The sequence below is a fragment of the Kribbella sp. NBC_00382 genome (genome assembly GCF_036067295.1).
In the GTDB taxonomy this organism is placed as follows: Bacteria; Actinomycetota; Actinomycetes; order Propionibacteriales; family Kribbellaceae; genus Kribbella.
Genome location: NZ_CP107954.1, coordinates 1,348,391 through 1,404,045 on the forward strand (window position 1 = coordinate 1,348,391; position 55,655 = coordinate 1,404,045).

Annotated in this window: 57 protein-coding genes (2 of these 57 running past the window's edge); 24 read left to right on the plus strand and 33 right to left on the minus strand. The window is 67.7% G+C overall.

Going from position 1 to position 55,655, the window contains the following annotated elements; translation table 11 throughout:
• Positions 1 to 29 carry the beginning of a dipeptidase gene (locus OHA70_RS06745; RefSeq protein WP_328329688.1) on the minus strand. 988 nt of this gene lie to the left of the window's left edge, so the window shows 29 of its 1,017 coding nt (coding positions 1–29); it begins with the start codon at positions 27 to 29; its stop codon lies beyond the left edge, outside the window.
• Positions 30 to 97: 68 nt separating this feature from the next.
• On the opposite strand from OHA70_RS06745, the gene OHA70_RS06750 reads away from it, so the two are divergent.
• The gene (locus OHA70_RS06750; protein ID WP_328329689.1) at positions 98 to 997 is read left to right on the plus strand and encodes an ornithine cyclodeaminase family protein; all 900 of its coding nucleotides are present in this window, start codon (positions 98 to 100) and stop codon (positions 995 to 997) included.
• Here OHA70_RS06750 and OHA70_RS06755 read toward each other — a convergent pair whose 3' ends face one another.
• Entirely contained in the window at positions 998 to 1,366 is a 369-nt protein-coding gene (locus tag OHA70_RS06755) for an NADH-quinone oxidoreductase subunit A (protein ID WP_328329691.1), read from the minus strand. It lies immediately after the preceding gene.
• A gap of 10 nt (positions 1,367 to 1,376) precedes the next feature.
• Positions 1,377 to 2,192, minus strand: coding sequence for a hypothetical protein (locus OHA70_RS06760; RefSeq protein WP_328329693.1), 816 nt, complete (start codon positions 2,190 to 2,192; stop codon positions 1,377 to 1,379).
• Between the two features lie 309 nt (positions 2,193 to 2,501).
• Between OHA70_RS06760 and OHA70_RS06765 the strand changes: the two genes are divergently transcribed.
• Together OHA70_RS06765 and OHA70_RS06770 are read left to right on the plus strand one after the other, a co-directional pair.
• A complete protein-coding gene (locus OHA70_RS06765) occupies positions 2,502 to 4,469 on the plus strand; it encodes a 2-oxoacid:acceptor oxidoreductase subunit alpha (RefSeq protein WP_328329695.1) in 1,968 nt (655 codons plus the stop codon).
• The gene (locus OHA70_RS06770; RefSeq protein WP_328329697.1) at positions 4,466 to 5,545 is read left to right on the plus strand and encodes a 2-oxoacid:ferredoxin oxidoreductase subunit beta; all 1,080 of its coding nucleotides are present in this window, start codon (positions 4,466 to 4,468) and stop codon (positions 5,543 to 5,545) included. Before OHA70_RS06765 ends, OHA70_RS06770 begins: the two co-directional genes overlap by 4 nt.
• Positions 5,546 to 5,607: 62 nt before the next feature.
• Here OHA70_RS06770 and OHA70_RS06775 read toward each other — a convergent pair whose 3' ends face one another.
• From OHA70_RS06775 to OHA70_RS06800, 6 genes are all read right to left on the minus strand, one after another.
• Positions 5,608 to 5,799 (minus strand): hypothetical protein, encoded by a 192-nt coding sequence (locus OHA70_RS06775; RefSeq protein ID WP_328329699.1) that lies wholly within the window; start codon positions 5,797 to 5,799, stop codon positions 5,608 to 5,610.
• 9 nt (positions 5,800 to 5,808) lie between these two features.
• Positions 5,809 to 5,988: a hypothetical protein gene (locus tag OHA70_RS06780; protein ID WP_328329700.1), complete on the minus strand. Its 180-nt coding sequence runs from the start codon at positions 5,986 to 5,988 to the stop codon at positions 5,809 to 5,811.
• Positions 5,985 to 6,233, minus strand: a complete 249-nt coding sequence (locus OHA70_RS06785) for a type II toxin-antitoxin system Phd/YefM family antitoxin (protein WP_328329702.1) — start codon at positions 6,231 to 6,233, stop codon at positions 5,985 to 5,987. Before OHA70_RS06785 ends, OHA70_RS06780 begins: the two co-directional genes overlap by 4 nt.
• Positions 6,234 to 6,274: 41 nt before the next feature.
• Positions 6,275 to 7,522, minus strand: a complete 1,248-nt coding sequence (locus OHA70_RS06790; RefSeq protein WP_328329705.1) for a DUF445 domain-containing protein — start codon at positions 7,520 to 7,522, stop codon at positions 6,275 to 6,277.
• 97 nt (positions 7,523 to 7,619) lie between these two features.
• Complete coding sequence (locus OHA70_RS06795; protein WP_328329707.1) at positions 7,620 to 8,813, minus strand: MFS transporter; 1,194 nt, start codon at positions 8,811 to 8,813, stop codon at positions 7,620 to 7,622.
• Entirely contained in the window at positions 8,791 to 9,831 is a 1,041-nt protein-coding gene (locus OHA70_RS06800; protein WP_328329709.1) for a hypothetical protein, read from the minus strand. The genes OHA70_RS06795 and OHA70_RS06800 overlap by 23 nt, the downstream gene beginning before the upstream one ends.
• 155 nt (positions 9,832 to 9,986) lie before the next feature.
• On the opposite strand from OHA70_RS06800, the gene OHA70_RS06805 reads away from it, so the two are divergent.
• From OHA70_RS06805 to OHA70_RS06820, 4 genes are read left to right on the plus strand one after another with little or no spacing between them, the layout of a single operon-like run.
• Positions 9,987 to 10,574, plus strand: a complete 588-nt coding sequence (locus tag OHA70_RS06805) for a TetR/AcrR family transcriptional regulator (protein WP_328329711.1) — start codon at positions 9,987 to 9,989, stop codon at positions 10,572 to 10,574.
• Positions 10,558 to 11,976, plus strand: coding sequence for a nitrilase-related carbon-nitrogen hydrolase (locus tag OHA70_RS06810; protein ID WP_328329713.1), 1,419 nt, complete (start codon positions 10,558 to 10,560; stop codon positions 11,974 to 11,976). Before OHA70_RS06805 ends, OHA70_RS06810 begins: the two co-directional genes overlap by 17 nt.
• Positions 11,973 to 13,139, plus strand: coding sequence for an alpha-hydroxy-acid oxidizing protein (locus OHA70_RS06815; RefSeq protein WP_328329715.1), 1,167 nt, complete (start codon positions 11,973 to 11,975; stop codon positions 13,137 to 13,139). The genes OHA70_RS06810 and OHA70_RS06815 overlap by 4 nt, the downstream gene beginning before the upstream one ends.
• Positions 13,136 to 13,792, plus strand: coding sequence for an HAD family hydrolase (locus OHA70_RS06820; protein ID WP_328329717.1), 657 nt, complete (start codon positions 13,136 to 13,138; stop codon positions 13,790 to 13,792). Before OHA70_RS06815 ends, OHA70_RS06820 begins: the two co-directional genes overlap by 4 nt.
• 19 nt (positions 13,793 to 13,811) lie before the next feature.
• On the opposite strand, the gene OHA70_RS06825 is transcribed toward OHA70_RS06820, so the two are convergent.
• Positions 13,812 to 14,549, minus strand: coding sequence for a D-Ala-D-Ala carboxypeptidase family metallohydrolase (locus OHA70_RS06825; RefSeq protein ID WP_328329719.1), 738 nt, complete (start codon positions 14,547 to 14,549; stop codon positions 13,812 to 13,814).
• Between the two features lie 286 nt (positions 14,550 to 14,835).
• On the opposite strand from OHA70_RS06825, the gene OHA70_RS06830 reads away from it, so the two are divergent.
• Both OHA70_RS06830 and OHA70_RS06835 read left to right on the plus strand, forming a co-directional pair.
• Entirely contained in the window at positions 14,836 to 15,342 is a 507-nt protein-coding gene (locus tag OHA70_RS06830) for a SigE family RNA polymerase sigma factor (protein ID WP_328329721.1), read from the plus strand.
• A complete protein-coding gene (locus tag OHA70_RS06835) occupies positions 15,339 to 16,784 on the plus strand; it encodes a hypothetical protein (RefSeq protein WP_328329723.1) in 1,446 nt (481 codons plus the stop codon). The genes OHA70_RS06830 and OHA70_RS06835 overlap by 4 nt, the downstream gene beginning before the upstream one ends.
• 113 nt (positions 16,785 to 16,897) lie before the next feature.
• On the opposite strand, the gene OHA70_RS06840 is transcribed toward OHA70_RS06835, so the two are convergent.
• A complete protein-coding gene (locus OHA70_RS06840; protein WP_328329725.1) occupies positions 16,898 to 17,650 on the minus strand; it encodes a sugar phosphate isomerase/epimerase family protein in 753 nt (250 codons plus the stop codon).
• 106 nt (positions 17,651 to 17,756) lie between these two features.
• On the opposite strand from OHA70_RS06840, the gene rarD reads away from it, so the two are divergent.
• The 4 genes from rarD to OHA70_RS06860 all read left to right on the plus strand — a co-directional run bounded on the left by rarD (position 17,757) and on the right by OHA70_RS06860 (position 20,660).
• Positions 17,757 to 18,713 carry an EamA family transporter RarD gene (gene rarD, locus OHA70_RS06845; protein WP_328329727.1) on the plus strand — a complete coding sequence of 319 codons (957 nt, stop codon included), beginning with the start codon at positions 17,757 to 17,759 and terminating at the stop codon, positions 18,711 to 18,713.
• A 191-nt stretch (positions 18,714 to 18,904) separates the two neighbouring features.
• A complete protein-coding gene (locus tag OHA70_RS06850) occupies positions 18,905 to 19,387 on the plus strand; it encodes an RrF2 family transcriptional regulator (protein ID WP_328329729.1) in 483 nt (160 codons plus the stop codon).
• 69 nt (positions 19,388 to 19,456) lie between these two features.
• Entirely contained in the window at positions 19,457 to 19,912 is a 456-nt protein-coding gene (locus OHA70_RS06855; protein WP_328329731.1) for a cupin domain-containing protein, read from the plus strand.
• Positions 19,913 to 19,994: 82 nt separating this feature from the next.
• Entirely contained in the window at positions 19,995 to 20,660 is a 666-nt protein-coding gene (locus tag OHA70_RS06860) for an AAA family ATPase (RefSeq protein ID WP_328329733.1), read from the plus strand.
• Here the strand turns inward: OHA70_RS06860 and OHA70_RS06865 are convergent.
• The 17 genes from OHA70_RS06865 to OHA70_RS06945 form a co-directional block, all read right to left on the minus strand.
• A complete protein-coding gene (locus OHA70_RS06865) occupies positions 20,613 to 21,629 on the minus strand; it encodes a polyprenyl synthetase family protein (protein ID WP_328329735.1) in 1,017 nt (338 codons plus the stop codon). The two genes, OHA70_RS06860 and OHA70_RS06865, sit on opposite strands and share 48 nt — an antisense overlap.
• Positions 21,626 to 23,221 carry an NADH-quinone oxidoreductase subunit NuoN gene (gene nuoN / locus OHA70_RS06870; protein WP_328335038.1) on the minus strand — a complete coding sequence of 532 codons (1,596 nt, stop codon included), beginning with the start codon at positions 23,219 to 23,221 and terminating at the stop codon, positions 21,626 to 21,628. The genes OHA70_RS06865 and nuoN overlap by 4 nt, the downstream gene beginning before the upstream one ends.
• An 11-nt stretch (positions 23,222 to 23,232) precedes the next feature.
• On the minus strand, positions 23,233 to 24,759 hold the full coding sequence (locus OHA70_RS06875; protein WP_328329738.1) for an NADH-quinone oxidoreductase subunit M: 1,527 nt from the start codon (positions 24,757 to 24,759) through the stop codon (positions 23,233 to 23,235).
• Positions 24,756 to 26,627 carry an NADH-quinone oxidoreductase subunit L gene (nuoL, locus tag OHA70_RS06880; protein WP_328329740.1) on the minus strand — a complete coding sequence of 624 codons (1,872 nt, stop codon included), beginning with the start codon at positions 26,625 to 26,627 and terminating at the stop codon, positions 24,756 to 24,758. The genes OHA70_RS06875 and nuoL overlap by 4 nt, the downstream gene beginning before the upstream one ends.
• A 12-nt stretch (positions 26,628 to 26,639) precedes the next feature.
• Positions 26,640 to 26,939, minus strand: a complete 300-nt coding sequence (gene nuoK, locus OHA70_RS06885; protein ID WP_185448440.1) for an NADH-quinone oxidoreductase subunit NuoK — start codon at positions 26,937 to 26,939, stop codon at positions 26,640 to 26,642.
• On the minus strand, positions 26,936 to 27,742 hold the full coding sequence (locus OHA70_RS06890) for an NADH-quinone oxidoreductase subunit J (RefSeq protein ID WP_328335040.1): 807 nt from the start codon (positions 27,740 to 27,742) through the stop codon (positions 26,936 to 26,938). The genes nuoK and OHA70_RS06890 overlap by 4 nt, the downstream gene beginning before the upstream one ends.
• A gap of 35 nt (positions 27,743 to 27,777) precedes the next feature.
• On the minus strand, positions 27,778 to 28,326 hold the full coding sequence (gene nuoI / locus OHA70_RS06895) for an NADH-quinone oxidoreductase subunit NuoI (protein ID WP_328329744.1): 549 nt from the start codon (positions 28,324 to 28,326) through the stop codon (positions 27,778 to 27,780).
• On the minus strand, positions 28,319 to 29,656 hold the full coding sequence (nuoH, locus tag OHA70_RS06900) for an NADH-quinone oxidoreductase subunit NuoH (protein WP_328329746.1): 1,338 nt from the start codon (positions 29,654 to 29,656) through the stop codon (positions 28,319 to 28,321). The genes nuoI and nuoH overlap by 8 nt, the downstream gene beginning before the upstream one ends.
• Positions 29,653 to 32,082 carry an NADH-quinone oxidoreductase subunit G gene (locus OHA70_RS06905; protein ID WP_328329748.1) on the minus strand — a complete coding sequence of 810 codons (2,430 nt, stop codon included), beginning with the start codon at positions 32,080 to 32,082 and terminating at the stop codon, positions 29,653 to 29,655. The genes nuoH and OHA70_RS06905 overlap by 4 nt, the downstream gene beginning before the upstream one ends.
• On the minus strand, positions 32,079 to 33,380 hold the full coding sequence (gene nuoF / locus OHA70_RS06910) for an NADH-quinone oxidoreductase subunit NuoF (protein ID WP_442913872.1): 1,302 nt from the start codon (positions 33,378 to 33,380) through the stop codon (positions 32,079 to 32,081). The genes OHA70_RS06905 and nuoF overlap by 4 nt, the downstream gene beginning before the upstream one ends.
• Positions 33,381 to 33,382: 2 nt before the next feature.
• Positions 33,383 to 34,195 (minus strand): NADH-quinone oxidoreductase subunit NuoE, encoded by an 813-nt coding sequence (gene nuoE / locus OHA70_RS06915; protein ID WP_328329750.1) that lies wholly within the window; start codon positions 34,193 to 34,195, stop codon positions 33,383 to 33,385.
• Positions 34,196 to 35,533 carry an NADH-quinone oxidoreductase subunit D gene (locus tag OHA70_RS06920; RefSeq protein WP_328329752.1) on the minus strand — a complete coding sequence of 446 codons (1,338 nt, stop codon included), beginning with the start codon at positions 35,531 to 35,533 and terminating at the stop codon, positions 34,196 to 34,198. It abuts the gene before it with no gap.
• Positions 35,533 to 36,240 carry an NADH-quinone oxidoreductase subunit C gene (locus OHA70_RS06925; RefSeq protein WP_328329754.1) on the minus strand — a complete coding sequence of 236 codons (708 nt, stop codon included), beginning with the start codon at positions 36,238 to 36,240 and terminating at the stop codon, positions 35,533 to 35,535. Before OHA70_RS06925 ends, OHA70_RS06920 begins: the two co-directional genes overlap by 1 nt.
• Complete coding sequence (locus OHA70_RS06930; protein WP_328329756.1) at positions 36,237 to 36,791, minus strand: NuoB/complex I 20 kDa subunit family protein; 555 nt, start codon at positions 36,789 to 36,791, stop codon at positions 36,237 to 36,239. Before OHA70_RS06930 ends, OHA70_RS06925 begins: the two co-directional genes overlap by 4 nt.
• A gap of 3 nt (positions 36,792 to 36,794) precedes the next feature.
• Positions 36,795 to 37,154: an NADH-quinone oxidoreductase subunit A gene (locus OHA70_RS06935; RefSeq protein WP_328329758.1), complete on the minus strand. Its 360-nt coding sequence runs from the start codon at positions 37,152 to 37,154 to the stop codon at positions 36,795 to 36,797.
• 99 nt (positions 37,155 to 37,253) lie between these two features.
• Positions 37,254 to 38,567: a geranylgeranyl reductase family protein gene (locus tag OHA70_RS06940; RefSeq protein WP_328329761.1), complete on the minus strand. Its 1,314-nt coding sequence runs from the start codon at positions 38,565 to 38,567 to the stop codon at positions 37,254 to 37,256.
• 456 nt (positions 38,568 to 39,023) lie between these two features.
• Positions 39,024 to 39,722 carry a demethylmenaquinone methyltransferase gene (locus OHA70_RS06945; protein WP_328329763.1) on the minus strand — a complete coding sequence of 233 codons (699 nt, stop codon included), beginning with the start codon at positions 39,720 to 39,722 and terminating at the stop codon, positions 39,024 to 39,026.
• A 142-nt stretch (positions 39,723 to 39,864) separates the two neighbouring features.
• Here OHA70_RS06945 and OHA70_RS06950 point away from each other — a divergent pair, with 142 nt between their 5' ends.
• The 6 genes from OHA70_RS06950 (at position 39,865) to OHA70_RS06975 (ending at position 45,359) form a co-directional block, all read left to right on the plus strand.
• Positions 39,865 to 41,136, plus strand: a complete 1,272-nt coding sequence (locus OHA70_RS06950; RefSeq protein WP_328329766.1) for an isochorismate synthase — start codon at positions 39,865 to 39,867, stop codon at positions 41,134 to 41,136.
• The gene (locus OHA70_RS06955) at positions 41,136 to 41,753 is read left to right on the plus strand and encodes an MBL fold metallo-hydrolase (protein WP_328329768.1); all 618 of its coding nucleotides are present in this window, start codon (positions 41,136 to 41,138) and stop codon (positions 41,751 to 41,753) included. The genes OHA70_RS06950 and OHA70_RS06955 overlap by 1 nt, the downstream gene beginning before the upstream one ends.
• A gap of 67 nt (positions 41,754 to 41,820) precedes the next feature.
• Positions 41,821 to 42,762 (plus strand): ABC transporter ATP-binding protein, encoded by a 942-nt coding sequence (locus tag OHA70_RS06960; protein WP_328329770.1) that lies wholly within the window; start codon positions 41,821 to 41,823, stop codon positions 42,760 to 42,762.
• Positions 42,759 to 43,526 carry an ABC transporter permease gene (locus tag OHA70_RS06965; RefSeq protein ID WP_328329772.1) on the plus strand — a complete coding sequence of 256 codons (768 nt, stop codon included), beginning with the start codon at positions 42,759 to 42,761 and terminating at the stop codon, positions 43,524 to 43,526. Before OHA70_RS06960 ends, OHA70_RS06965 begins: the two co-directional genes overlap by 4 nt.
• A gap of 22 nt (positions 43,527 to 43,548) precedes the next feature.
• Positions 43,549 to 44,739 carry a sensor histidine kinase gene (locus OHA70_RS06970; protein ID WP_328329774.1) on the plus strand — a complete coding sequence of 397 codons (1,191 nt, stop codon included), beginning with the start codon at positions 43,549 to 43,551 and terminating at the stop codon, positions 44,737 to 44,739.
• Positions 44,736 to 45,359: a response regulator transcription factor gene (locus OHA70_RS06975; RefSeq protein ID WP_328329778.1), complete on the plus strand. Its 624-nt coding sequence runs from the start codon at positions 44,736 to 44,738 to the stop codon at positions 45,357 to 45,359. The genes OHA70_RS06970 and OHA70_RS06975 overlap by 4 nt, the downstream gene beginning before the upstream one ends.
• A gap of 191 nt (positions 45,360 to 45,550) precedes the next feature.
• On the opposite strand, the gene OHA70_RS06980 is transcribed toward OHA70_RS06975, so the two are convergent.
• Complete coding sequence (locus OHA70_RS06980) at positions 45,551 to 46,387, minus strand: GNAT family N-acetyltransferase (RefSeq protein WP_328329780.1); 837 nt, start codon at positions 46,385 to 46,387, stop codon at positions 45,551 to 45,553.
• The gene (locus OHA70_RS06985; RefSeq protein ID WP_328329783.1) at positions 46,384 to 47,217 is read right to left on the minus strand and encodes a GNAT family N-acetyltransferase; all 834 of its coding nucleotides are present in this window, start codon (positions 47,215 to 47,217) and stop codon (positions 46,384 to 46,386) included. The genes OHA70_RS06980 and OHA70_RS06985 overlap by 4 nt, the downstream gene beginning before the upstream one ends.
• Before the next feature lie 56 nt (positions 47,218 to 47,273).
• Here OHA70_RS06985 and OHA70_RS06990 point away from each other — a divergent pair, with 56 nt between their 5' ends.
• From OHA70_RS06990 to mptB, 4 genes are all read left to right on the plus strand, one after another.
• On the plus strand, positions 47,274 to 47,915 hold the full coding sequence (locus OHA70_RS06990) for a PadR family transcriptional regulator (RefSeq protein ID WP_328329785.1): 642 nt from the start codon (positions 47,274 to 47,276) through the stop codon (positions 47,913 to 47,915).
• 102 nt (positions 47,916 to 48,017) lie between these two features.
• A complete protein-coding gene (locus OHA70_RS06995) occupies positions 48,018 to 49,007 on the plus strand; it encodes an ATP-binding cassette domain-containing protein (protein ID WP_328329787.1) in 990 nt (329 codons plus the stop codon).
• Positions 49,004 to 49,768 (plus strand): ABC transporter permease, encoded by a 765-nt coding sequence (locus OHA70_RS07000; protein WP_328329789.1) that lies wholly within the window; start codon positions 49,004 to 49,006, stop codon positions 49,766 to 49,768. The genes OHA70_RS06995 and OHA70_RS07000 overlap by 4 nt, the downstream gene beginning before the upstream one ends.
• Before the next feature lie 84 nt (positions 49,769 to 49,852).
• Positions 49,853 to 51,301, plus strand: a complete 1,449-nt coding sequence (mptB, locus tag OHA70_RS07005) for a polyprenol phosphomannose-dependent alpha 1,6 mannosyltransferase MptB (protein WP_328329791.1) — start codon at positions 49,853 to 49,855, stop codon at positions 51,299 to 51,301.
• Here mptB and menD read toward each other — a convergent pair.
• From menD to OHA70_RS07020, 3 genes are read right to left on the minus strand one after another with little or no spacing between them, the layout of a single operon-like run.
• Positions 51,288 to 53,018, minus strand: a complete 1,731-nt coding sequence (gene menD, locus OHA70_RS07010) for a 2-succinyl-5-enolpyruvyl-6-hydroxy-3-cyclohexene-1-carboxylic-acid synthase (protein ID WP_328329793.1) — start codon at positions 53,016 to 53,018, stop codon at positions 51,288 to 51,290. The genes mptB and menD overlap by 14 nt on opposite strands.
• On the minus strand, positions 53,015 to 53,944 hold the full coding sequence (locus OHA70_RS07015; protein ID WP_328329795.1) for an o-succinylbenzoate synthase: 930 nt from the start codon (positions 53,942 to 53,944) through the stop codon (positions 53,015 to 53,017). Before OHA70_RS07015 ends, menD begins: the two co-directional genes overlap by 4 nt.
• Positions 53,941 to 55,101 carry an AMP-binding protein gene (locus OHA70_RS07020; protein ID WP_328329797.1) on the minus strand — a complete coding sequence of 387 codons (1,161 nt, stop codon included), beginning with the start codon at positions 55,099 to 55,101 and terminating at the stop codon, positions 53,941 to 53,943. The genes OHA70_RS07015 and OHA70_RS07020 overlap by 4 nt, the downstream gene beginning before the upstream one ends.
• Before the next feature lie 89 nt (positions 55,102 to 55,190).
• Between OHA70_RS07020 and OHA70_RS07025 the strand changes: the two genes are divergently transcribed.
• Positions 55,191 to 55,655 carry the 5' portion of a 1,4-dihydroxy-2-naphthoate polyprenyltransferase gene (locus OHA70_RS07025; protein ID WP_328329799.1) on the plus strand. The gene runs 408 nt beyond the window's last position, so only the first 465 of its 873 coding nucleotides appear in the window; it begins with the start codon at positions 55,191 to 55,193; the stop codon falls past the right edge of the window.

Consider the following 55,655-nt stretch of genomic DNA (forward strand, 5'->3'; position numbering starts at 1 on the left):
ACTACCGCGTCGCCGTGCAGGTCCGTCATCGGTGCCCCTCCAGCTCTCGATTCTGCCGCCACGCTATAACGTCGCCGAGCATGAAGGAGCTGAGCTCATGAAGGTGCTGACCGCGGCCGACGTACGCCGTACCGTCTCCATGCCGGCCGCGATCGACGCCGTCCGGCAGGGCTTCCTCGAGCTAGCGGCAGGGAACTTCGTCTTGCCCGCCCGGCAGATCTTCGGCGACGGCGCGGTACTCGTGATGTCGGCGTACCACTCCCCGACCCGTACCGCCGTGGTGAAGAAGATCGGCATCAACCTCGACCAGGTACCGGCGATCCGCGCGACCGTGATCTGGACCGGCGCCGGCGAGCAACTGGTTGCCGACGGCACCTCGATCACCACCCTGCGCACCGGCGCCGTCGTCGGCGTAGCCACCGACCTCCTCGCCCAACCCGACGCGACCCGCCTAACCCTCATCGGCACCGGCGCCCAGGCCGCCGATCAGGTCCGCGCAGTCCTGGCCGTACGCCGAATCGCCACCGCCACCATCACCGGCCGCAAGCCAGACCGCGCCACCGCCTTAGCCAAAGCCCTGGCCACCGAATTCCCCACCGTCACCTTCACCCCCACCACCTCGATCGACGACGCGATCGCCACCGCCGACATCATCTGCTGCGCGACCTCATCCTCAATCCCACTCTTCGACGTCGCCGCCCTCCCGCAAACCGTCCACATCAACGCCATCGGCGCCTTCCGCCCCACGATGCGAGAACTCCCCCGCGACCTCCTCGCCACCGCCGACCTAGTCATGGTCGACCAGCGAGAGGCAGCCCTGGAGGAGTGCGGCGAAATCATCGACGCGCTCGCGGCAGGCGTAGTACAGGAATCCGAACTGCTGGAGCTGGGCACGGCCCTCACCACCAAGCCGAAGCCCACCGGTCGCACCGTCTTCAAATCAGTCGGCGTCGGCTGCCAGGACTGGTCCATCGCCAAGGCCCTCGCCGAGCCGTGATCACGTCCAGTTGAGGATGCCCTTGCGGTACGCGTAGAGCAGGCCGACCGCGACGAAGGCCAGGAAGACGAACATCTCGACCAGGCTGGCCACGCCGACGGCGGCGAAGACGGTGGCCCACGGGAAGAGGTAGACGGCGTCGACGGCGAAGATGACGTACAGGTAGGCGAAGAGGTAGTAGCGGATGTGGACCTGGGCCCAGCCTTCGCCGACCGGGTCGACGCCCGACTCGTACGTCTTGAGTTTGTCGGGGGTCGAGTAGGTGATCGTCAGTGCCTTGTTCAACGCGAAGGCGCCGAGCAGCCCGAGCAGGCCGAGGACGACGATCGCGCCGACCACGCCATAGGTCTGCGACACGAGCCCGATCATGGGCGAGAGCTTAGTTGGTACAGAGCAGTAGTGCGTCGATGGCGACGATCGGGCCGTAGCCGGATTTCACATCGGCGATCTGGAGGCGGAGCCGGTTGACGCCGAGGATGTCCCGGTTCAGCCAGGTCTCGGTCTCCTGCTTCATGTCCACCGTGCCGACCAGCTTGCTGCCGTTCAGCAGCGACGCCCGGATCGTGCCGTCGGTGATGTTGCCCAGCCAGGTACGCACCCAGCGGCAGCCGGTGCTGTCGACCTCGCCCCAGACGACGCCGGCCTTGTCCGCCAGCACCTCCGCCTCAGCGCGCCGCGGCCCTTCGCTCACCGGTACTACGTTGAACTGCGGATGCCCCTTGCCGCCCGCGGCGAGCAGCGGCTTCTTGAAGATCCCGCGATACACGTAGTGCGAGAAGCTGACCATCGGCGAGACGGCAGCGGCGTACGGCGCCTGCGCACCGATCGAGAGCCGGTACGTCTTGACCGACCCGGGCACCTTCGGCGGGATCGTGATGCTCGTCCCCGCCGTCACGCCGTGGCCGATCTCCTCCCACTTGCGGAGGCTCGACGACCAGCGCTGCAGCGAGACCCGTGACTTGGCCACCGGCGCCGGGGTGATCTGCCCGACCACCGTCAGCACGCCCTTGGTCGCATCGGTCGTCTTGATGCTGGTGATCTTCACGGTCCGTACCGGCGTCGTCGCCGCCGCGGACGGCGCCGCCTGGGCGTCCTGGACCGCCATCGCACTCTCCGCCGGCACCACCTCGGCGGCACAACCGCTCAGCGGCAGGGCGATCAAGGCCAACAGAGCAAGGATGGGACGCACGCCCATGGTGGAACTCCCTCGAGCCCGGGTGGCACCCGGGGTAGATCACAGCTTGATGAAGACACTCTTCCCGACCCGGCTGCAGATGGCAAGCGAACGATTGCCCTCCGTCACACTGGAAGGTTCGGCAGACCGCATCGAATCCCCCGGTGAGCAACTCCGTATCGGCTGATCCCAGGCTGTGGACCATCTGCTCGTCCGCATGGTTCCGTACAAGGGGCGAACTAAGATTGAGGTATCGCCCACTGGGGGGATCGGCCTCTACTCCACAAGAGGACTGGCCGGCCCAAGCTTCGACTTGGAGATGACTGACACGTGACCATCGAGGTCAAGCAGCTGGACCGCGTGGTGATCCGTTTCGCCGGCGACTCCGGCGACGGGATGCAGCTCACCGGGGACCGCTTCACCGCAGAGACGGCGTCGTTCGGCAATGACCTGTCGACGCTGCCCAACTTCCCCGCCGAGATCCGGGCACCTGCCGGGACCCTGCCGGGCGTCTCGTCGTTCCAGTTGCACTTCGCCGACCACGACATCCTGACGCCGGGTGACGCGCCGGACGTGCTGATCGCGATGAACCCGGCGGCCCTCAAGGCGAATCTGCCGGAGGTACCGCGCGGCGCCACCCTGATCATCGACACCGCCGACTTCACCGCGCGCAACCTGAAGCGGATCGGGTACGAGCAGAACCCGCTCGAATCGGGCGAGCTCGAGGCGTACCACGTGATCGGCCTGAACCTGACCGGGATGACCGTGGAGTCGGTCAAGGAGTTCGGGCTGAGCCGCAAGGACGCCTCCCGGGCCAAGAACATGTACGCGCTCGGCCTGGTCTCCTGGCTGTTCCAGCGGCCGACCGAGTCGACGATCGAGTTCCTGCAGACCAAGTTCGCCGGCAAGCCCGACATCCGCGACGCCAACATCGCGGCGTTCCGGGCCGGCTACAACTTCGGTGAGACGGCGGAGGAGTTCTCGGTCCGGTATGAGGTGAAGCCGGCCCGGATGGCGACCGGCACCTACCGCAACATCTCCGGCAACCTCGCGCTGGCGTACGGCCTGGTGGCGGGCGCGCAGCGGTCGGGGCTGCCGCTGGTGCTCGGCGCGTATCCGATCACGCCGGCCTCCGACGTACTGCATGAGCTGTCGAAGCTGAAGCGGTTCGACGTGACCACGATCCAGGCCGAGGACGAGATCGCCGCGGTCGGCGCCGCCCTGGGTGCGTCCTTCGGCGGCGCGCTGGGCGTGACGGCGTCGTCCGGCCCGGGCATCAGCCTGAAGTCCGAGACGATCGGCCTCGCGCTGATGCTCGAACTGCCGCTGATCGTCTGCGACATCCAGCGGGCCGGCCCGTCGACCGGCATGCCGACCAAGACCGAGCAGGCCGACCTGCTGCAGGTGATGTTCGGCCGCAACGGCGAGTCGCCGCTGCCGGTGGTCGCTGCCCAGTCCCCCGCGGACTGCTTCTCGATCGCCGTCGAGGCCGCCCGGATCGCGGTCACCTACCGCACCCCGGTGATGGTGCTGTCCGACGGCTACCTGGCCAACGGCTCGGAGCCCTGGCAGGTCCCGCAGATCGACGACCTGCCGACCATCGACCCGAACTTCACCACCGAGCCCAACGCGACCAACGACAAGGGCGAAGCGGTCTACCTCCCCTACGTCCGCGACCCGGAGACCCTGGCGCGCGCCTGGGCCATCCCTGGTACGCCGGGCCTCGATCACCGCGTCGGCGGGCTCGAGAAGGAGGACAAGACGGGCAACATCTCCTACGACCCGGCGAACCACGATCTGATGATCCGCACCCGCCAGGCGAAGGTGGACGGCATCACGGTGCCGCCGCTCGAGGTGGACGACCCGGACGGTACGGCGAAGGTCCTGGTACTCGGCTGGGGCAGCACGTACGGCCCGATCGGCGCTGCGGTACGCCGGGTCCGCACGGTCGGCGGCAAGATCGCGCAGACGCATCTACGGCACCTGAACCCGTTCCCCGCCAACCTCGGCGAGGTGCTCGGGCGGTACGAGAAGGTGCTGGTGCCGGAGATGAACCTCGGCCAGCTCGCGATGCTGCTGCGCTCGAAGTACCTGGTCGATGTCGTCTCGTACGCGCAGGTTCGCGGTATGCCGCTGGGCGCCGCCGAGCTGGCCGAGGTGATCGGCAACCTGGTCGAGGAGACCGAAGGCATCGACGACGACGCGCGGCACCTCGGCGTCGCGGCCGCCAGCCTGACCCATGGCGAGGCGCTGGGCGTCCAGCCGAACGGCGTCCACCACCCGGAGGTAGCACGATGAGCACCGTCGATCTTGGTCTGCCGAGCCTGCCGGGCGGGCTGGCCGGAGTACCGACTGCGACCGAGCCGCAGAACCGCAAGGAGTACGTGTCGGACCAGGAGGTCCGGTGGTGCCCGGGGTGCGGCGACTACGCAGTACTGGCTGCTTTTCAGGGCTTCCTGCCCGAGCTGGGGATCAAGCGCGAGAACATCGCGATGGTGTCCGGCATCGGCTGCTCGTCCCGCTTCCCGTACTACCTGTCGACGTACGGCATGCACTCGATCCACGGCCGTGCGCCGGCGATCGCGACCGGGCTCGCGGTGGCGCGGCCCGACCTGAGCGTCTGGGTGGTGACCGGTGACGGCGACGCGCTGTCGATCGGCGGCAACCACCTGATCCACACGCTCCGGCGCAACGTGAACCTGAAGATCCTGCTCTTCAACAACCGGATCTACGGCCTCACCAAGGGCCAGTACTCGCCGACCTCGGAGCCGGGCAAGGTCACCAAGTCGACCCCGATGGGCTCGGTCGACAACCCCTTCAACCCGGTCTCGCTGGCCCTCGGCGCCGAGGCGACCTTCGTCGCCCGCACAGTCGACTCCGACCGTAAACACCTCACGTCGGTACTCCGGGCCGCCGCCGAGCACCGCGGGACGGCGTTCGTCGAGATCTACCAGAACTGCCCGATCTTCAACGACAACGCCTTCGACGCCTTCAAGAACCCCGAAACCCGCGACGACGCGATCATCCCGCTCGTCCACGGCGAACCCATCCGCTTCGGCACCGACGGCCACCTGGGCGTAGTCCGAGACGGCTTCGCCTCCCTCGCGGTCCGCGAAGTAGCCGACCTCCCCGGCGGCGAATCCGACCTGGTCATCCACGACGCCCACACCGAAGACCCGGCCTACGCCTTCGCCCTCTCCCGCCTAACCGACGCCGGCGTCCTCCACCAGGCCCCCATCGGCATCTTCCGCTCAGTAGCCCGCCCGGCCTACGACGACCTGGTCCGCCAACAAGTAGAAACCTCAAAGGAAACCCAAACCGGCGGCACCCTCCAATCCCTAATCAACGGCTCCGACACCTGGACCGTCGACTAGCTCGCACCACGCCCACGCACCTCCAACGGCGCGTAGGCGTGGGCTCTTCGAAGGCCACTTGGTCAGACGGCGATGACCTGCAGGTAGTCATCGAGTCCGTAGAAGTCCTTGGGGTTGCAGGTGTAGAGGGCGGCTTCGTGGGTCGCGGCGGTGGCTGCGATCAGCAGGTCAAGAGATCGACTCCGAGGCTGACGGCCGGCGGCGACGAGGGCCGCTGCCAAGGCGCCGTACGTCCGAGCGACGGCATCGGTCACCGGAAGGGCTCAAAGGCACGCTCGATGGAGGTGAACCCTCCGCGGCCGTTCCGCACGGACCTGCGGAGTCTTGGCGATCAGCACACCGAAATGCAGCTCGGCCAGGCTGATCGCGCTGATCGCCAACTCGGCGTCGACCGGCTCCGCAAGGCCACCGATCAAGACGCTGGTGTCGAGGACCGCTCTCACCTGGATTCCCAGGCGTCCCGCACCTCGTTGTCGACCAAGTCCCGATCCTCTGCCCAGTCAGCGTCAGACCGGACGCTCAGTACGTCGGCGATCTCGTCGTACCGCCGCCAGTGGTCCCGCTCGGCCGGCCCTAGGACGGCGGCCGGCCGGCCGGACATCGTGATCACCAGGTGCTCGCCGGCTTGAGCGCGGCGGACCAGATCACTCGCGTTCTGCCGCAGCTCGCGCAGCCCCAAAGCATCCATACATACGACGGTAGTACATGTGCTACCCCAGTTGGATTGGCTCAGAGAAGTTGGCTGAGGGTGTGGATTGTCAGACCTACCAGGGCTCCGACCACCGTGCCGTTGATGCGGATGAATTGGAGGTCTCGGCCTACGTGGAGTTCTATGCGGGCGGCTGCCTCGCGGCCGTCCCAGCGTTCGATGGTGTCGGAGATGATGGAGACGATCTCGGTGCCGTAGGTGCGGACCACGTAGCCGACTGCTTCGGCGGCTCGGGTGTCGATCTTGTCGATCAGGGTCTCGTCGGTCTGTAGGCGTTTGCCCAGGTCTTTGATCGTCTGGGTGGCGCGGAGGCGGAGGGGGCCTTCGGGGTCGCCGATGGCGCCGATCAAGGCGGTGCGGACGGCGTCCCAGACGGCGGTCAGGCTGTGGCCCATGTCGGGGTGGCTGAGCATCCGGCGCTTGAAGGCCTCGAAGCGGTCCATCATCTCGGGGTCGCGCTGGAGGTCGTCGGCTAACTGCAGCAGCAGGCGGTCGACCGCCTCGCGGGCCGGGTGCAGCGGATCATCCCGTACTGCGGCCAGCCAGCTCAGCGCCTCGCGGTGGATCCGGTCGATGACGAGCGAGTCGACCCAGCGCGGCGACCAGCGTGGCGCTCGCGGCCCGACCACGTCGGCGAGCAGCTCCCGGTTCTCGGCCAGCCAATCATAGGCCTCGACCATCAGCAGGTCGAACAGCGCGCGATGCGCCCCGTCGTCGACCACCGACCCCAGGAAATGCCCAGCGATCGGGCTCAACGGCTCCTCGGCGAAGCGCGGCAACAGCGAGCCACGGACGAAGGCGGTGACGTCGTCGTCGCCAAGCTTCGGCAGTGCGGCGCCGATCGTACGGACGCCCTCCTCGACGATCCGCTCCGCATGGTTGCCGGAGGCCAGCCACTCCCCCGCGCGCCGGCTCACCTCGGCCGTCCGCATCTTCTCCGCGACCACTTCCTCGGACAGGAAGTTCTCGGTGACGAACTGCTCCAGGCTCTCGGCGAGGCTGTCCTTGCGGGTCGGCACGATCGCGGTGTGCGGGATCGGCAGCCCCAACGGATGCCGGAACAGCGCGGTCACCGCGAACCAGTCCGCCAGCGCTCCGACCATCGCCGCCTCGGAGGCCGCGTTCACATAGCCCCAGCCGCCGTCGCGGTGCAGCGTCACCACGTAGATCACGGCCGCCAGTACGAGCAGTGACAGCGCCACCATCCGCATCTGCCGCAGCCCACGCCGGCGCACCAGATCCGGCCCGCTCAACACCATTGTCGCCATACCTTGATTCAACCAACCCGGCAAAGGATCAGGCTCAGGCAACACCCCTTGTTTTCCCCGTACCAGTGTCCCGTCAAGCTACATCGCTTACGGGACACTAAGCCCGCCGACGGTCCATCTGCCCCGACACCAGCGCCAAAACCAGCCCTGCGACAGCGAGTACCGCACCGACCCGGCTGGGCCACTCATAGCCGTACCCGGCCGAGAGGACGACGCTCCCAAGCCAAGCGCCGAGCGCATTGGCCACGTTGAGCGTCGAGTGGTTGAGGGAGGCAGCCAGCGACTGACCCTCGTGAGCCACGTCCATCAACCGGGTCTGCAGCGCCGGGATGAGGATGCTCGCGCTGAAGCCGAGCGCGAAGACCCCGACCAGGGCACCCGCCTTGCTCTGGGCCAGCCAGCCGAAGGTCGTCAGCACGACAGTCACGGCCACCAACCCGCCGTACAGGCTCGGCATCAGGGCGCGATCCGCGAGCCGGCCGCCGACCAGGGTGCCGCCGGTCATGCCGATGCCGTACACGGCCAGCACGATCGTCACCGCCGCCTCACTGAAGCCGGCCAGGTCCGTCATCGTCGGGGTGATGTACGAGTACGTCGCGAACATCCCGCCGAAGCCCACCATGCCGACCAGCAGCGCCATCCACACCTGGGGTTTGGCCAGCGCACTCAACTCACTGCGGACGTTCACGTCGTTGCCGACCGGCTGCGGCCCGATCCAGAACCAGACCGCGATCAGGGTCAGCAGGCCAAGGATGCCGACGGCAACGAACGGCAACTGCCAGCCGAACCGCTGCCCCAGCAGGGTGGTCACCGGTACGCCGATGATGTTCGCCACCGGCAATCCGACCATCATCATCGAGACCGCCCAGGCCCGCCGATTCACTGGCACCATGGACGCACCGACCACCGCCCCGATCCCGAAGAAGGCGCCGTGCGGAAGGCCGGTCAGGAACCGGGCCGCCATCAGCAGTTCGTAGCTGTTGGCAACGGCCGAGAGAATGTTGCCGATGACAAACACCGCCATCAGCCCGAGCAGCAGCCGCTTGCGTCCGGTCCGGGCGCCGAGCGCCGCGATCACCGGCGCCCCGACCACCACTCCGATCGCGTACGCCGAGACGATGTGCCCCGCCGTCGGGATCGAGATGTCCACCCCGTCGGCGATCTGCGGTAGCAGCCCCATCGTGACGAACTCGGTGGTCCCGATCGCGAAACCACCGGTCGCCAGGGCCAGCAGAGCCAGGCCGACGTGCCGCGAGGACAGCGAACTGTCAGGAGTCACCGAACTTGTCACGCCTGATTGTCGCATCCGCCATCGCTCCGGTAGCCGCCATCTCGCCCGCCGGTGTGAAAACCCCCACCCGCCGCCAAGCCACTACCAGCAGTACCAGCGCGAGCGCCGCGAAGATCCCGTTGCCGACCAGATCAGCCGCCTTCGATGCCTCCAACACCGGCGTCTCCGGAAAGCCGTGCCATGCGTACGTCAGCAGCGCACCCGTTGCCAGCGCCAGCACATGCCGCCGCGACCACAGCTCATGCCGCCCCCAAAACACCACCACCCGAACGGACGCCACCCACCCGACCAGATAGATCCCCGCCGCCCACCACCCCGGCACATCAAGATCGCTGACCAACATGAACCCGGACGTCACCAGCAAAGCACTAACCCCAACCAACCAAACCGCAGGCACACTCCCAGCCAACCGCGCGGGCCTGCCACCCACAGCCTGCCGACCTAGTCGCGCGGCAACACCGATCAGCGCGACCAGCGCAACAGCAACCCCAGCGAACTGCCACGGCGACGCCACGAACGGGTCGTTGTTCAGCTGGATCGCCGTCGACGCCACCACCCCGGCCAGGAAGAACATCCCGACCACCCACAGCCCGATCTTGCCCAGCCACGGCTCCCGCGGCCGCTTCGAGACCGCCTCCACCAGCACGATCGGCACGGTGATACTCCACACCGTGTGCAGCGTGAGTACGAACAACGTCCACGGCGCTCCCATGCCGAGGAAGTGGATGTACCCGGGATCGAGCAGCCGCTGATCGACGTAGTTCGGGTTGAACAGCGACTGCGTCGTCACCCCTTCTTCGAAGATCCCGTACGCCAGCGCCAGCACGACAAGACTCGGATACCCCCATCCACGCCGCCGCACCAGCTCGCGACTCAGCACCGCCCCACCGCCGTACAGGCAGGCCAGGCCGATCACCGCATACAGCGCCGTGATCGGCAGATTCCCGAGCAAGTACTCCGCCACCAACGGCGACAGGAAGAACAGTCCGATCGCCGGCCAGAACCTTTTCGCACGCATCTGAACGCCTCCTCATCCGTTGCCCTCCAGCCTCGCGCCGGGCGCAGCGGCGTACCGGTGCCGACCGTCCTGACCTGCCCCTGACGGATGTCATGGACTCAGGGATGAGTCAGGGGAATTCCCCTATACGGCGTATAGGCATTTGCGTTTAACTGATGAACATGACCGAGGTGAGCACCAAGGACCGCATCACAGCCGCCGCCGGCTACCTGCTGACGGAGAAGGGCGCCGACGGCGTCAGCATGCGCAAGGTCGCCGCCGCGGTGGGCATCACGCCGATGGCGATCTACCAGTACTTCCCCGACCGGGACGCGCTGCTGCACGAGGTCGCCGACGCCGCCTTCAGCGAGTTGGTCCGGCGCTGGGAGGCCGAGCCGCGCAGTGTTGCGGCCGACGAGCGGCTGCGCGAGATGCTCGTCGATCACGTGGACTTCGCGCTCGCCCAGCCGCGGCTCTACGACTACATGTTCACCCAGCGACGCGACCAGGCCCGGCAGTTCCCCGAGGACTTCCGGTCCCGCCGCTCGCCCACCTTCACCCTGCTGGCCGACGCGATCGCCGACGGCATCACGCAGCAACTCTTCCGCGACGACGACATCTGGGAGTCCAGCCTGATGATCGCCGCCTTCCTGCACGGCCTGATCCAGCTCTACCACGGCGACCGGATCGGCATGCCCGAAGCCGACTTCCGCGCCCTCTGCCTGAGCCTGGGCGAAAGGATGATCAATGGACTCCGCCAATAAACACCCACGCCTGTACGCCGCCCTTGCAGCCCTACTCACCGGCACGTTCCTGTACTTCGGAAGCGGCCTCACCACCATCCCCGCGCTCACCTGGCTGGCACCCCTACCAGTCCTGCTCGTCGCACCGCATCTCACCAAGAAGCTGACCGCCCTGACCGCCTTCATCGGCTGGTCCCTCGGCCTGGCCAACCTCTGGAGCTACCTACTCAACGACCTCGAACTCCCACCCGCCGCGATGAGTTTCCTCGTCCTGCTGGCCGGCGTCTTCACCCTGACAGTCCTGCTCTTCCGCGCCCTCATCCGACGCGGCCGCTACCTCCTGGCAGCCCTTGCCGCACCCGCGAACTGGGCCGCCGCCGATTACCTGATCGCACTCGTCTCCCCGCACGGCGCCTTCACCAGTCTGGCGTACACCCAGGTCGATGTTCATCCGGTCGCCCAGATCGCTTCCATGACAGGGGTTTGGGGTCTCAGCTATCTACTGCTCACGCCGGCGGCCATCATCGCGGCAATTGCGCACGCCCCGCGGCGTACCGGCGTACAGCTCATCACCGTCCTAGCAATGGTTGCCATCGGCACCGTCTCGTACGGCGCTTGGCGTCTCGCTGGTGACTCGACCGGCCAGGCCGTCAAGATCGCGATCGTCTCCGCCAGCAACGGCCTCGACGACACCCGCTGGTCCGGCGCCAATGGCCCGACGATCCTCACCACCTACACAAAGCAGATCGAGGCCGCCGCGGCCAAGGGCGCCCACGTCGTCGTACTTCCCGAGAAGTTCATCGACGTCGATGCGACCGCGCTGCCGGGCCTCGACCAAAGGCTGCAGAAGATCGCCACCGACAACAACGTCGAGCTCCTCACCGGCCTCACCGTCTTCGGTGACCATGGCAACGACTACAACCGCGCACTCGTCTTCCACCCGACGGGCGGCACTCCCCTTTCGTACGACAAACACCACCTGATCCCAGGCATCGAGCCGTACGAGCCCGGCGACCACCTCGCGATGATGGGCACCTGGGGAGTGATGATCTGCAAGGACATGGACTTCCCCGCCCTGGCCCGCCAGTACGGCCAGAAGAAGGCCGACCTCCTCCTCGTCCCAGCGCTCGACTTCGACAACGACGGCTGGCTGCACAGCCGGCACGCGCTGCTCCGAGGCATCGAGAACGGCATCCCGATCGCCCGCAACGGCAGTCAGGGCCTGCTCACCCTCAGCGACTCGTACGGCCGCGTCACCAGCCAAACCTCCGCACCGACCGGCGCCGACGTCACCCTCCTGGGCGACCTCCACCCCGGTATCCACGCCACCCTCTACACACGCTTCGGCGACTGGTTCGCCTGGCTGTGCTGCTTGCTGACGCTCGGAGGCCTCGGGGCGTTGAGGCGAAGCAAGCAGGCATGAAAGCATCCGGCATGGCCAACTACGGCGATCACCAGCTGAGCATCTACGTGCAGGGGATGTTCCAGGACACCCGGCCCGAGATCACCACCGATCTGTCCCGGCTGGAGTCCCAGGCCGCCGGCAGTCTGTCCGTCGAGGCGATGGGCTACATCGTCCCCAGTGCCGGCAGTGGTTCGACCGCGCGCGCCAACCTGGCCGCGTTCGACCGCTGGCGACTGGTCCCCAGGATGCTGCGCGGTAGTACCGAGCGGGACTTGTCCTGCACGATCCTCGGCACCAAGATGCCCGCGCCCGTGGTGATCGCGCCGGTCGGCGTACAGACGCTGGCACATCCCGACGGCGAACTGGCGACCGCGCGAGCCGCCAGCGCACTCGGGCTGACCTACACGCACTCCACCCAGGCGAGTCACTCGTTCGAGCAGATCGAGGCCGACAGCAAGTGGTACCAGCTGTACTGGCCGACCGACAAGGACGTCTGCCTCAGCTTCCTCCAACGCGCCAAGGACAGCGGGTACTCCGTACTGGTGGTCACCCTCGACACGGGCACGATCGGCTGGCGCCCGGCCGACCTCGACCGCGGCTTCCTGCCGTTCCTCAAGGGTGAGGGCCTGGCGAACTACTTCAGCGACCCTGCTTTCCAGGCCAAGCTCGCCAAGCCGATCGCGGAGGACCCGACGGCAGCGGTGATGCACTGGGCCCAGATGTTCCCGAACGTAGGTCTGAGCTGGGACGAGCTGTCGTTCCTCCGCGACAACTGGTCCGGCCCGATCGTGCTCAAGGGCATCACCTCGGTCGACGACGCCAAGCTCGCGGCTGAGCACAGCGTCGACGGCCTGGTCGTGTCGAACCACGGCGGTCGCCAGGTCGACGGCGCGATCGCGGCGCTCGATGCTCTCCCGGCGATCGCTGATGCGGTCGGCGAGCAGGTGACCGTGCTGTTCGACTCTGGCATCCGTACCGGTTCCGACGCCGCCAAGGCCCTTGCTCTCGGCGCCAAAGCTGTACTTCTCGGCCGCCCGTTCCTGTATGGCCTCGCGCTCGCCGGCCAGGCCGGAGTCGAGCACGTACTGCGCTGCCTGCTGGCCGAGCTCGATCTCACGCTGGCCTTGTCGGGGTACGCGAACCACCGGGAGCTCAACCGGACGTCGGTGGTCCCCGCATGAAGGCGGTCATCTTCGACCTCGACGACACCCTCTTCGACCACTCGTCATCCATCACCGCGACCCTGCGCGCCTGGGTCCCGACGCTTGGCGCCGCCGAACTGACCGATGAGCTCATCGCCCAGTGGTTCGTGGCCGAGCACCGTAACTTCGAGCTCTGGCTGGCCGGCGAGCTGAGCCACCAGGGTCAGCGCCGCGGCCGGCTCCGCGACTTCCTGCCGCTGATCGGCTACCCGGTCCCGGCCACCGACGCCGGACTGGACGAGATCTTCGCCGGCTTCATCGAGCGCTATCCGCAGCACTGGACCGCGTTCCCCGATGCCCTGCCGGCACTGGAAGTTGCCAAAAGCAATGGGTGGCGGATCGGCGTGCTGACCAACGGCGTGGTGCAGCAGCAGAACGCGAAGCTGGCCGCGATCGGCCTGGCCGACCGCATCGACGTGGTCGCGACCTCGGAAGGGCTCGGCTTCAGTAAGCCCGCACCGGAGTCGTACCTACTGACCTGCGAGGCACTCGGCGTCGACCCGTCCGAGGCGCTGATGATCGGCGACAACCTCGAGAAGGACGTCATCGGCGCCCGCGCGGCCGGCCTCAGCGCAGAGCATCTCGACCGCGCGGCCGGCATCACGCTCACCCAGCTGGTCCGGGCGGGCTGACCCGCCCGGACCAACTCGTTCAGATCCCGCAGTTGGGTGCGGACCAGAAGTTGCTGGTCCGGATGTCGAGGTGGGTGTGGTCGTTGTGGTCGGGGTAGCCGGGGCCGAGGATGCCACCGAACCCGTGGTACCGGGCCTGCTTGGCCATCGTGCAGAACGAGTGCACCCCGGTCAGGTCGGCGGACCGGCCGTACAGGTGTTCACTGTTGCTTGCCCCGCCTACCGAGCGGTTGCAAGGGACGCTGCGGAACCCGCTGCTGATGTTGAGCGGCTGGTCGCCGAGCGCGTGCCGCAGCGCCTCGAGCTGCCACATCGTCTGCAGCGCGTTGGCCTTGGTCGCCGCCTCTGACAGCGGCCCGCCGTCGTACCCGGACCCGCCGCAGCCGTCGTCCAGCTCGGCATAGGTGAAGTGGATCGGCGTGCAGTCGTCATCCTGCAGCGCGTAGATCTTGCTGAACGTCGCCGCACCGGCAACCCCGTCCGAGGTCAGCCCATACGCCGACTGGAAGCGCTGCACCGCCGCCTTGGTGGCCGGCCCGAACACACCGTCGGTAGCGATGTGAGCCCCGTACGCCGGATAGCCGGCGACCCGGATCTGGAGCTGGCGGACGTCCTCACCGCTGGTGCCCTGGGCGAGCGAGCGTCCCCAGGTGTAGCAACCGTCGGCGTACGCCTTGGTCGCGGTCACCGCCTGGGTCGCGACGGTGCCGACCAGCATCGCACCGAACAACCCGAGGACGGACAGAATTCTGATCACGCGATTACTGAAGCACCTCGTCCCCCACCCAGCCTTCGAGCGAAGCGAGAAGGTTCTCTTGTGTTTTTGCTCTTGCATTTGCTTTTTCCTCCGAACGCATTTGGGGCGAAACGCGCCTGACCCCGCCACTGTCCCGGCAAGATCCACCGGTTGGCCAGGGCTCAGGTGAAACTTTTCGACGAACAGCAGGTGCCGGGCAACCGATCGGCGGCCCTCGGCGGTCCTCCATGATGTGACCATTGACGACAGCACGCTCACACTGCGTGCACGGGGAACGGGGCGACCGGTGACGGCTGCTGAAGGGTTCGACGCGTTCGTACTCGCTCGGTCTCGCAGGCTCCTGCGGACCGCCTACTTGCTGACCCAAGACCACGCGCTGGCCGAGGACCTGGTCCAGACGGCCCTGGCCAAGGCCTGGTTCGCCTGGTCCCGGATCGAGGGTGGCGACCCGGAGCCGTACGTCCGCAAGGTGATGGTCAACACCTACGCCTCCTGGTGGCGCCGCCGCTGGAACGGCGAGCAGCCGACGGAGGAGTTGCCGGAGCACGCAGTACAGGCCAACGCCGAGGAGCGCACCGACGTCTGGCGAGCCCTGCAGCGACTGCCGCGACGGCAACGCGCTGTCGTCGTACTCCGGTACTACGAAGACCTCTCCGAGGCAGAGACCGCTCGAGTCCTCGGCTGCACCCCCGGCACGGTGAAGAGCCAGACCAGCAAGGCCTTCGCCAAACTCCGCCTGGATCCCGCGCTACTGACCGCCGACATCACCGCAGACCGGGAGGCCACGCGATGAAGCTCACCGACCTGCGCGACGAACTCAACAACCGCGCCGAAACCACCGACGCCACTCCGGACCTACTCGCCGGCGTCCACGCCAAAATCACCCAAACCAAGCGCCGCCGCAAGGCAGGAGCCCTAGGCGCCGTAGCCGGCGCAGCCGTCATCGCAGCCTTCGCCACCGGCCTCATCCCCGGCCTGACCACAACCACCCCCCAGCCCGCCGACGACAACCCGGCGCCGAAGGACTACGTCAACAACGGGATGACCGTCCCGGGCGTCCGGGAACAGGACCGGCTGCTCAAGGGATGGGTCGGCGCTCCCGGCCAGGACAAGCTGGACTTCAGCTGGACGGCGAAGGTGCAGGAGACCAGATTCCAGGGCATCTGCAACTCGACAGCGGCCTCGACCCCGTACATCACCGTCTCGATCAACGACTACGTCATCGGCACCGCAGATTGCGACACCAGCAGCGATGCGACGCAACTCCCCTCCGGGAGCTCTGTGAGCGCCGACAGCGCACTCTGGCTGGCGGCACCCGACGGGAAACCCGCCCGGGTTGTCGTCCAGCTCACCGACCAGCAAGGCCGCCCGGTCAAGGCCGGCGACACACAAGTTGCCCTAGGCATCTACCAGGTCCCGCCCGCGACCTCCGACGACAGCGCGCCCGTCCAGGCTCCGCCGACCTCGTCCGACGACTATCTGAAAGACGGCATCCGCTACCGCGCCAAGATCGGCGGCCGGACCCTGCTCAGCGCGATGGTCTCCGACCGCGGCCAGAACCAGATCGACTTCACCTTCACCGCGACCGGCAACCAACTCGCCCTCATCCCGTTCTGCACGGCGACCAGCATCCAGGGTGACTTTCCCGAGTACCAGGCAAGTATCAGTGTCGACGGCAAGCGGGACGGCTCGGTTTCCTGCTCCACGGAAACCACCGACGCCGGGCGCGGAAGCTACGCCAGCGCCGCCACGGTTCCGCCGCCGGCGAAGGGACAGCAGGTCAAGGTGAGCGTGCGGCTCGAGGACAACAAGGGCCGACCGGTCGACCGGCCACAGGACTGGATCGGTCTCGGCGTCTACGACATGGGCAAGCAGCGGACCGTCGGCACCACGAGGCTCGAAGAGCTGGTCGAGTTCACCGGCCACAACTACCGTCTCGCCACGCTCGAATCGGTAGATGCAAGCGTCGGCCACCTCGAACTCGCCACCCCCGCGAACACCCCGTTCCTGATCTCCCACGGCAGCACCGAGGACGCCGGCCCCACCGTAGTAGTCCGCTTGACCGGCTTCGGCGACGAAAACTCGTCCGGCCAGGCCGGCGGTTACGTCACCTCCGGCAAATCAGCCCGCCCGGCCACGATCGCCAAGGTTGCTTTCGCCGACGTCGACAGCAAGAAGCTCCCCAGCAAGATCACCGGCAAGCTCTTCGCAGCGATCTACCTCCCCGCTGACTGACCGCATGCAACCATCCGGGCCGTCCAGCCGCTCATCCTCGGTGTGCACACGACCAGGGCCGGGATGAGCGGTCATACGGACTTCGAGGAGTTCGCCAGTACGTGCCTGAGTGATCAGAGCCAGTTGTGGAGTTGGGCTGCGTCGGTGGAGAACTGGTCGACGGAGTCGTCTGCTACGAACTCCAGGAGGGTGTTGATTTCTCGGGGTTCGGCTGACAGGCGGTCGAGGACTGGGCGCCAGAGGGATTCTCGGCCGGAGAGGGGGAGGCGGTTGTTCGACGGCCACCAGGAGAAGACGTGGACTGTGCTGAGCCAGGGCATCAGGGATTCGAGTTGCTCCAGGCATTGGGCGTCGCCCAGGTCCACCGGGGGTTGCCAGTACGTCGTGAGGTTGGGGGCGCCCACGTCGAGCAGCAGCGTGATGGTCGAGTCAACCTCGTCGGTGAGGGTGCCGCGGTGGAACTCCATCGCGATCTCGATGCCCGCGCCGGCCGCGACATCGGCCAGCTCGGCCAGACCGCGGGTGACCGCCATCCGGTCGCCGACGCCGGCTTCCGCAGTACCGACCGTTCCCGCCCACACCCGGATCCGGGGTGCGCCGAGCTCGGCGGCGGTGTTGACCGCGGTACGGATCTCCTCGCGGTCGACGCTGCCGGCCCGCAGGTACGACCCGTACGCCGCGATGGCCAGGCCGTTCTCCTCGCAGAGCTCGCGGGCCTTCCGCGCGGCGGGCAGATCGCCGAGCGGGACGTGGATGTCACCACCCCACTCGATCGCCGCCAGCCCCGCCTTCTTGGCCACCTCGACGACCTCGTCGACCGCCAACTTCCGGAACGTCACCGAGACCAGACCGGTCCTCACACCCACGCCGTACCTCCTCTGTCCACCTCTATCCAACCTCATCCGCAAAGCCCGTCTCACGTCATGAGCAAAGTACGTTGACACCAATGACGGCTCACCTAGACTCGCAGGCGTGCCAGAACAGCGCAGAGGGTTCCTCTTCGGTCTCGGCTGCTACCTGTTCTGGGGCCTCGTCCCGCTCTACTGGAAGCTGATCAGCTCCTCCGGCGCGCTGGAACTGCTCGCCCATCGCATCCTCTGGTCGCTCGTCACGATCGTCGGTCTGGTCCTGGTACGCCGTCGTTTCGGTCAGGTCCGCGTCCTGCTCGCCGACCCACGCCGCCGCTGGCCGTTGATCGCGGGCGCCGTCCTGATCACGATCAACTGGGGCGGCTACATCTGGAGCGTCAACAACGACCGGATCATCGAAGCGTCGCTCGGCTACTTCATCACTCCCCTGTTCACCGTCCTGCTCGGCGTAATCCTCCTCAAGGAACGCCTCCGCCCGGTCCAGTGGATCGCCGTCGCGATCGCCTTCATCGCGGTCGCGGGCATGACCATCGAGAACGGCCGCCCGCCGTGGGTCGCGCTGATCCTGACGTTCTCCTTCGGCTTCTACGGCCTAGCCAAGAAGAAGGCCAACGCCGGAGCCATCGAAGGCATGGCCGTCGAGTCAGCCGTCGTCGCCCCACTAGCCCTGGTCGCGATCGTGATCCTCGGCCTGCAGGGCGGGTCAACCGTCACCAGCCACGGCCCCGGCTACTTCGTCCTAGTCCTGCTAACCGGCCCGCTGACCGCCATCCCCCTACTCCTCTTCGGCGCCGCCGCCACCCGAATCTCGATGACCACCCTCGGCCTCCTGAACTACCTGACCCCGGTCATCCAGTTCCTACTCGGCACGCTTGTCTTCCACGAACACATGTCCCCCATCCGCTGGGCCGGCTTCACCCTCGTCTGGCTGGCCCTAGCCATCTTCACCACAGACAGCCTCACCCACCACAGGCGGACCCGTCCGACGGACCCGCGTGCCGGCTCCCCCGTCGCCAGCCCCTCGGCACCCGAATCGACCACGAGAACGGCGTACCAGTAGCTGATACACCGTTTCTCCGGCTACTGCACGAGGGGACTGCGATTCGCGACCCCAGGGCCGATTCTTGGCGTCTTTGTGCTCGACGTGAGTAGATCCGTCGCCGGAGAGTGCTCAGGTGGAGCACTAGGTGCCTCAGGCAACCGGCTTGGGCAGGTTGACAAGATAGATTCTGGACATTTAGTATCTAGGTTATGAAGATGAACGAGGGCGTCGAGTGGGCGGTGCACAGTTGTGTGAATCTGTGCTTCATCCCGGGCGAGGCGGTTACCGCCAAGCGGCTCGCTGCCTTCTACGAGCTTCCAACGGCGTACCTGAACAAGCAACTCCAAGCGCTGACCCGGGCCGGCATTCTCAGTTCGACCTCCGGACCCAAAGGCGGGTTCCAGCTCGCCAAGGCGCCCGACAAGATCACGCTGCTCGATGTAGTGGTCGCGATCGACGGATCCGACGACGCCTTCCGCTGCACTCAGATCCTCAAAGCCGGGCCGGGCGCCGACGCGAAGGCCGACTACCGGAAGACCTGCGTGGTCTCGATGTCGATGCGCAAAGCCGAGCTCACCTACCGCCGCGAACTGGCGGCGAAGACGATCGCGGATCTAGTCGCACAGGTCGAGAGCACCTACCCGGACACCGCCGACAACACCCGCAACTGGTTCGCCAACCTCAAGTCCTGACACCATCCCAACAGCACAAACGCAGCACTTAATTCTGGACATTCAACGTCTACAAAGGAGTAAAAGAACATGAGCATCCTCATCCGTTCGACCGACGCAGAGGTTCTCGAGGCCAGCGGTGTCACCTTGCTCGCCGACACCCCTGCCACCAACGGCCACCTCACCAGTCACCGCTCGATCTTCAAGCCTGGCAAGGAAGGCGCTCCCCCGCACCTGCACCAGGAGGCCTCCGAACTGTTCTACGTCCTCACCGGCAGCCTGCGCGTCCTCACCGGCGACGACCTGATCACCCTCGACCAAGGCGACTTCCTGCTGGTACCGCCGAACACCCCGCACGCCTTCGAAGCAGCCGGTACGCAAGAAGCCGAGGTGCTCTTCGTCCTCACCCACGCCAAGCCCCGCTTCGACTACTACCGCCTCCTCGAAGGCGTCTACCGCGGCGAGACCGATCCCGCCGTCCTCGCGACCACCAGCGACCTCTACGACAACCACTACGTGAACAGCCCCACCTGGACCAACCGCTAGCCAGGCACCAGTCCTCAGCGGATTCTCATCGCGCTCTCAGAGCGGGCGGAGAGGATTGCGGGAACGCCGAAGGAGGCTCCCTGTGACCACGCTGCTGATCCCACCGAGAATCCACCAAGACGCTCACCGCACCGAGCTGCGCTATCCAGCGGATGCGATCGTCGTACTGGCCGGCATCCCCGGCTCCGGCAAGAGCACCCTGCTCAGACGACTCTTCCCGGAGCCCGGCGCCGTCCAGGTGCTCGACTCCGAACCGATCCGCAACCGCTGGAAGCCAGTACTCCGCAAAATCCCGTACGCCGTCTGGCGCCCGGCCCTCCACCTGACCCACTACGCCCGCGTACTCCGAGCCATGCGCACCAGCGGCCCCCTGGTAATCCACGACTGCGCAACGAAACCACTGTCCAGGCAACTGATCGGCCGAGCAGCCCAACTAGCTGGCCGGCCGGTCCACCTGCTCATGCTCGACGTACCAGTCGACGTGGCCCGCCTAGGCCAACATCAGCGCGACCGCGTCGTCCGGCAAGGCAGCATGGAGACCCACAGCCGCCGCTGGCCGGTACTACGAGAACTAGCGGTCACCGACCCCGGGCAAGTAGTGCCCGGGGCAACCTCCGCAACAATCTTGACCCGCGCCCAAGCCGACCGCCTGACCCGAATCACCTTCAGCCGCGAAGCAGACCAAGCCGCAGGAACCCGCTCAGACCGAGCGGGTGACCACCAGATCGCAGAGCGACTCCAGAGCTGACCGCCCCGGCCCCTCCGGAAGATCCGACAGCAACTTGCGAGCATCATCCGCGCGCCGCCGCACGTCATCCTCAGCCTGCTGAAGCGACGGATGCGACCGCAACAACCCAAGAGCCTCAGCCAGCCGAGCGTCATCCGTCAGATCAGAGTCAAGCAACTCGAGCAGCCGCGCATCCGTCGGCGACGACGGGTCAGCCTGCGCCCGGAAGATCAACACCGGCAGCGTCGGAACACCCTCACGCAGATCCGTCCCAGGAGTCTTGCCCGACTCCTCGGACATGATGTCGAGGATGTCGTCGGCCAGCTGGAAAGCCTGCCCGATCTCCTCCCCGAACGCCCGAACAGTCTCCTGTACCTCCGCCGAAGCACCCGCGAAGCGAGCCCCGAACAAAGCCGACGTAGCAATCAGCGACCCGGTCTTGTCCGCGACCACCGACAGGTAATGCGCGAGCGGATCCTGTCCCTCCGCGACACCCAAGGTCTCCCGGATCTGACCCTCGACCAATCGTCCGAAGGTCCGCGACTGAATCCGAACCGCCTCAGGCCCCAGCGAAGCGACCAGGTCGGAGGCACGGGCGAACAGCCAGTCCCCCGCCAGGATCGCCACCGAGTTGTCCCAGCGAGCATTGGCCGTCGACGAGCCACGACGCAGCGCAGCCTCGTCCATCACGTCGTCGTGGTAGAGCGTCGCCACATGGGTCAGCTCGACCACCACAGCCGCGTCAATCACCTCAGAGGACCCGGCCGAAGGACCGAGCTCCGCGGCGAGCAGCACCAGCAACGGCCGGAACCGCTTGCCGCCGGCAACCATCACGTGCTGGACGGCCTCGGTGACGAACGGCGCCTCGGACTGCGCGGAGTCGCGCAGCGCCTGCTCGACCTTGACCAGCCCAGCGCGGATCCGGGCTTCGAGCGCCTCGTCGGCGAACGCGAAGCCCAGGCTCTCGGCCGGCAGCGGGGTGGGGCTCACCGGATGAACTCACCCGCCCGGGCAGCCAGGTCGAGCACCGGTCCCGGAACGATACCGAGGACCACCGTGGCGGCCAGACCCAAGGCGACGGCCGTGGTGGTCTGCCAACCCGGCAGGGCCACGTCCGGCGCGTCAGCCGGCAGGTCGGAGAAGAACATCAGCACGATCACGCGGACGTAGAAGAACGCGGCGACCAGGCTGCAGAGCACTGCGACGACGACCAGCGGCCAAGCGCCACCGGTCCAGGCCGCCGTGAACACGGCCCACTTGCCGGTGAAGCCCGCGGTCAGCGGGATGCCGGCGAAGCCGAGCAGGAAGAAGGCGAAGATGCCCGCCAGCAGCGGCGACTTCTTGCCCAGTCCGGCCCAGCGCGACAGGTGGGTGGCCTCGCCGCCCGCGTCGCGGACCAGCGTCACCAGCGCGAAGGCGCCGATGGTCGGGAAGCCGTAGCAGACCAGGTAGAACAGCACGGCCTGCGTCGAGGTGATGCCGTGGGTGACCCCACTGCCGGCCTGCGAGAGCCCGACGAACGCGGTCAGCAGGAAACCGGCGTGCGCGATCGACGAGTAGGCGAGCATCCGCTTCACGTCGGTCTGGGTCAGCGCCACGATCGAGCCGACCACCATGGTGAGGATCGCGACGATCCACATCATCGGCGCCCAGTCCCAGCGGCTGCCGCCGAGGGCGACGTAGAAGACCCGCATCAGCCCGATGAACGCGGCGATCTTGGTGCAGGCCGCCATGAACCCGGTGACCGGCGTCGGCGCACCCTGGTACACGTCCGGCGTCCACGAGTGGAACGGAACCGCGCCGACCTTGAACAGCAGCCCGACCCCGATCAGGCCGGTACCGGCCAGCAGGATCGCGTCGCCGCCGGTCTTGGTGGCCAGCGCGTCCGAGATGCCGCCGAGCGACATGGTGCCGGCGTACCCGTAGAGCAGCGCGATGCCGTAGAGCAGGAAGGCCGAGGCGAAGGCGCCGAGCAGGAAGTACTTCATCGCGGCTTCCTGCGAGATCAGCCGGCGACGGCGCGCCAGCCCGCAGAGCAGGTACAGCGGCAGCGAGAAGACCTCGAGCGCGACGAACAGCACCAGCAGGTCGTTGGCCGAGGCGAACAGCATCATGCCGCCGACCGCGAACAGCGTCAGCGGGAAGATCTCGGTGTGCTCGACCTTCAGCGCAGTACCTTCGCGCTCCGCCTCACTGCCCGGTACTGCCGCAGCCTGGCCGGCGAACGCCGACAAGCCACCGTCGACCGAGCGCTCGGCGAACAGCAGGATGCTGACCAGCGTCAGCGCCAGCAGCGTGATCCAGGTGAACAGCGCGGGGCCGTCCACCGAGATCGCGCCCTGCGCCGCGAGCAGTTCCTTCTTGTCGTTCATCAGCCCGACGGTCCAGACACCGGCCGCCAGTACGCCGATCAGCGCGATCGCCAGCTGGATCAGGTGCCGGACCGGGCGCGGCACGAACGCCTCGGCCAGTACGCCGACACACGCCGCGCCGAAGACGACGAGCAGTGGAGCCAGCTCGTTGTACTCGATCTTCGGCTTGACGAAGTCCGCCAGCGGCAGGGCTTGCGCCGCCAGCGGCATCAGAACTGCACTCACTTCTGTCCCTCCGTCACGGGAACCTGCGGGGCCTTGTCGGTGACGCCCACGTGCTGCATCGTCGACTCGACCGCCGGCTTGATGATGTCGACGATCGGCTTCGGGTAGATGCCGAACCCGATGATCAGCACGACCAGCGGCGCGATCGCGAAGACCTCGCGGAAGTTCAGGTCCTTCAGCTTCTCGATGCCGTCACGCACCGGGCCGGTCATCAGGCGCTGGTACATGATCAGGATGTAGAGCGCGGCCAGCACGATCCCGAGCACGGCGATCACCGCGATCACCTTGTGCTTGCTGAACGTTCCGGCCAGCACCATGAACTCGGAGATGAACGGCGACAGACCGGGCAGCGCCAGGCTGGACAGGCCGGCGAACAGGAAGGTGCCGGCCAAGACCGGAGCCACCTTCTCGACGCCGCCGTAGTCCGCGATCCGGGCCGAACCGCGCCGCGAGATCAGGTAGCCGGCCACCAGGAACAGCGCCGCGGTGGAGAGTCCGTGGTTGAACATGTAGAGCGTCGACCCGGTCAGCCCCTGCGAGGTGAGCGCGAAGATGCCCATCACGATGAAGCCGAAGTGCGAGATCGAGGTGTAGGCGATCAGCCGCTTGATGTCGGTCTGGCCGATCGCCACCAGCGCGCCGTACAGGACGCTGATCAGGGCGAGCACCAGGACGACCGGGGTGGCCCACTTCGACGCTTCCGGGAACAGCCCCAGGCAGAACCGGATCATCCCGAAGGTGCCGATCTTGTCCAGGATGCCGACCAGCAGCACCGAGGTACCGGGGGTCGCCTCGGCGGCGGCGTCCGGCAGCCAGGTGTGGAACGGCACCATCGGCGCCTTCACGGCGAAGGCGAAGAAGAAGCCGAGGAACAGCCAGCGCTCGGTGTTCTGCGACATGTCGACCTTGACCAGGTCGGACAGCAGGTACGACGGGTCGCCACCGTTCTTGGCCGACACCACGTACAGGCCGACCACGGAGGCCAGCATCAGCAGACCGCCGAGCAGCGAGTAGAGCAGGAACTTCACCGCCGCGTACGACCGCTGCGGACCGCCGAAGCCACCGATCAGGAAGTACATCGGGATCAGCGTGGCCTCGAACAGCACGTAGAAGAGGAACACGTCGGTGGCGCTGAAGACGCCGATCGACAGCGCTTCCAGGCCGAGGATCCAGGCGAAGAAGGACTTCTCACTCCAGCGACCGGTCTTCGCGTCGTTCCAGGAGGCGATCAGCACGATCGGGGTGAGCAGCGCGGTGAGCACCACCAGCACGATCCCGACGCCGTCCAGCCCGAGCGCGTAGTGCGCCCCGAAGGCCTTGATCCAGGTGTGGTTCTCCTCGTAGTCAGCAGCACCGTTCTGGTGGTAGCCGACGGCGATCACGATGGTCAGTGCCAGCGTGACGAGGGAGAAGACCAGTGCCACCTGCTTGGACAGCAGCGCCTTGGCTTTCGGCACCGCCATCGTCGCCAGGGCGCCTACCAACGGCAGGAGCAGCGTCAGGGTCAGCCAACCGATTTTCACGACAACCTCACCGCGAGGAGGGCGACGACCACGAATGCGGCGCCGAAGACCATGCTGAGTGCGTAGGAACGGACGAAGCCCGTCTGGAACCGGCGCAGCCGGCCGGACAGTCCGCCGAAGAGTGCGGCCAGGCCGTTGACCAGGCCGTCCACTCCGCGGTTGTCGAGCCAGACCAGCGTCCGGGTGAGGTACTGGCCCGGGCGCATCAGGACCGCCTCGTTCAGCGCGTCGCCGTAGAGGTCACGGCGGGCGAAGGTGGTGACCGGCGAGACCCGGACGGGCACCTCGCGCGGGATGTCGCGGCGGTACCGGAGTACCGCGATCACGATGCCGACGGCAACGACCGCGAGGGTGATCAGCGTCATCACGGTGGCGCTGACCGGAGCGTGCTCCTCCTCGTGACCGACGACCGGCTCCAGCCAGTCGACGATCCAGTGGCCGCCGAAGTACAGCGCGCCGCCACCGAGCGAGAGCGCGGCCAGGATGATCAGCGGGCCGGTCATCACGGCCGGCGACTCGTGCGGGTGCACGTCCTTCTCCCAGCGCTTCTCGCCGAAGAAGGTCATCAGCATCAACCGGGTCATGTAGAACGCGGTGATCCCGGCGCCGAGCAGCGCGCACAGACCGATCACCGTGTTGTCCGCGAACGCGGCCTCGATGATCTTGTCCTTGCTGAAGAAGCCGGCGAACGGCGGGATGCCGAGGATCGCCAGGTAGCCGAACGCGAACGTCACGAAGGTGACCTTCATGTACTTCGCCAGGCCGCCGTAGTGGCGCATGTTCACGTCGTCGTTCATCCCGTGCATCACGGAGCCGGCGCCGAGGAACATGTTGGCCTTGAAGAAGCCGTGCGTGAGCAGGTGGAAGATCGCGAACACGTAACCCGCTGGGCCGAGGCCCGCGGCGAGCATCATGTAGCCGATCTGGCTCATCGTCGAACCGGCCAGCGCCTTCTTGATGTCGTCCTTGGCGCAACCGATGATCGCACCGGCCAGCGCGGTCACCGTGCCGACGATCACCACCGCGGTGGAGGCCGCGTCGGTGACCTCGTAGATCGCGTGCGAGCGGACCACCAGGTAGACGCCCGCGGTGACCATCGTCGCCGCGTGGATCAGCGCCGACACCGGGGTCGGGCCCTCCATCGCGTCCAGCAGCCAGGACTGCAGCGGCACCTGCGCGGACTTACCGCAGGCCGCCAGCAGCAGCATCAGGCCGAGCAGCGTGCCCCAGGTGCTGGAGACGTGCTCGGCGCCGGCGTTCACGGTGGCGAAGGCCGAGGACCCGAACAGCGCCCACATGCTCATCACCGCGAGCGACAGGCCGATGTCACCGACCCGGTTCACCACGAACGCCTTCTTCGCGGCGGTCGCGGCCGAGTGCTTGTGCTGCCAGAACCCGATCAGCAGGTACGACGCCAGACCGACGCCTTCCCAGCCGACGAAGACCAGCAGGTAGTCGGCGGCGAGGACCAGCAGCAGCATCGACGCGATGAACAGGTTCAGGTACCCGAAGAAGCGGCGCCTGCGCGCGTCGTGCTCCATGTAGCCGATCGAGTAGATGTGGATCAGCGATCCGACACCCGTGATCAGCAACACGAACAGGATCGACAGCTGGTCGACCAGCAGCGTCACATCCACATGCACGCTGCCGACCGAGAACCACTCGAACAGCTTGATCGTCTCGGACCGCTCTTCGCCGGACTTGCCCTGCATCTGGAAGAACAGCAGGACTCCGCAGACGAACGAGGCCAGCGACGCCGCGGTGCCCAGCAGGTGACCCCACTTGTTGGTGGCTTTACCACCAAGCAGCAGGATCGCCGCGGACACCGCCGGGATCGCGACCAGCAGCCACGTCAGCTCATGACTCATCGGTTTCAGACCTCAGTACTTGAGCAGGTTGGCGTCGTCGACCGAGGCCGAGCGACGGGTGCGGAAGATGGCCATGATGATCGCCAGGCCGATCACGACCTCGGCCGCGGCCACCACCATCACGAAGAAGGCGGCGATCTGGCCGTCGAGGTTGCCGTGCTGGCGGGCGAAGCTGACGAACGCGAGGTTCGTTGCGTTCAGCATCAACTCCACGCACATGAAGACGACGATCGCGTTCCGCCGGACGAGCACGCCCAGCGCCCCGATGCTGAACAGCATCGCCGACAGCACGATGTACGGCTCGGTGCTCACGCCTTATCTCCTTCACGGAATCCGGTGAGATCCGTCCCGGTGGGTTCCGGCGGGACCTCGTCGCCCGCGTCGCCGTCGGCGATCTCGCGGACCAGGTCGACGTCCTCGCGCTCCTCGGTCTCGGGGAACACCGTGCCACGTGCCTGCAGCACGCGCGAAACCGAGGTCGGTGCGATCGACCCGTCGGGCAGCAGCGCCGGCGTGTCGACGGCGTTGTGCCGGGCCAGCACACCAGGTGTCGGCAGCGGGCCCGGGTGCACGCCGGCCTCGGCGTACTTGCGGATCCGCTCCTCGGCGTGGTCGCGCTGGGTCAGCTTCTTGGTCAGCCGCTCGCGGTGCGCCAGCATCATCGCGCCCATCGCCGCGGTGATCAGCAGCGCCGAGGTGACCTCGAAGGCGAACACGTACTTGCCGAACAGCAGCTGCGCGATCCCCTTCGGGTTCCCGTCCGGCTGCGCCTGACCGAGCCCGACCGGGTCGCCGTACTTCGCGTTGCCGACGGCGAACACCAGCAGGATGCCGATCCCGAGGAAGGCGACCCCGGCGAGCAGCCGCTGCCCGCGGATCGTCTCGACCAGCGAGTCGGACGCGTCGACGCCGACCAGCATCAGGACGAACAGGAACAGCATCAGGATCGCGCCGGTGTAGACGATGATCTGTACTGCGAACAGGAACGGCGCATCCTGTGCCGCGTACTGGACGGCCAGGCAGATCATCACGGTGGCGAGCAGCAGCGCGGAGTGCACCGCCTTGCGGACCAGGATCATCGCGATCGCGGCCAGCACCATGATCGGGGCCAGCATCCAGAACGCGACCTGGCCGCCGGTGACGAGCGGGGTCACTTCTCGCCACCACCCTCGGTCGGAGCCGCGGCGCCGATCAGGCCACGGTAGTAGTCCTTGTCGGTGGCGCCGAGCTGCATGTCGTGCGGCGGCTCGGACATCCCCGGCAGCAGCGGCGCGAGCAGGTCCTTCTTCTCGTAGATGAGGGACTCGCGGCTGCGGTCGGCCAGCTCGTACTCGTTCGTCATCGTGAGCGCCCGGGTCGGGCACGCCTCGATGCACAGGCCGCAGAGGATGCAGCGCAGGTAGTTGATCTGGTAGACGCGGCCGTAGCGCTCACCGGGCGACATCCGGCCGCCCTCGGTGTTGTCAGCGCCCTCGACGTAGATCGCGTCCGCCGGGCAGGCCCAGGCGCACAGCTCGCAGCCGATGCACTTCTCCAGGCCGTCGGGCCAGCGGTTCAGCTGGTGCCGGCCGTGGAAGCGAGGCGCGGTCGGCTTCTTGTCGAAGGGGTACTGCTCGGTGAACGTCTTCCGGAACATCGTCCGGAAGGTGACCCCGAATCCGGCGACCGGATCCCAGAGGGACTCTTTGACGCTAGCCACGGCTGCCTTCCTTGCTACGAACGTCCTCGCTCGTGGAATCGACGAGTGGTGGTGGCACTGGGAAGCCGCCGGCGAAGGCGTCGAAGTCCTCGCTCGCCACCGGCTCGGGCTGGTCGGTCTTCTTCTGCGGCAGGAACATCGAGATCACCGCGATCGCCGCGACGATGCCGGCCGCCACCAGCAGGTAGTTGCGCTGGTTGCCGCTGTCCACCTCACGGCCGACCGCGCGGACCGTGGCGACCAGCAGGATCCAGCCCAGCGAGACCGGGATCAGGATCTTCCAGCCCAGCTTCATGAACTGGTCGTAGCGCAGACGCGGCAGCGTTCCGCGCAGCCAGATGTACATGAAGATGAAGCACATCATCTTGCCGACGAACCACAGCACCGGCCAGAAGCCGGAGTTCGCGCCGTCCCAGATCGAGATCGGCCAGGGCGCCCGCCAGCCGCCCAGGAACAGCGTGGTGGCCAGCGCGGACACGGTCGCCATGTTGATGTACTCGGCCAGGAAGAACATCGCGTACTTCATCGAGGAGTACTCGGTCAGGAAGCCGGCCACCAGCTCGCCCTCGGCCTCCGGCAGGTCGAACGGCGCCCGGTTCGTCTCGCCGACCATCGAGATCACGTAGATGACGAAGGACGGGAACAACAGGACGGCGTACCAGCCCGGGATCGGGATGTGCGCCCCGAACAGGTTCAGGGTCTGGTGCGAGGCCTGCGCGGCGACGATGTCCGAGGTGGACATCGAGCCGGCGAACAGGAACACCGTCACCAGCGCCAGGCCCATCGCGACCTCGTACGAGATCATCTGGGCGCTGGAGCGCAGACCGCCGAGCAGCGAGTAGGTCGAGTTGGACGACCAGCCGCCGAGCACGATGCCGTAGATGCCGATCGAGGCGATCGCCATCACGTAGAGCACCGAGACCGGCAGATCGGTCAGCTGCAACCGGGTGTAGGTGTCGGTGAACGGGATCTTCACCGTCGGCCCGAACGGGATCACGGCGAAGGTCAGGAAGGCCGGGATCGAGACGATCACCGGCGCCGCGACGTAGACGAACTTGTCCACGCCCTTCGGCATCAGGTCTTCCTTGAACATCAGCTTCATGCCGTCGGCCAGCGACTGGAGCAGACCGAACGGGCCGTGCACGTTCGGCCCGATCCGGTTCTGCATGTAGGCCACGACCCGGCGCTCCAACCAGATGTTGAAGAGCGTCAGCACGATCAGGAAGACGAAGATCAGCAGTACCTTGATCAGCACCACCCACCAGGGGTCGTTGCCGACCCCCGCATCCGGTGGCGGCGCCAGCGGCAGGGCGAGCGGGATGGACATCATGCGTTCCCTCCGGCAATGGTCACGATCGAGCCGTGATCGGCATGCAGCGAGCGTCGGACGTGCGAGTCGGCCGAGTTGGCCGGCAGCCAGACGACGTTGTCGGTCATCGCGGTGATCGCCACCGGCAACCGGATCGAGCCGGCGTCGGTGCTCACCACGAGCTCGTCGCCGTCGTTCACGCCGACCCGGTGGGCCGTGGTCAGCGAGATCCGCGCCACCGGCCGGCGGGCGGTCGCGACCAGGTGCGGCTCACCGTCGTTGCCGCGGCTGTCGTCGATCAGCATCCGCCAGGTGGCCAGCCGGGTCGAGTCGAACGCGCCGAGCGCCGGACCGGCCTGGTACGTCGGTTCGCCGGCCCGGTCGCCGTCCCAGCGGCCGAGCTCGTCGAACTCCTTCTTCGCCCCGTGCGGGGTGCTGAAGCCGAGCGGCGAGCCCATCTCCTGGGCCAGTGCGGCCAGTGCCCGGACATCCGGCATCGCGGCCGCCACCTTGAGGACGACCGGGAACGACCGCTCGCGGCCCTCCCAGTTGACGAAGGTGCCGTCCTTCTCCGCCGGCGGTACCACCGGGAAGATGACGTCGGCGTACTCGGTCACCTGCGAGTTGCGGACCTCGAAGCTGACCACGAACGGCGCGGCGGCCAGTGCAGCCAGTGCAGCCGCCGGGTCCGGCAGGTCGTCGATCTCGACACCCGCGACGACCAGCGCCTGCAGCGAGCCGGCCGCGGCGAGGATCTCGCCGATGTCCTTGCCGGCCGTGCTGGGCAGGTTCTCGACGCCCCAGGCGGCCTGCAGGTCGACCCGCGCGGCCGCGTCCGACACCAGGCGACCGCCCGGCAGCAGACCCGGCAGGCAGCCGGCGTCGAGCGCACCACGGTCGCCCGCACGACGCGGGATCCAGACCAGCTGGGCCCCGGTGTCCAGCGCGAGCCGCAGCGCGGCGGAGTACGCACCCTGAACGGATGCGAGCCGCTCGCCGACGATGATGATCGAGTTGGCGCCGAGCGCGTCCTGCGCCAGCGCGCCGGTCTCACCGGTACCGCGAAGGTCGCTCAGTACGGCGGCCTCGGTGCCCGGGCTGCTCTGGACGACGACGCCCGACAGCTTCTCGATCCCGCGCGATCCGAACGGCGCGACCGTGAAGACCTGGGTGCCGTTCTTCTTGACACCCTTGCGCAGCCGCAGGAAGACCGACGGCGACTCCTCCTCGGGCTCGAAGCCCACGAGCAGTACCGACGAAGCGTTCTCCAGATCGGCGAACGTCGTGCCGAGCCCGGTGCCCGCCACCGCGGCGGCCAGGAAGTCGGCCTCCTCGGAGGAGTACGGCCGGGACCGGAAGTCGATGTCGTTGGTGCCGAGGGCGACCCGGGCGAACTTCGAGTAGGCGTAAGCGTCCTCGAGCGTCAGCCGGCCACCGGTCAGTACCGCGGCGTTGCCCTTCGCGGCGACGAGCCTCTTCGCCGCGAAGTCCAGCGCCTCCGGCCAGGAAGCGGCCCGCAGCTCGCCGTCCTCGCGGATCAGCGGGTGGGTCAGCCGGTCGCCGGTGTTCGCGTAGTTGAACGCGAACCGGTCCCGGTCGGAGATCCACTCCTCGTTGACCTCGGGGTCGTCACCGGCCAGCCGGCGCATCACCTTGCCGCGCCGGTAGTCGATCCGGATCGCCGCACCGGACGCGTCGTGCTCGGCGATCGAAGGCACCGAGACGAGGTCGAACGGGCGGGACCGGAACCGGTACGCCGCGCTGGTCAGCGCGCCGACCGGGCAGATCTGGATCGCGTTGCCGGAGAAGTAGCTCTCGAAGGGCTCCTTCTCGTAGATGCCGACCTGCTGCAGGGCCCCGCGCTCGAGCAGCTCGATGAACGGGTCACCGGCGATCTGCTGGGAGAACCGGGTGCAGCGGGCGCAGAGCACGCAGCGCTCGCGGTCCAGCAGCACCTGCGCGGAGATGTTGATCGGCTTCGGGTACGTCCGCTTCACACCCTCGAAGCGGCTCTCCCCCCGGCCGTTCGTCATCGCCTGGTTCTGCAGCGGGCACTCGCCACCCTTGTCGCAGACCGGGCAGTCCAGCGGGTGGTTGATCAGCAGGAACTCCATCTGCCCCTGCTGGGCCTTGTCGGCCACCGGCGAGGAGATCTGGGTCCGGATGACCATGCCGTCGGCAACGGTCAGCGAGCACGAGGTCTGCGGCTTCGGCATCCCGCGACCGTTGCCTGCGTCAACGACCTCGACGAGGCACTGACGGCAGGCCGCGACCGGGTCGAGCAGCGGGTGGTCGCAGAACCTCGGGATCTGGACGCCGATCTGCTCGGCGGCCCGGATCGCCAGGCTGTTCTTGGGGACCTTCACCTCGACGTCGTCGATGGTGACCGTCACCAGGTCGACCTTCTCCACAGCGGAGCCGGCCGGCGGGTTGGCTTGGATCGTCATGCGGTTGCTCCAGCGGTCGCGAAGACGGTGGACGCCATCGGGTCGAACGGGCAGCCGCCGTTCGTGAAGTGCGCGAGGTAGTCGTCCTTGAAGTGCTGGATCGAGCTGGTGATCGGCGCGGTCGCGCCGTCGGCCAGCGCGCAGAACGACCGGCCGGTGATGTTGTCGCTCAGGTCCAGCAGCTTCTCGAGGTCGGCCTCGTCGCCCTGGCCGGCCTCGAGCCGCTCCAGGATCTGCACCAGCCACCAGGTGCCCTCACGGCACGGGGTGCACTTGCCACAGGACTCGTGCTTGTAGAACTCGGTCCAGCGCAGCGTGGCGCGGACCGGACAGACGGTCTCGTCGAAGATCTGCAGCGCCTTGGTGCCGAGCAGCGAGCCGGCCCCGGAGACACCTTCGTAGTCCAGCGGTACGTCGAGGTGCTCGGCGGTCAGCAGCGGCGTCGAGGACCCACCCGGGGTCCAGAACTTCAGCTGGTGACCCTCGCGGACCCCACCGGCCAGCTCGAGCAGCTGGCGCAGCGTGATGCCCATCGGCGCCTCGTACTGACCCGGCCGGGTGACGTGGCCGGACAGCGAGTAGATCGTCGGGCCCTTGGACTTCTCGGTGCCCATCGAGCCGAACCAGTCGGCGCCGTTGTTGATGATCGAGGGAACGGATGCGATCGACTCGACGTTGTTGATGACAGTGGGGCAGCCGTACAGGCCGGCCACCGCGGGGAACGGAGGACGCAGCCGGGGTTGACCACGACGACCTTCCAGGGAGTCGAGCAGCGCGGTCTCTTCACCGCAGATGTACGCGCCGGCGCCGGCGTGCACGATCACGTCGATGTCGTAGCCGGTGCCGAGCACGTTGGTGCCGATCAAGCCGGCTTCCTTGGCCTCGGCGACCGCCTGCTGCAACCGGCGTACGACGTGCAGCACCTCACCGCGCACGTAGATGAACGCGGTGTTCGCGTTGATCGCGTACGCGGAGATGATGACGCCCTCGACCAGCGTGTGCGGCGAGGCGAGCATCAGCGGGATGTCCTTGCAGGTGCCCGGCTCGGACTCGTCGGCGTTCACCACCAGGTACTTCGGCTTCGGGTTGTCCTGCGGGATGAACGACCACTTCATGCCCGTCGGGAAGCCCGCGCCGCCACGGCCGCGCAGCCCGGAGTCCTTGACCGCGGTGACCACGTCGGCCGGCTGCATCCGCAGCGCGGTGCGCAACGCGTCGTACCCGCCGGAGCGCTGGTACGAGGCCAGCTGCCAGGACCGGATCTGGTCCCAATTGTCGGACAGCACTGGAGTGAGCACGGTCAGTCCTCCTTGCGGCTGTCGTCGGTGTGAACCGCCTGGGATTCCTTACCCGGCTGGTCTTCCGGACGCGGACCGGACGCGGCGTCCGGCGAGACGGTTGTCTCGGCGGCGGCGCCGTTGCTCCGGGAGTGCGTTCCTTCCGGGGCGGTCCAGTTGCGCTCGCGGGCGAGACGCAGACCGGCCAGGGTGGCCTTGCCACCGGTCGGGCCCTCGTCGGCGCGGCCGTCGGGGAAGCCGGCCAGTACGCGCTCGGCTTCCTTCCAGGTGCAGATCGTGGCGCCGCGGGGGGACTTGACCTCGCTAGTGCCATCGCGCAGGTCGTCCACCAACGCAGTCGCCGACTCCGGCGTCATGTCGTCGAAGAACTCCCAGTTCACCATCATCACCGGCGCGTAGTCGCAGGCGGCGTTGCACTCGAGGTGCTCGAGGGTGATCTTGCCGTCCTCGGTGGTCTCGTCGTTGCCGACGTCGAGGTGCTGCTTGAGGCGCTCGAAGATCAGGTCGCCACCCATCACCGCGCAGAGCGTGTTGGTGCAGACGCCGACGTGGTAGTCGCCGACCGGGCGGCGCTTGTACATCGTGTAGAAGGTCGCCACCGCCGACACCTCGGCGCCGGTCAGCCCGAGCACGTGGGCGCAGGCCTCGATGCCCTCGGGGGTGATCCGGCCCTCCACCGACTGCACCAGGTGCAGCATCGGCAGCAGGGCCGAGCGGCCGACCGGGTACCGGGCGGCCAGCTCGCGCATCTCGGCGATCGTGGTGTCGCCGATCTTCGTCTCGCCTGTGCTGTAGGGAACGGTTGTGTCAGCCATCTATCGGTCCACTCCACCCATCACCGGGTCAAGGCTGGCGACGGCGACGATCACGTCGGCGACCTGTGAGCCCTCGCACAGGATCGGCATCGCCTGCAGGTTTGCGAACGACGGGTCGCGGAAGTGCGCCCGGTACGGCTTGGTGCCGCCGTCGGAGACCAGGTGACAGCCGAGCTCGCCGCGCGGCGACTCGATCGCCACGTAGGCCTGCCCGGCCGGGACCCGGAAGCCCTCGGTGACGAGTTTGAAGTGATGGATCAGGGCTTCCATCGACTCGCCCATGATGTGCTTGATGTGGTCGAGCGAGTTGCCCATCCCGTCGTTGCCGACGGCCAGCTGGCTCGGCCAGCCGATCTTCTTGTCGGCCACCATCACCGGCTCGCCCTCCATCTTGGCGAGGCGGTCAGCGCACTGCTCGACGATCTTCAGCGACTCCCACATCTCCTGCAGCCGCACCCGGAACCGGCCGTACGAGTCGGCGGTGTCCCAGGTCGGTACGTCGAAGTCGTAGGTCTCGTAGCCGCAGTACGGCTGGGTCTTGCGCAGGTCCAGGCCGTACCCGGTCGCGCGCAGCGGCGGGCCGGAGATGCCGAGCGCCATGCACCCGGTCAGGTCCAGGTAGCCGACGTCCTGCAGGCGGGCCTTGAAGATCGGGTTCGCGTTGCACAGCTCGGCGTACTCGGGGAGGTGCTTGTTCATCCAGGTGATGTACTCCCGGATCTTGTCCAGCGCGCCGGCCGGCAGGTCCTGGGCGACACCGCCGGGCCGGATGAACGCGTGGTTCATCCGCAGGCCGGTGATCAGCTCGAACAGGTCGAGCGTCATCTCGCGCTCACGGAAGCCGATCGTCATCACCGTCAGGGCGCCGATCTCCATGCCGCCGGTGGCGATGCAGACCAGGTGGCTGCTGATCCGGTTGAGCTCCATCAGGAGCACCCGCATCACGTTCGCCTTCTCCGGGATCTGGTCCTCGATCCCGAGCAGCCGCTCGACCGCCAGGCAGTACGCGGTCTCGTTGTAGAACGGCGACAGGTAGTCCATCCGGGTGCAGAACGTGACGCCCTGCGTCCAGGAGCGGAACTCCATGTTCTTCTCGATACCGGTGTGCAGGTAACCGATGCCGCAGCGGGCCTCGGTGACGTTCTCACCCTCGATCTCGAGGATCAGCCGGAGCACGCCGTGCGTCGACGGGTGCTGCGGGCCCATGTTGACGACGATCCGCTCTTCGGGCTCGTCGCCCAGGCCGGACACGACCGAGTCCCAGTCCTGACCGGTGACGGTGAAGACCTTGCCCTCGGTGGTGTCGCGGGTGGTGGCGTAGGGGTCTGTGGCAGTCATCAGTTGTACGACCTCCGCGTGTCGGGCGGCGGGATGACGGCGCCCTTGTACTCGACGTCGATACCGCCGAGCGGGTAGTCCTTGCGTTGCGGGTGGCCCGGCCAGTCGTCGGGCATCTGGATCCGGGTCAGCGCCGGGTGTCCGTCGAAGATGATGCCGAAGAAGTCCCAGGTCTCGCGCTCGTGCCAGTCGTTGGCCGGGTAGACCGAGACGACGGACGGGATGTGCGGGTCGGCCTCGGAGCAGGACACCTCGAGCCGGATCCGCCGGTTGTGCGTGATCGAGAGCAGGTGGTAGACCGCGTGCAGCTCGCGCCCGATCTCGTGCGGGTAGTGCACGCCGGAGACGCCGGAGCAGAACTCGAACCGCAGCGCCTCGTCGTCGCGCAGGTGCTGGGCGACCTCGACCAGCCGCTCGCGGGCGACGTGCAGGGTCAGCTCGTTGTGCTGGACGACGACCTTCTCGATCGCGCCGTCGCCGACCAGGCTCTCCAGCTTGTCGGTGGCGCCGTCGAACCAGCCGCCGTACGGCTTGGCCGTTCCGCCCGGCAGCGCGACCTGGCGGCGCAGGCCGCCGAAGCCGGAGGTGTCACCGGTGCCGCGGACACCGAACATGCCCTCGCGCTGGTCGATGACCTCGGCGGCCGGCGTCTGCGCGTCGGCACCCGGCTGGGTCGCCGGAAGGTTCTCTGGTTGGGTGTCGCTCACCTGAGCAGGCCCTTCAGTTCAAGGGTGGGGGAAGCGGCCAGGGCGGCAGTCTCCTGCTCGGCCTGCAGCGCCTTCTTGTTCGCGCCGAGCTTGCCGTTCTGGATGTCCTCGTGCAGCTTGAGGAACGCGTCCAGCAACATCTCCGGCCGCGGCGGGCAGCCGGGCAGGTACATGTCGACCGGGACCACGTGGTCCACGCCCTGGACGATCGCGTAGTTGTTGAACATGCCGCCCGACGAGGCGCAGACACCCATCGCCAGCACCCACTTCGGGTTCGGCATCTGGTCGTAGATCTGGCGCAGCACGGGGGCCATCTTCTGGCTCACCCGGCCGGCCACGATCATCAGGTCGGCCTGCCGCGGCGACGCGCGGAAGACCTCCATGCCGAACCGGGCCGCGTCGTAACGCGGGGCGCCGGTCGTCATCATCTCGATCGCGCAGCAGGCCAGCCCGAAGGTTGCCGGCCACAACGAGGCCTTGCGCATGTAGCCGGACAGGCCCTCGATCGTGGTCAGCAGTACGCCGGCCGGAAGCTGTTCTTCAACACCCATAGGTCAGTCCCACTCCAGTCCGCCGCGGCGCCAGACGTAGGCGTACGCGACGAAGACGGTAACGATGAAGATGACCATCTCGACCAACCCGAACAGCGCCATCTGGTCGAAGGCGACGGCCCAGGGGTAGAGGAAGATGATCTCGATGTCGAACACGATGAAGAGCATCGCGGTGATGTAGTACTTCACCGGGAAACGCCCACCACCGACCGGTTGCGGCGTCGGCTCGATGCCGCACTCGTACGAGTCGAGCTTGGCCCGGTTGTAGCGCTTCGGGCCGACCAGCGCGCTGGTCACCAAGGTGCCCGCCACGAAGATGGCCGCGAGTACACCGAGGATCAGAATCGGTACGTAAGGGTGCATCTTTGGCTGCTCCCTCCAAACTTTGCGTCGGGTACTACGTGGTCGGTTGCTTGCCTTTGTTACCAGTACCGCTGTGTCTCACGTCACTCGCCCCGCCGATCAGGCTGCCGGGGCGACCTTGGTGAGGCCGTTGATGATCTTGTCCATCACGTCGCCGTCGCGCGGGTCGGTGAGGTTGGCGAGCAGTTTCAGGGTGAACTTCATCAAGGTGGTGCGCGGCAGACCGTACTTGGTGCACAGCCGCATCACCTCCGGGTTTCCGATCAGCTTCACGAACACCCGGCCGAGCGTGTAGTAGCCGCCGTACTCCTGCTTCAGCGCCTTCGGGTACGCCGAGAGCGCCCGCTCGCGCTGGTTCGGTTGCCGGCGCAGGGCCTGTGCCGCGACCTCGGCCGCGAACGCGCCGGACTCCATCGCGTACGGGATGCCCTCGCCGTTGAACGGGTTCACCATCCCGCCCGCGTCGCCGAGCAGCATCAGGCCGCGGGTGTAGTGCGGCTGCCGGTTGAAGCCCATCGGCAGCGCCGCCCCTCGGATCGGGATGGTCTGGAACTCGTCGCGGAACTGCCACTCCTCGGGCGTGTTCTTCAGCCACTGCTTGAGCAGGTCCGCGTAGTCGACCTTGCCGAACGCGTCGGAGGTGTTCAGGATGCCGAGCCCGACGTTGACGGTGCCGTCGCCCATCCCGAAGATCCAGCCGTACCCCGGCAGCAGGCTGCGCTGACCCGGGTTCTTCGGGTCGTCGGTCCACAGCTCCAGCCAGGACTCGAGGTAGTCGTCGTCGTGCCGCGGGCTGGTGAAGTACGTCCGTACCGCGACGCCCATCGGCCGGTCGTCCCGCTTGTGCAGGCCCATCGAGACGCTCAGCCGCGACGAGTTGCCGTCGGCGGCCATCACCAGCGGGGCGCGGAACTCGAGGTCCTCGCCGGCCCGGCGGCCGTTGTCGTCGACCGGCTTGGCGGTGACGCCGACGATGAAGCCCTTGTCGTCCAGGATCGGCGCGGTCACGTTGGTCCGCTCACGCAGCTGGGCGCCGGCCTTGACCGCCTGGCGGGCCAGCATGTCGTCGAAGTCCATCCGGTTCCGGGTCAGCCCGTAGTTCGGGTGGCTGGCCAGGTTGGGCCAGTCGAGCTGCAGCTCGTGCCCGGCGCCGCGGATCCGCAGGCCGTAGTTCTTGATCCAGCCGGCCTCGGGCGAGATGTCGATGCCCATGTTGATCAGCTGCTTGGTTCCCCGCGGGGTGAGGCCGTCGCCGCACACCTTCTCGCGCGGGAACGCGGTCTTCTCGAGCAGCAGCACGTCGAGGCCCGCGTTCGCCAGATGGTACGCGGCTGCCGAGCCTGCGGGCCCGGCGCCGACGACGATCACATCAGCGGTCTCGGCCTGCTGCCTGCTAGGCACGCTCTGGCTCATCTCATCCCGGCCTGGTGGAGGGCTGTGTCACTCGTGAAGGGATTCACGAGGCCTGGTCATCCGACAGTCTAGGACTGCCTGACTTGGACACGAAACCGGCCCGGAACCCCTTCCCCACAACCGATTTATGCGCCTCATTCGTTGCGTAATTGAAGCGACCGGACAAATAGCTGACAACTTGGTCCGAACGCTCCCGTCAGAGCCGGTCTCCGCTCTACGTTCGGCTGACCAACTACGAGGGGGAACCATGGCGGACTGTGCAACATGTCATCGGCCGTTGAAGGACTGTCAGGCCTGCGACGGCGGACGGAAGCGGGGTATGGCGGGGATCGCCCTGACCTGCTCTCAGTGCGGCACCACGGGCCGGGTGTGCAGCGAGCACGGCGGGCACCACGGGCGGGGCTGACCTGCAATAACGCGGCGGCGGTCCGTACTCCGGGCCCCGCCGCGTTGCCGTCAGACCGGCTTGGTGGCTCGGTGGATTGCTACTAGGCCGCCTGTGAGGTTGCGCCATTGGACGTGGGTCCAGCCGGAGGCCGCGATGGTGTCGGCGAGGGGGGCCTGAGCGGGCCAGGCGCGGACTGATTCGGCGAGGTAGACGTAGGCGTCGGGGTTCGTGGAGACGGCCTTGGCGACTACGGGGACGGCTCGCATCATGTACTCGAGGTAGGCGACCCGGAAGGGTTTCCAAGTGGGGTGCGAGTTCTCGAGGACGACCAGGCGGCCTCCGGGCTTGGTGACCCGGAGCATCTCGGCCAGCGCGACAGTGACGTCGTTCACGTTGCGCAAGGCCCAGGAGATGGTGACCACGTCGAAGGTCTCGTCGGCGAACGGCAGCCGCAGCGCGTCGCCGGCGATCAGGTCCAGTTCGGGGTAGCGGCGCTTGCCGACCCGGAGCATGCCGACCGAGAAGTCGCAGGACACCACCTCGGCGCCGGCCTCGCGCAGCTTCACGCTCGACGCGCCGGTCCCGGCGGCCAGGTCGAGGATCTTCATCCCCTTCCGCGGCGCGATCTCGGCCAGCGTCTGCGGCCGCCAGTAGGCCTTCTCCAGCCCCATCGTGGCGACCGCGTTGGTCCGGTCGTAGCCCTCGGCCACGTTGTCGAACATCGCGGCGACAGCCTCAGGTTGTTTGGTCAGGTCTGCGCGGGTCACTTGTCTAGTTGATCACGGCTGCGACAGGCACCGAAATTCGCTGGTTACAGGAGCGGCCTACGCTTGCATCTCGTGAGCGAATCTCCATTGAGCCGGCCGGCCATCGTGACCCGGGGCCGGGAAGCGAGCGAGGAGTGTTGCTGTGAGCTTGTCTGACCCGCTCCAAACCGGTGCGGTGCCGGCTCCGCAGCTGGTGATTCGCAGCCAGCGCGTCGCGGGCGTGGCCGCCGCACTGATGGACCACCTGCCGGAGACCGGCGGGCTGGCCTGGGTACGCCGCGGCGACGGGCATGTCGGCTGGGGCGTCGCCGCCCGGCTGGACGTTGCCGGTAGCAACCGGTTCGCCGAGGCGCAGGCGTGGTGGAAGGAGCTCACCGCCAACGCCGTGGTGCGCGACGAGGTCGGCGTACCAGGATCGGGACTGGTCTGCTTCGGTTCGTTCGGTTTCACCGACACCGACGCCAGTGAACTGGTCGTGCCCGAGGTGATCGTCGGCCGCCGGGGCGGGATCACCTGGGTGACCACGATCTCGGGTGCGAGCTCGCTGGCCGCGCCGCCCGAGCTGACGACGTACGAGCCGGAGCCGGTAGGTGCGGTCGCGTTCGCCGATGGCGCGCGGTCCGGTACCGCGTGGTCCGGCATCGTGGCCGACGCGGTCAAGCGGATCACCAACGGCGAGCTCGACAAGGTCGTCCTCGCCCGCGACCTGATCGCGATCTCGCCCAACCCGATCGACCTGCGCTGGCCGTTGCGCCGGCTGGCCGCGGCGTACCCGAACTGCTGGACGTTCTCCGTCGACGGGCTGATCGGCGCCACCCCGGAGCTGCTGGTTCGGCGCGAGAAGGGCCTGATCACGTCGCGCGTACTGGCCGGCACCATCCGGCGTACCGGCGACGACGCGCACGACCTCGCGCTGGCCGCCTCGCTGGCGCGCTCGAGCAAGGACCTCGAGGAGCACGAGTACGCCGTCCGCTCGGTGGCCGACGCCCTCAAGCCGCACTGCAAGTCGATGAACGTGCCCGAGACCCCGTTCGTACTGCACCTGCCGAACGTGATGCATCTCGCCTCCGACGTGGCCGGCGTCGCGGCCAACGGCGCCTCCGCGCTCGGCCTCGCCGCCGCCTTGCACCCGTCCGCTGCCATCTGCGGTACGCCGACCGACGTCGCGCGGGACGTGATCGGCGAGATCGAGGGCATGGCCCGCGGCCGGTTCAGCGGCCCGGTCGGCTGGATGGACGCGGCCGGCGACGGCGAGTGGTGCATCGCCCTGCGCTGCGGCCAGGCCGACCCCGATGACCCGACCAGGATGCGCCTGTTCGCCGGCGCCGGCATCGTCGCCGGCTCCGACCCAGAGGCCGAGCTGGCCGAGACGAACGCAAAATTGGTTCCGATGCGAGACGCTCTGGGAGATTGATGAAGCTCACGAAGTACACCCATGCTTGTGTCCGGCTCGAGAAGGACGGCAAGGTGCTGCTCGTCGATCCGGGCAGCTTCACCGAGGACGCCGCCTTCGAAGGTGTCGACGCGATCCTCGTCACGCACGAGCACCAGGACCACCTCGACGTCGACCGGGTGAAGGGCATCGACGCCCCGATCTGGACCAACGCCGGGGTCGCCTCGCAGCTCGGTGAGCTGGGCGAGCGGGTCCAGATCGTTGCCGACGGCTCCGTCTTCGAGGCGGCCGGGTTCGCGGTCCGTGCCTATGGCAAGGATCACGCGATCATCCTTCCGGAGATGGGCGTTCCGTGCGAGAACGTCGGCTTCCTGATCGAGGACGCGGTCTACCACCCGGGCGATTCGTTCACGCAGCCCGACCGCAAGGTACACACCAACCTGGTGCCGATCTCGGGTCCGTGGTTCGCCCTGCCGCCGGCTGTCGAGTACGCCCGCGCTGTCGACGCAGTACAGACCATCGGGATCCACGACGCCCTGCTCAGCCCGATCGGCCAGGGCATGATGCAGCGCTTCATCAACGCCGAGGACCGGCCGTACCAGCAGCTGAACCCGGGCACCACGGTCGAGGTCAACTGACATTTGTCACCAGTACCGGTGACAGCTGCACGCAGTACGGGGCCGCTCGGCCGCCAAGCTGATCCGTATGGACGAATCAGCAGTCATCCAGGTCGAGCGGCTCACCCGCCGGTACGCCGGCCGGCCCGGGTACGAGGCGGTCCGCGGCATCGACTTCGCCGTCCGCCGGGGTGAGCTCTTCGCGTTGCTGGGCACCAACGGCGCTGGCAAGACCTCCACGCTCGAGGTGCTCGAAGGGCTCGCGCAGCCGACCTCCGGTACCGTCCGGGTGCTCGGCCACGATCCGTACCGGGATCGGCGGACGGTCCGGCCACGGATCGGAATCATGTTGCAGGACAGGGGTTTCGCGGCCGATCTGACCGTCGCCGAGACCACCAAGATGTGGACCGGAACGCTCAGCACACCACGCCCGGTCGGCGAGATCCTCGAGCTCGTCGAGCTGACCTCGCGGGCAGGAGTCCGCGTCCGTCAGCTGTCCGGTGGTGAGCGGCAACGGCTGAGCCTCGGTCTCGCGATCGCCGGCCAGCCGGATCTGTTGTTCCTCGACGAGCCGACCGCCGGCCTCGACCCGGAGAACCGGAAGAACACCTGGCGGCTGATCTCGCAGCTGCTGGAGTCGGGCACCACGGTCCTGCTGACCACGCACTACCTGGCGGAGGCCGCCGAGCTCGCCGACCGGCTGGCGATCATGCACCACGGCCGGATCGTCGGCCTCGGCACACCGGCCGAGATCGCCGGCATCCAGCCAGCCCGGATCTCCTTCCAGCTGATGCCCGGCACCACTCTCCCCGATCTCCCGCAAGCTGTTGCCACCGTCAGCGCCAGCGGCAAGGTCCTGCTCGACACCGAGGATCTTCAGCTCACCCTCACCGCGCTGCTGGCCTGGGCCGCACAGTCCGGGATCCAGCTGGCAGAGCTCACCGCGCGCCCCGCGTCGCTGGAGGAAGCCTTTCTCGCGATCGCCGGGTCGGACCCGATCTCCGACCCGGCCGAAGGAGCCGCCGCATGATGTCACTCGCCTGGTCGGAGGCTCTGCTGCTCCGCCGCAATCCGCTGGCTGTGCTGGTCGCCATCGGTCTGCCGATCTTCGTCGTGCTCGGACTGCAGTCGTCAGCGGAGCTGATGGCCGTCGTCGGCCCCGACCCGGGCACGGCGATCCTCACCATGATCGCGGCCGTGTCGCTGAACCTCTTCGTCTACTACAACCTCGTCAGCTCGCTGGTCGCTCGCCGCGAGGAACTCGTCCTCAAACGACTGCGCACCGGCGAGGCCACTGACCTGCAGATCCTTGCTGGTGCCGCGATCCCCGCAGTGGTCATCGCCTGGGGTCAGGCGGTGCTCGCCGCCATCGCCAGCGCGCTGCTGGTCGAGATGCCCCTCCCGGTGAACCTCCTGCTGGTGGTGCTCGCCCTGTTGCTCGGCGCGGCTGTGTTCGCCCTGCTTGCGGCTGCTACCACCGCACTGACCCGCAGCGTCGAGATGGCGCAGCTGACGACGATGCCCTTCCTGATCATTCCGCTGAACTTCAGTGGCCTCTACTTTCCGCTCTCCGAGCTACCGGAGGGGCTGGACCAGTTGGCGCGGCTGCTGCCGCTCACGCCGGTGGTGGAGCTGCTGCGACTCGGCCTGTCGGGCACCACCCCGGACGGAAGCACTGTGAGCTTGGCGGGGTCGTTCGCACCCGCAGTACAGCCGGTGCTCGTACTGCTGGCCTGGGTGATCGTCGGCGGGCTGGCGACCCGCCGCTGGTTCCGCTGGGAGCCCCGCCGTTGAGCGACGTGACAGGCTGACCACCATGGTTCCCGTCCCGCGCTGGTGGCTCGAGCGCAGCAGAGCCGAGCGCTTCGACATCACCCTGCGCTGGCCGCTGTACGCCCTGTCCTGCGGGGAGTTGCTCCTCGCCGCACTGATCACCGTCGGGCAGCGGAATCTTCACCTCCCGGGTGCCGTTCTGTTCCTGGTCGTCGTCACCGCGCACACCGCGGCCAACGTGTTCCTGCTCCGCGCGGCCATCAGCAGGTACCTGACCGGAGCCCCGGTCGACGGCCGTCTGATCGCGGTTTCCACTGCCTTGACTCTTGCCGGACTCCTGGCTGCGGACCTGGCCTTCCCCGGGTTCGGCTGGGGTGGCGAGGCGGAACTCCACATCCCCGTGAGCATTGCGCTGATCGGTGCCTTGCTCTTCACTCTGACGCCGATGCTGCGATGGGTGCCACTGCTGGGCGTGGTCCTCGCCGGAGCGGCCGTGACCGGCGTGTGGTCACTCCAGGTCGGTCCGGCGATCGCCTACGTCTCCTGGGCTGCTTTCATCGTCTTCACCTGCCGCGTCTCGGTGTGGACGCTCAGCCTCGGCTGGGAGATCGACCGGTCCCGCGCGGTCAGCGCTCAGCTGGCGATCGCCGAGGAGCGGCTGCGGTTCGCGCGCGATCTGCACGACACGCTCGGCCACAACCTGTCGCTGGTCGCGGTACGGAGTGAGCTGGCGGCCGCACTCGCGACCCGAGGGGACGCCACTGCTGCCGACCAGATGCTCGATGTCCGGCAGATCGCCCATGACTCGCTCCGCGAGATGCGGGCCGTCGTCAGCGGCTACCGCGCGACAGACCTCGCCTCCGAGCTGGCCGGCGCCCAGTCCGTACTCCGGTCCGCCGGCGTCAACTGTCGCGTCATCGGCGACGGCGCGACGCTGCCGCCCGCGACCCAGGCGGCGCTCGGTTGGGTGGTCCGGGAAGGCACCACGAACGTCATCCAGCACAGCAACGCGACGGCCTGCAAGATCGAGCTCGACCTCAGCATGGGTGACGTCATCTTCCTGCGGATGGAGAACGACGGCGTCGCGGCGCCCTCGGACCAGCCGAAGGCCGCCGAGGGCGGGACCGGGATCGCCGGGCTGCGCGAGCGCCTCGGCTCCCTCGGCGGAACGCTCACCGTCGCCGCCCCGCCCGGCCGCTTCATCCTGGTCGTCCAGCTCCCGGTGGCCCGATGATCCGGCTCCTGTTGGCCGACGACGAGAACCTGATCCGGACCGCCCTCGCGGCTCTGCTGTCCCTGGAGGACGACCTCGAGGTGGTCGGCCAGGCGGCGTCGGCTGATGAGGCACTCGCGATGGCCCGCCTCCATCGCCCGGACGTCGCAGTACTGGACCTCCAGATGCCTGGCGCCACCGGCTCGACCGCTATCGGCGGCATCGGCGTAGTACAGGCCCTCCGCACCGAACTGCCCACCTGCACCTGCCTGATCGTCACCGGCCACGCCCGCCCCGGCCACCTCAAACAAGCCCTCACCGCCGGCGTCCGAGGCTTCCTCCCCAAGACCGTCTCAGCCCAAGTCCTCGCCGACGTCATCCGCACCATCCACACCGGTGGCCGCTACGTCGACCCCGAACTGGCCGCCGAAGCCATCTCCGCCGGCGACAACCCGCTGACACCCCGCGAGGCCGAAGTCCTCGAACACGCCGCCGACGGCGCCCCCATCGAACAGATCGCCCGCCGCGCCTCCCTCTCCCCCGGCACGGTCCGCAACTACCTCTCCTCCGCCGCCACCAAGCTCAACACCACCAACCGCTACGAATCAGTCCAGGTAGCCCGCATGCACGGGTGGATCTAGCCGGGCGAAGGTGGATCGATGGTTGCTGTTGGCAAGGGCGCGGCGGGCCAACCTCCTGTTTGGGTGGCCACTGGCAGGTTTTCGTGCCGCTGGCGCCAACCTTCACGCCAGCGGCACCAAAACCCGTCAGCCGACCTCGAAATCGCCGGTTTGGGGAGGGTTTTAGCCCGCTCCACGCATCCACGTCAGCGTCACCTGAGCTCGTAGACGACGAAGTCGACCAGTGGGCGGTAGCCGATGGCGGCGTAGATCTTGTTGGAGGTGGGGTTGGCGAGGTCGGTGTTGAGGCAGACCTCCGAGCCGGTGGCCTGGAGGTGTTTGGTGACATGGGCCGTGAGGGCGCTCGCGTAGCCGTGGCCACGGGCGGACGGGGGTGTGTAGACCGGGCCTACGCGGGTCGCGTTGAAGAGGGTTTCCTGGTGGCCGACGACGCTCACCACCCGGCCTCCGTCCTCCCAGAGCCAGACCCGGCCGCGTTCGATCCTGGTACTGCCCCAGCGGTACTGCTCGTCGGGCGGCAGTGGGTGTCCAAGCTCGGTTCCGTAGGCGGCCAGCAGAGAGACGACAACCTCCAGATCCGCGGCGACCGCCTGCCGGGCGGTACCGGTCGCGTGCTGTTCGACGAAGGTACCGAGCTTGTGCAGCCGCATGCCGAGGGTCTGGTGGAAGGTCTTGCCGGTGCGCGCGGCACGGAGCTCAGCCAACTGCCGCGCGGCGGTCGCAGTACCGGCGATGGTGTCGGGGTCGGGTGCTTGGTCGGCGCAGATGTCGGCGATCGCCGGGACCAAGGCGTCCGGGAGGGCTCCGAGTTGGATGCCGCGGAGGGCTGTGCAGAAGACGGCGCCGACGACCTCGCCCGGGTCGTCGTGGATCGACAAGAAGAGGGGTGGCGCGGGGTCGTGCAGGATGCCGTCGACGCGGTCCGCGGTGTTGCTGAGGATGTAGGAGTGCAGGACCGGATCGCGTTGCAGGAAAGGGAAAGTGATCGCCTTGAACTCCGCCGGATCGGCGGTCAGCCGGACCTTCATGCGGCGAAGACGAGGTCGATGAAGTCTGCGACCGGAACGTAGCCGAGTTGGGCGTAGATCTTGTTGGAGGTCGGGTTGGCCAGGTCGGTGTAGAGGCAGGGCTTGTTGCCAGCAGCAAGGACTCGGGCGGTGAGGTTGCTGGTCAGCGCGCCGGCGTAGCCGTGGCGGCGGTGTTCGGGCGGGGTGTAGATCGGGCCGACCCGGCTGGCGCCGTGGAGCGGTAGGCGGTAGCCGCCCATGCTGACCGTCTGGCCGTTGGCGTCCCAGAACCACAGGGTGCCTTGCTCCAACTGACGCTTCGCCCAGCTCTCGCCGAGGAAGGCGACCTCCGCGGGAAAGCCGTCGGCCACCCAGGTGACGGCGAGTGGGATGTCGTCCGGGCGCATCAGGCGGAGCTCTCCGTCAGCCTTCAACGGAGTGAGTACGTCGAGGCGGTGCAGGCGGGTGCCCTTCGACTCAGCGCCTGCGGTGGTCCCTCGAAGTTCCGACCACCTGTCCCCGAAGGCGTAGACCGCGGCACGATCGCCGGAGACTCCAGAGAGGGCCGGTAAGGCTTCGGCGTACGCGTCGGCTACCTCGGCCGCCAGCTCGGCGCGGAGGGCGCCTACGTAGACGGGTCGGCCGGGAGTGCGCATCGCGACGCCGGTGACCGCGCCTGCGGAGTCGTGGACGGAGACGAAGTACGAGGGCTCGGTCTCGTCCGGGTAGCGGCCGGCGGCTCGGTCGGAGACGTTGCTCATGATCAGGGTGTGGAGTACCGGGTCCTGTTCCAGGAACGGGAAGGCGGTCGCCTGGAAGGCCTTCGGATCGGTGGTCAGCCGCACGCTCATGGCCAGTCACCCTACGGGTACCACCGGTCGCGGGCAGGTGAATTTACACTGCGAGCATGTCCACCACGCGCTTGCTCCTGCTCGGCGTCGTCCGGATCTTCCAGCCGGCCTACGGCTACCAGCTGCGCCAGGAGCTGCTGACCTGGAACGTCCAGCAGTGGGCGAACATCAACCCCGGGTCGATCTACACCGGCCTGCGCACGCTGGCCAAGCACGGCTACCTGCTGGAGCTGGAGGAAGGCGCCGGGAACAAGCCCGGGCGTACGTCGTACAAGCTGACCTCGGACGGCGAGTCGGAGTACTTCACCCTGCTCCGGGCGGCGCTGTGGAGCGTGGACGGGTTCCGGCCGGACCAGATGCAGGCGGCGCTCAGCTTCCTGTGGTCACTGCGCCGCGACGAGGTGCTCGCCGCGCTGGAGTCGCGGATCGTCCAGCTGGAGCAGCTCTCCAAGGCGGAGCCGTTCTCGGAGCGGCAGATCATCGAGGACCCCGGTACGCCGGACCACGTGGTCGAGATGCTCCGGATCGCCGACGCCCGCGACCGGGGCGAGCTGGAGTGGACCAAGGGGTTCCGGCAGCGGGTGGCCGACGGGAGCTACTCGTTCGCGGGCGAGGCACCCGACTGGGCGCCCCCGCCCGGCCTCGCCTCACACTGGGGGGTCATCCCGGAGCCGCCGGCCGGCGCCGCGCCGGCCTGAGCCCAGGGCCGCGGCCCACCAGCCCGCGCCACCGGCCGGCGAGCCCGATTGCAGATTTAATCAATGTTGACTATTCAATGTTGATTGTTCGAGACTGTCGGCATGATGATCGAAGCTCGCGGACTCGTCCGCACCTTCAAGACCAAGCGCGGGCCGGTGCAGGCCGTGCAGGGGGTAGACCTGGATGTCGCCGACGGGGAGATCGTCGGCTTCCTCGGCCCGAACGGGGCCGGCAAGACCACCACGATGCGGATGCTGGCGACCCTGATCACGCCGACCAGCGGGACCGCGACCGTAGCCGGCTGCGACCTGGCCAAAGACCCGGTCGGCGTCCGTCGCCGGATCGGGTACGTCCCGCAGAGCGGCTCGACGCTGCCCGAGGCGATCGCCGGTGACGAGGTGGTCGACCACGCCCGGCTGTACGGCGTAAGCAAGAAGAAGGCGATCGCCGACGGCCAGGCGCTGTTCGACGAGCTGGACCTGCCCGGCCTGTGGCGGCGGCAGTGCAAGACCCTGTCGGGTGGCCAGCGGCGCCGGCTCGACATCGTGATGGGGCTGATCCACGACCCCAAGCTGATCTTCCTGGACGAGCCGACCACCGGCCTCGACCCGCAGGCGCGGGCGAACCTGTGGGAGCACATCCGCGGCCTGCGTGACCGCGGCGCGACGATCTTCCTCACCACCCACTACCTGGACGAGGCGGACGCGCTGTGCGACCGGATCCTGGTCATCGACCACGGCAAGATCGTGGCGGCCGGCAAGCCTGAGGAGCTCAAGCAGCAGGTCTCCGGCGACGGCGTCCGGCTCAGCCTGGCTGATGCCTCGCAGGCGCCCGCGGTGAGCAAGGTGGTCGCCGAACTGCCCGGCGCGGTCGCCATCGAGACCGACGGCGACGTGGTCGCCTTCCGGATCCCCAAGGGCGGTTCCGTACTACCGTCGCTGCTCCGCTCGATCGATGCCCAAGGCATCGAGTTGCACGGCGTCGAGGTGCACCGCCCGACCCTCGACGACGTCTTCCTGACGATGACCGGCCGCTCCCTCCGCGACGAGGATGCGCCTGTTGCTTCGGACGAGAAGGAGGCAGCGGCATGACCGTTCTCAAGGAAACCTGGATCGTCTTCAACCGCGCGATGCGGCTGTCGCTGCGCAATCCGATGTGGTCCATCCTGATGCTCAGCCAGCCGCTGATGTACCTGTTCCTGTTCGGCCCGCTGCTCAAGCCGATCACCGCGCAGATCAGTCAGGGCGCGACCACGAACGCCTACCAGGTGTTCATCCCCGGCCTGATCGTCCAGCTCGGCATGTTCGGCGCGATGTTCGTCGGTTTCGGCCTGATCGCGGAGTACCGGGCCGGCGTGATCGAGGCCGACCGGGTCACCCCAGCCTCCCGGATCGCGCTGATGGCAGGCCGCGTACTACGAGATGTCGTGGTGCTCGTCGTCCAGTCGATCCTCCTGCTGGTGGCCGCGTTGCCACTGGGTCTGCGCGCTCCCTGGGGCGGCGTACTCCTGTCGCTGGTGATCGTCGCCCTGCTCGGCGCGACGTTCGCCTCCCTGTCGTACTCCGTCGCCCTCATCACCAAGAGCGAGGACGCCCTGGCGCCGCTGCTCAACGGCATCGCCATGCCGCTCCTGCTGCTCTCCGGCATCCTCCTGCCGATGCAGATCGGCCCGACCTGGCTGCAACGGCTGTCCGACATCAGCCCGCTCAAGCACGTCGTCAACGGCGTCCGCGCCCTCTTCCGCGGCGACATCTCCAGCAGCGCCTCCCTGTGGGGTCTCTTCTGGGTAGTACTGCTCACCGTCGTCGGTTTGACGGTCGGCGCTCGCACCTTCCGCAAGGAAAGCGCCTAGCCGTGACTGCTTGCGTCCGGAGGGTAGTCCGGACGCAAGCAGTTGTTCATCGGGCGGTCGCCCGGCCTGTTTAGCGTGGATGGCATGCGTGTGCCGTCGGCGTTGGTTCGTGGGGTTGTGGGGTCGTGTGTGGTGGCCGCCGCGTCCTTGGTGACGTCGGTGGTACCGGAGTCCTCGTGGGTGGCGTCGCTGCCGATCGCGAGCGACCTGCGGTCGACCCTGCCGGGCCGGATGACCGGGCTGGCCTTCATGGTGGCCGGGCTCGGTCTGATGGTGTGGGCCTGGCTGTCGGTCGGACGGCAGGTGCTGGCCGGCAAGAGGTACCGGTTAACTCCACTGATCGTCTGGACGAGTGTTCCGCTGCTGCTGGCGCCGCCGTTGTTCAGCCGGGACGTCTGGAGCTACGCAGCACAAGGCGCGCTGGTCGCGAAGGGCTACGACCCCTACAGCGTCGGCCCCGGCGTCCTGAGCGGCCACATCGTCGAGGCCGTCGACCCGATGTGGATGCAGACCCCTGCACCGTACGGCCCGATACCTCTCGCGTACGGCGGTCTCATGGCGCGGCTGACCATGGACCCGTACGTCCTCATGCTGGCGCATCGCCTGCTCGCAGTACTGGGCTTCGTACTGATCGCCTGGGCCGTACCGCGGCTCGCCACCGCCTGCCGGGTCAACCCGGCCGTCGCAACCTGGCTGGTCGTCGCCAACCCGATGCTGATCGCGCATGGGCTGGGCGCTGCCCACAACGACATCCTCATGCTGGGACTAGCCTGCGCTGCCTTCGCGATAGCCCTCACCGGCCACTGGGGAACAGCTGCGGTCCTCGCCGGTACTGCGGCCGCCGTGAAGCTGCCCGGTGGGCTAGTGGTCGTCGCCATCGCGGCCGTGATGAGCCCACTGGCCGGGCGCGCTCGGCTGCGACTGGCGAGCTTGACCATCGCGGGTGCGATCTCGGTCCTGACGCTGGTGACTATTGGCGAGCTGACCGGGGTGGGGTCGGGTTGGCTCAGCGCGCTCGACGTACCGGGGCTGATCAAGTCGCCGCTGTCTATCTCCAACTTGATTGCATTGGGGGCTTCCGGCGTACTGGAGTGGCTCGGGGAGGACACTGCCGCCCAGCAGGCGTTGCAGATCGTGCGGCTGCTGGCGATGCTCATCGCGATCGGGCTGATCGCAGTACTGGGGTTGCGGTCGTCGATCCACAACGCGGCGCGGGCCGTGGGAATCGCCTTGCTGGCCTTGGTTCAGCTGGGGCCGACGGCGCACGACTGGTACTTCATCTGGTGCTTGCCGTTCCTGGCGGTGGCACGCCCTGGCCGCAAGCTCACCACCGCCCTGATCGGCGTCAGCATCGTCCTGACCATCGCCTCGCCGCTCAACTCTTCGCTGCGCGGCGCAATCATCCCCATCCTCGTCACGACTGCCCTGGTGCTGGTCGTAGTCGGCTGCCTACTCGGCCGCCTCCGCACCCTGCAACCTGCTCGCCCTGTACCGACCAAGGTCCCCGCCAAGGTTGCTGCTACAGCTGGCTAATCGCCTGATGTAGTTCGGCGTGGAGGTCGCGGTGAGTGGAGCGATCGACCTTGACCTCTACTACGTCGATACCGGCGACTGTGCGGGCCAGTACTTCGCGCAGTTGGTCTGCTGTCTCCACCAGCTGGTGTGGCGTGCCGGTGGCGGCGCAGAGTGCTGCGAGGTCGACGTTGTGCGGTGTGCCGAAGACACGCTCGAAGTAGTCGGCATGGTCGCCACCACCCTGCTCAAGCGTGGCGAAGATACCTCCGCCGTTGTCGTTGAGCACCACGATCCGCAGATCCGGGCGAGGCTCGGCAGGCCCGATCACCAGCCCGTTGCTGTCATGCAGAAAGGCCAGATCACCAACCAGCGCGTACGTCGCACCCGCATTAGCCAGTGCAGCGCCCACGGCGGTAGAGAGCGTGCCGTCGATCCCCGCCAGCCCACGGTTGGCCACCGTACGGATCGGAACGACCGGAGCCAGATCGAGATCCCGCACGGGATTGGAGGAGGCGACGACGAGCATGCCGTCGGCTCCGACGACTTCACCGAGTACGGCCGCAATCACTGGTCCTGAGAGCCCACCGGCAAACACCTTGTCCATGGCGGCTCGGGCCAATTGGTCGGCATGCTGCCAACGGTCCAGCCAATCGGTCTGATCGGAGCCGATCACCTCAAGGCCGGTGACGACCGAAGCCGCACGGTGAGCGGCGTCGGGCCAGAGGCCGGTCGGCGCGACCACGATCACCTCGACATCAGGACGAGCGAGCAGCTTGGAGACCGGCCGCGACAACGTCGGATGCCCGAACACGATCACCCGCTCGATCTCCGCCCCGAGCGAAGACAGCGCGGGCGAAGCCGTCACCGCGGAAGACGTCGGCGCAGCCGCCGCTGCGGATGACGTCGCCGCGGATGACGTCGCCGCCTGAGATGTTGCTGCCAGCAACAAACGGTAGGACGAGATGACGGCCGGTCCGGTTCTCGCCCGGCTGGATGGTTCGGCGAAGAGGGGCCAGTTGCCTGCCTCGGCGGCTAGGCGTGCGGCTTGGGAGGCGCCGTCGCCTGCGACTACAACCGTCTTCGGGCCGGGGGCTACGGCGGACGGCTGGGCTCCGGTGGCGTGGACGCTTGTCCAGGGGCCGGTGGTGCGGCCATCGAGCGGCTCCGGCCAGTCTCCATCGCCAGTTGGGACCAGCGGCTCGACTAGTGGGCAGTTGAGGTGGACCGGGCCCGGGTCGGCGGTACGCGCGCCGACAGCGGTCGACACCGCGCGTGCGATCTGCGAGCGCCAGTAGGCGACTTGGCCGACCTGCTTGCTCGGCGTACCGAGCTCGTGGAACAGGCGAACAGCATCACCGAACACCTTGAGCTGGTCGGTGGTCTGGTTGGCGCCGGTCCCCCGCAGCTCCGGCGGGCGGTCCGCACTCAGCACGATGAGAGGCAGGCCGCTGTGGGACGCCTCTAGTACTGCCGGGTGGAGGTTCGCGACCGCAGTACCGGAGGTCGTCACCACCGGCACCGGCAGACCCGTCCCACGGATCAAGCCGATCGCCAGGAAGCCCGCAGTACGTTCGTCGATGCGCACATGCAGACGCAGTCGCCCGTCCCGGTCAGCAGCGGCCAGCGCGAGAGCCAGTGGCGTACTACGTGAGCCAGGAGCCAGCACCGCCTCCCGCACGCCGGACCTGATCAGCTCGTCGACCACCACAGTCGCGAATGCCGTGGACGGGTTCATCCAACACTCCCCTTCAATGCTTCGACCCTCGCCAGCCGTTGCTCCCACTTGGCAGTGGTCGCTTGGTCGGCGGTTGGCAACTCTGTAGCAGGTACTAGGCGCTTCACCGGCAGGAAGCCGTTGACTGGCAGCAGCGGCTCATCGACAACCTCTGCTGTGAACATGGAGACAGTGGCGAGACCACACGCGTAGGGCAGCTCGGGGAGAGCCGCTGCCAGCGCTACTCCGGCAGCGATCCCGATGGACGTCTCCAACGCGGATGAGACGACCACGGGCAGTCCGATCTGCTCAGCGATGTCGAGACAGGCCCGGACGCCACCGATCGGCTGGACCTTCAGTACTGCGATGTCGGCGGCCTCAAGCTTCTTCACCCGCAGGGGATCCTCGGCGCGACGGATGGACTCATCCGCAGCAACCAGTACGTCGGTACGCCGGCGTACAGCCGCCAGGTCTTCCACCGACGCGCACGGCTGCTCGACATACTCCAGGTCGAAGCGCCTGAGCTCCTTCAACGCCCGCAGCGCTTCATCCACAGACCAAGCCCCGTTGGCATCAATGCGCACCTGCCCGCCGCCGATAGCGTCCCGGACCGCCTCCACCCGCTCCAGGTCATCCGCCAGCGTCTGCCCCGGCTCAGCCACCTTCACCTTCGCCGTGGCGCACCCGGACGCCCGCACGATTGCCGCAGCCTTCTCCGGCCCGATCGCCGGCACAGTGCAATTCACCGGTACTTCGGAACGCACCGCCGCAGGCCACCCGTCATACGCGGCCTCGTACGCCGCCCGAAGCCAAGCCACACAAGTCGCGTCGTCGTAGTCGAGGAACGGCGACCACTCGGCCCATCCCGCCGGCCCTTCGAACAGCATCCCCTCGCGCACCGTGATCCCGCGGAACTTGTTCTTCAACCCGATCGCATAAGTGATCACAGCACCCCCTCCACCAGCCGCCGCCGATCAACCTTGCCCGAAGCAAGCATCGGCAACTCGCTCAGCTCCACCACTTGCCGAGGAGCCCAAGTCCGCGGCAACACCTCAGCCACAAAATCCCTGAGCACCTCTCTGTCAGCGATCCCGACCACGAACGCGACCACCCGCGAACCCCATTCACTATCGGGAACCCCAAGCACAACAGCATCCTTGACGTCCGGATGCTCCAGCAACCGCGCTTGCACGGCAGTCACCGTCACGTTCACTCCACCGGAGATGACCACATCGTCGACCCGGCCCACCACCCGCAACCGCCCATCGACAAACTCACCCCGATCCTGAGTCCGGAACCACCCGTCTTGCAGCACCTCCGCAGTCAGCTCCGGTTGCAGGCGATAACCGGAGAAGAGCGTCGGCCCGCTGATCCAGATCCGCCCTGCTCCCCCTCCACGCCCGCCGGACCGCCCGGAGGGCGGTCCGGCGGGCGGTTCTTCGTCGAGGCGCAGTCGCGTGCCGCTCAGTGGCTCGCCTGCATAGACGCAGCCGCTGCCGGTCTCAGTCATCCCGTAGGACGGGATGGCGGTGACGCCTGCGGCCGCCGCCTTCGCCTTCAGCCCGTCCGGCATCGCCGCTCCGCCGATGATGATGGCGCTGAAGCGCCGGAGCATGTCCTGGTCCTGCGGCGTCTCCAGGTAGCGGGCCAACTGCGTAGGCACCATCGCCGTGTATTGGCGTTCGGCGGTGAGAGCCATCACGCCCGCCGCGAAGGTTGGGTGATCGCTGGCGACGACCGGCGCGTAGCCAGCCAACACAGACCGGGTGAGTACCTGCAGGCCGCCGACGAAGTACGGCTGCATGGGGAGTAGCCATTGGCCGGGGCCGCCGAGGCGGTCGTGGGTCGCAATGGCGGAGGCGGTGAGGGCTGCGGTGGAGAGCATTACGCCCTTGGGCTCGCCCGAGGAGCCGGACGTGGCTAGGACCACGCCGACGTCGGGAGACTCGAGTGGTGCATCGGGGGCGACCGCCTGGCGGACGCGCGCGGCAGCGGCGGGATCACCCGGCAGCGGCGCGAACGCAGTACCGGTGCCGTTCAGTAGGTCGGTCAACGCCGACAGCACGGCATCCGGGGTGCCTGGGACCAGGCGCAACGTAGACATGTCCCTCCGAGCCTACGGCGCACCCCTGGCGGCTCGGTCTCCCGTACCGCCTGCAAGCCCTTGCCAACCGGCTGACAGAATCGTTTGCCATGGCCACCCCTGCCCAGTGGATCGAAGGCGCCCGCCCTCGCACCCTGCCCGCCGCGATCGCTCCAGTGCTCGTCGGTACCGGCGCAGCCGCCTACCTCGACGGTTTCGTCTGGTGGAAGGCCCTGTTGGCTCTAGGTGTCGCCCTGGCGCTCCAGATCGGCGTCAACTACGCGAACGACTACAGCGACGGCATCCGCGGCACAGACGAGAACCGGGTCGGCCCGCTTCGCCTAGTGGGCGCCAAGGTGGCCACCCCGCAGCAGGTCAAGGCCGTGGCGTTCACCTGCTTCGGCATCGGCGCAGCACTCGGCCTAGTGCTCGCAGCGACCACCACCTGGTGGCTACTGGTCCCCGGAGCCGCCTCGATCCTCGGTGCCTGGTTCTACACGGGCGGCAAGAAGCCTTACGGCTACCGCGCCCTCGGGGAGATCAGCGTCTTCCTGTTCTTCGGCCTGGTCGCAGTG

Excerpts from the sequence above, each read along its gene's own strand:
- OHA70_RS07020 (WP_328329797.1), bottom strand. The coding sequence starts at position 55,101 with ATGTCTACGTTGCGCCTGGTCCCAGGCACCCCGGATGCCGTGCTGTCG.
- OHA70_RS06995 (WP_328329787.1), top strand. The coding sequence starts at position 48,018 with ATGATGATCGAAGCTCGCGGACTCGTCCGCACCTTCAAGACCAAGCGC.
- OHA70_RS06980 (WP_328329780.1), bottom strand. The coding sequence starts at position 46,387 with ATGAAGGTCCGGCTGACCGCCGATCCGGCGGAGTTCAAGGCGATCACT.
- OHA70_RS06800 (WP_328329709.1), bottom strand. The coding sequence starts at position 9,831 with ATGCGTGCGAAAAGGTTCTGGCCGGCGATCGGACTGTTCTTCCTGTCG.
- OHA70_RS06940 (WP_328329761.1), bottom strand. The coding sequence starts at position 38,567 with ATGAGCCAGAGCGTGCCTAGCAGGCAGCAGGCCGAGACCGCTGATGTG.
- OHA70_RS06755 (WP_328329691.1), bottom strand. The coding sequence starts at position 1,366 with ATGATCGGGCTCGTGTCGCAGACCTATGGCGTGGTCGGCGCGATCGTC.
- mptB (WP_328329791.1), top strand. The coding sequence starts at position 49,853 with ATGCGTGTGCCGTCGGCGTTGGTTCGTGGGGTTGTGGGGTCGTGTGTG.
- OHA70_RS06820 (WP_328329717.1), top strand. The coding sequence starts at position 13,136 with ATGAAGGCGGTCATCTTCGACCTCGACGACACCCTCTTCGACCACTCG.
- OHA70_RS06905 (WP_328329748.1), bottom strand. The coding sequence starts at position 32,082 with ATGACGATCCAAGCCAACCCGCCGGCCGGCTCCGCTGTGGAGAAGGTC.
- nuoN (WP_328335038.1), bottom strand. The coding sequence starts at position 23,221 with ATGCCGCTGGCGGCGCAAGCCCTGCCGCTGGCGGACTTCGTCAAGCCG.
- OHA70_RS06785 (WP_328329702.1), bottom strand. The coding sequence starts at position 6,233 with ATGGATGCTTTGGGGCTGCGCGAGCTGCGGCAGAACGCGAGTGATCTG.
- OHA70_RS06815 (WP_328329715.1), top strand. The coding sequence starts at position 11,973 with ATGAAAGCATCCGGCATGGCCAACTACGGCGATCACCAGCTGAGCATC.
- OHA70_RS06930 (WP_328329756.1), bottom strand. The coding sequence starts at position 36,791 with ATGGGTGTTGAAGAACAGCTTCCGGCCGGCGTACTGCTGACCACGATC.
- OHA70_RS06770 (WP_328329697.1), top strand. The coding sequence starts at position 4,466 with ATGAGCACCGTCGATCTTGGTCTGCCGAGCCTGCCGGGCGGGCTGGCC.
- OHA70_RS06855 (WP_328329731.1), top strand. The coding sequence starts at position 19,457 with ATGAGCATCCTCATCCGTTCGACCGACGCAGAGGTTCTCGAGGCCAGC.
- OHA70_RS06750 (WP_328329689.1), top strand. The coding sequence starts at position 98 with ATGAAGGTGCTGACCGCGGCCGACGTACGCCGTACCGTCTCCATGCCG.
- OHA70_RS06790 (WP_328329705.1), bottom strand. The coding sequence starts at position 7,522 with ATGGCGACAATGGTGTTGAGCGGGCCGGATCTGGTGCGCCGGCGTGGG.
- nuoH (WP_328329746.1), bottom strand. The coding sequence starts at position 29,656 with ATGATGTCCATCCCGCTCGCCCTGCCGCTGGCGCCGCCACCGGATGCG.
- nuoE (WP_328329750.1), bottom strand. The coding sequence starts at position 34,195 with ATGGCTGACACAACCGTTCCCTACAGCACAGGCGAGACGAAGATCGGC.
- OHA70_RS06890 (WP_328335040.1), bottom strand. The coding sequence starts at position 27,742 with ATGCTGGCCCCGATCATGGTGCTGGCCGCGATCGCGATGATCCTGGTC.
- OHA70_RS06920 (WP_328329752.1), bottom strand. The coding sequence starts at position 35,533 with ATGACTGCCACAGACCCCTACGCCACCACCCGCGACACCACCGAGGGC.
- OHA70_RS06850 (WP_328329729.1), top strand. The coding sequence starts at position 18,905 with ATGAAGATGAACGAGGGCGTCGAGTGGGCGGTGCACAGTTGTGTGAAT.
- menD (WP_328329793.1), bottom strand. The coding sequence starts at position 53,018 with ATGAACCCGTCCACGGCATTCGCGACTGTGGTGGTCGACGAGCTGATC.
- nuoL (WP_328329740.1), bottom strand. The coding sequence starts at position 26,627 with ATGAGTCATGAGCTGACGTGGCTGCTGGTCGCGATCCCGGCGGTGTCC.
- OHA70_RS06975 (WP_328329778.1), top strand. The coding sequence starts at position 44,736 with ATGATCCGGCTCCTGTTGGCCGACGACGAGAACCTGATCCGGACCGCC.
- OHA70_RS06965 (WP_328329772.1), top strand. The coding sequence starts at position 42,759 with ATGATGTCACTCGCCTGGTCGGAGGCTCTGCTGCTCCGCCGCAATCCG.
- OHA70_RS07000 (WP_328329789.1), top strand. The coding sequence starts at position 49,004 with ATGACCGTTCTCAAGGAAACCTGGATCGTCTTCAACCGCGCGATGCGG.
- OHA70_RS06760 (WP_328329693.1), bottom strand. The coding sequence starts at position 2,192 with ATGGGCGTGCGTCCCATCCTTGCTCTGTTGGCCTTGATCGCCCTGCCG.
- OHA70_RS06810 (WP_328329713.1), top strand. The coding sequence starts at position 10,558 with ATGGACTCCGCCAATAAACACCCACGCCTGTACGCCGCCCTTGCAGCC.
- OHA70_RS06990 (WP_328329785.1), top strand. The coding sequence starts at position 47,274 with ATGTCCACCACGCGCTTGCTCCTGCTCGGCGTCGTCCGGATCTTCCAG.
- OHA70_RS06835 (WP_328329723.1), top strand. The coding sequence starts at position 15,339 with ATGAAGCTCACCGACCTGCGCGACGAACTCAACAACCGCGCCGAAACC.
- OHA70_RS06805 (WP_328329711.1), top strand. The coding sequence starts at position 9,987 with ATGAACATGACCGAGGTGAGCACCAAGGACCGCATCACAGCCGCCGCC.
- OHA70_RS06985 (WP_328329783.1), bottom strand. The coding sequence starts at position 47,217 with ATGAGCGTGCGGCTGACCACCGATCCGAAGGCCTTCCAGGCGACCGCC.
- OHA70_RS06960 (WP_328329770.1), top strand. The coding sequence starts at position 41,821 with ATGGACGAATCAGCAGTCATCCAGGTCGAGCGGCTCACCCGCCGGTAC.
- OHA70_RS06935 (WP_328329758.1), bottom strand. The coding sequence starts at position 37,154 with ATGCACCCTTACGTACCGATTCTGATCCTCGGTGTACTCGCGGCCATC.
- OHA70_RS06955 (WP_328329768.1), top strand. The coding sequence starts at position 41,136 with ATGAAGCTCACGAAGTACACCCATGCTTGTGTCCGGCTCGAGAAGGAC.
- OHA70_RS06970 (WP_328329774.1), top strand. The coding sequence starts at position 43,549 with ATGGTTCCCGTCCCGCGCTGGTGGCTCGAGCGCAGCAGAGCCGAGCGC.